This window comes from Streptomyces sp. NPDC002125 (assembly GCF_053593715.1).
In genome coordinates this window covers 55,761-113,431 of sequence record NZ_JBSFDD010000009.1, presented here as the reverse complement: position 1 = coordinate 113,431, position 57,671 = coordinate 55,761, and the positions used below count along the sequence as shown (strand labels likewise).

Below are 57,671 nucleotides of genomic sequence, written 5' to 3'. Positions count from 1 at the left end.
GCAGCACCCTCAAAGGGCTCTATCAGCAGTCGGGTTGACGGCCATTCAGGTCCCTCTCGCACCGGTGGCCTCCTACTGCTCTCCGCCTGTCCAAGAGGAGCCTCATGACCGTCATCGTCGGCTTGAACATGAGCCACGACAGCGCCGCGGCGCTCATCGTGGACGGACAACTTCGCGGGGCCTTAGCCCTGGAACGCACCACCGGTGTGAAGCGCGGCGTCGTCGCCCACCACGCCTACCCCGCCGCTATGGCCCGCCTCATCGACGCCATCCTCGCTGACCAGGACCTCGGCCGACGGGACGTCGATCACTGGATCGCGACCTCCACCGAGACCCGCAGCCAGGGCGAGGAGAACGGGCTGCTGGAGAGCCTCGGACTGCTCACGGACCCGGGATCGGCGCTCGCACTGCCCCACCCCGGGCACCACCTCGCCCATGCCAGCGCCGCGTTTTACTGCAGCACCGCAGACCGTCCGGCTGCCGCGCTTGTCATCGACGCCTACGGTTCACGTATCGGCCAGAACGCCCGCGAGCAGGAGAGCGCGTTCCTCTTCCAGCCGGCGGGTGAGCCGAGGCTGCTGTGGCGAATGGTGCGCCCCTCCAGCCGGATCGCCGGTCGCCGCCGGGACGGTGCACTGTGGATCCCGACCGACCTGTCCGGCATCGGAGAGGTCTACCGGGCTGTCACGCTCGCTCTCGGCTTCGCCGAGCCTGGGTCCACCTACGACGACGCCGGCAAGACGATGGGCCTGGCCAGCTACGGCAAGCCCCTGTCGAAAGAGCCTCTCTTCATCCACATCGACGGGGACCAGATCCGGTTTGACGGAGCCGCCGACCACCTCGCCGACCTCGGCTTCGCCACCCGGACCACCGACGGCTACCTGCTGCGCCCCTCACACAGCGGGAGTGGATTCGGCCACCAGCACTTCGACCTGGCCGCTCAGCTCCAGGGGGAGTTCGAGGCCGCCTGTCTGGCGCTGGCCGCCCGGACCATGCAGGAGGCAGGCACCCGCCGCCTCGTGCTGGCCGGCGGCTGCTTCCTCAACAGTGCCCTGAACACACGCATCGCCTCCGAGCTGCAGCCCGAGGATCTGTTCGTCTTCCCCGCTGCGACTGACGATGGCAACGCCGTCGGCGCCGCCCTGTATGCCGACCGAGTCCTGCTCGGCCGCGCCGCCCCCGCACTCACCTCGCGGATGCCCCACGTCTACCTCGGACCGTCTCAGGTCACCGGCCAGCAGGACACCATCCAGGCCCTCGCGCAGAAGACCGGGCTGGATCCCGTGACCCACGCTGACGAGCGCAGCGCCGCCGAAGCGGCGGCCGCCGCCGTCGCGCGCGGAGAAATCGTCGGCTGGTTCCAGGACCGCGCCGAGCTTGGCCCGCGAGCTCTGGGAGCCCGCTCAATCCTGTGTCACCCGGGGATCGCCGGGATGAAGGATCGGCTGAACGCCCGGGTCAAGTTCCGCGAGGGCTTCCGGCCGTTCGCTGCCTCGGTCCTCCATGAACAGGCAACGCAGTGGTTCGACCTGCCCTCCCACGACAGCCCGTTCATGCTCCTGGTCTGCCCCGTTCGGCCCGACAAGGCGCCGCAGGTGCGGGAGATCACCCACGTTGACGGCACCTGCCGCCTGCAGACCGTGGCCGCGGACCTGCCCGGCGGCTTCCGGGCGCTCATCACGGAGTTCGAGCGGCTCACCGGCATCCCGATGGTGCTGAACACCAGCTTCAACGTCCGGGGCAAGCCGATCGTCGAGGACCCCGCGGAGGCGATCGACTGCCTGTTCGGCAGCCAGCTCGACCGGCTGTTCATCGGCACGACCGAGATCCCCGCCCCCGATCGCCTCGATCTGCGCCCAGTCCGTACACCGGGGGCCAGCACCACAGGTCTCGATCCGGACGAGGAGCTCCTGCTCGACCTGGCCACTGGCGAGCGCCCGCTTCGGGAGGCCGCCGAGCATCTCGGCTGGCAGCCGGACCGGGCAGTCACGATGGCGCTCGACCTGCGCCGACGGGCGCTGCTGGACTGGGACGCCATCCCTGCCTACACGGCCCCGGAACTGCCGATGGCACAGTACGACCCCCACCACGGAGGCTGACGTGCCCGGTATCGACCTCGCCGACCCGGACATGTTCGCCACCACCGGAGGTCTGGAAGAGCTACGCGAATTGCAACGCAGCTGCCCGGTCTACTGGAACTCCGGTGCTGGTACCGGGTTCTGGGCGCTGACGCGGTATGCCGACGTCGTCGAGCTGTACCGGAGTCGGCGCCAGCTCTCCAGTCAGTACGGAATCCACGTCGGACAGCTGCACGAAGCTGACCAGCCGGCCCGCGGCCGGATGCTCGTGCAGTCCGACCGCCGCACACACAGCCGGATGAAGGCCGCGCTCAGCCGGGCCATGACACCCCATGCCCTCTCTTTCGTCGAGGAACCGCTGGCCGAGACGGCACGCGGGGTGGTCGACGAGGTACTCCAGGCCGGGAAGGTCGATTTCGCTACGGCCGTGGCCACACGGATGACCCTGACCCTGACCGGTCTGATCCTCGGAATCCCCGCCGCCGACCGCGAGCAGATCTCCCAGTGGACCGCCGCGGCCTTCGGCTCCAGCTTCGGCCCGCTTCTCACGCCCGAACCCAGCCACCAGGACGTGGCCGAAGCCAACACTGAGCTGTTCCTCTACTTCCAGCGGCTCCTGCACCGTCCCGACGCAGGCGAGGGAGTACTTGCCCGGCTGCGCGCCGACAAGCAGGAGGATCTTGGCCTGGAACAGATCCTCTACAACGCGCACCTGCTGCTCGCCGGCGGGCACGAGACGACACGGCAGGCCTTGGTGGGCGCGGCCAACACCTTCATCGCGGCGCCCGAGCAGTGGCAGCGACTGCGCACCGACCGGCAACTGATACCGGGCGCGGTGGAGGAGGTCCTTCGCCTCAGCGCGCCCAGCCTGAACGTGATGCGGACAGCAACCGAGGACCTCACCATCGGCGGCACCAAGATCCGAGCGGGGGAACGCATAACGGCCTGGCACCCGATCGCCAACCGCGACCCCAGCGTCTTTCCCGCCCCTGACCGGGTCGACATCGGACGCCATCCCAACCACCACCTGTCGTTCGGGATGGGCTCACACCACTGCCTCGGGGCCTGGCTTGCGCGGCTGACCCTCACCTGCCTGCTCGACGCGATGGCGCAGCGCGTGATCCAACTCGACCCGGCGGGACCCGGCCGACGGTCCCGTTCTCTGCGCACCTGGGGCTACGACTACCTGCCCGTCACCCTGCTCAGCTGACCGGCCTCCACACACTGCCGAAAGAGAGCACCATGACCACCTCCGCAACGTCATCGGCCCTGGCAGGGACCCTGGATGCGGACGAGCTGACGCTGCTGCGCGTAGGTGTCCGCGCCGGGGCCGCCGTCGTCCACCTCCAGCTTTCCTTCGTCCCCGACCGCGGACGCCTGGAAGCCGCTTACCGTGCCGCTGCCACGGATCTGCCCGGGCTGCGCAAGGCGCTGGCCCTGTGCGAGACCACGCCTGTGTGGCGCTTCCTGGACGAGCCGCCGCCCCTGACCGTCCACGACCTCGGCGATGCACCCGCGGAATCCCTGACGAAGGCCATCGGCGCGCTGGCCACGTCCTGGGGGAACGAGGTCACCCAGGTGGATCCCGACCCCGAGACACTGTCGCCGGCCGTACGCCTCGGGCTGATCACTGGCCCCGCTGCCGCCGCTCTCCTGCTGGTCCACAACCCGGCCGCACTGACTCTGGAGCAGCAAACTCAGGCGCTGGCCATGGTCCTGCACCGCTACCACCAGCAGGACGCCGTGTCCCACCGGAACGCAGCCGAGCTGACGCTGCCGTCAGCCGTGCCGCCTGCGGCGGTAGCGGAGGTGCAGGACGGGGCGCAGCAGCCCCGGTTCTGGATCACCGAGCCCACGGACTCAGCCTGCGACACAGCCGCCTCCTCACCGGGTGCCCCGGCCCAGGCCCGGGTGCCGGTCGGCACCGGCCACTCGCTGGCGTCCTTGATCAATGCGCATCTCGCGGCGGTGCGTATCGCCACCGGCCGCCCGGCCCCGAACATCGCCGTCCAACTGAGCAGCCGCCACCGCCTGATCGTGACCAGCTTCCCCGTGCCGTCGACCGAGAGCACCGGCCGCCTCGACGACGATCAGGCCGGTGCTGGCCACGCCCTACTGACTGCGGCGTCCTCGGCCACCCTCTACGAGATCGCTCGGAAGCTCGGCGTGGTGGACGTCCTGGACACCCAGGTCCTCGTCGACGAACACGGGCCCGCCGCCGACCTGGCCGACCCCGACACCAGCGAGCTCATCCCGCTGGGAGGCACCGCGCTCGGACCGGCAACCACCCACCCGGCGGACGCAACGGTGCTGCTGCACCTGATCCACTGCCCCAGCACCGGAACCACCGAGCTGCAGCTCGTCTCCACGCGCCTGAGCCCGGCACAGATGCGGGCACTGGGCGAGGTCCACCAAACCGCCCTGGCCCTGCCGCCCTGCTCCGCTGAGCCGCGGATCCTGATACAGCCGCACGAGAACCTGACCTTGGCCGCCTGGCAGGGGTCGCACCGCGGCTGGGACCTGCAGACTCCGCTGCACCAGCTCTTGCAAGACCAGTCACGCCGCACGCCCGGCCACGTCGCCGTCCAGGACCCGGACCAGCAGCTGACGTTCCGCGACCTGGACGAGCGCGCGGCCCGAGTCGCGGCCCGGCTCGCCCGGCTCGGCATCGGCCCCGGGGCGATCGTCGCTGTCCGGGCGAGCCGGAACGCGGACCTGCTGGTGGCCTTCGTCGCGGTCATGAAGGCCGGCGCGGCCTACCTCCCGCTGGATCCGCTCGCGCCGGAGAGCCGGACCGTGCACATGCTGCATGACGCGAAGGTCACCCTGGTGCTCAGCGACGCCACCTACGCCGCCAGCACCCCGGGCGGCCCGTGGACGGCCTCGGAAATCCGGGACCTGGCCAGTGGCCACACTGATTCCGACGCCCCGACGGAACTTCCGGAAGTCACCGGTGACGACCTGGCCTACGTCATCTACACCTCCGGGTCCACCGGTCTGCCCAAGGGCGTCGAGGTGCCCCACCGCGGCCTGGTGAACTACCTGCACTGGTGCGTCGAGCAGTACATCGGCGAGCGCACTGGCGGCGGCGCGGTGTTCTCCAGCGTCGCCTACGACATGGTCGTGCCGAACCTGTACGCGCCACTGCTCGCCGGGCAGCGCGTTCTGATGATCCCGGAGAGAGCCGACCTCTTTCAGATCACCGAGGCGCTGGCGGAGAACGCTCCGTTCGCATTCTTGAAACTGACCCCCGGACAGCTCGACGCACTGGCCGAGCTCCTCACCACGGAGCAGGCCAAGGAACTGGCCGACATGCTGGCGGTGGGTGCCGACGCGTTCACGACCCGCACCCTCGCGCACTGGCGTGACCGGGAACCGACCCGGCACGCACGGATCCTGAACGAATACGGGCCCACCGAAGCATCCGTCGGCAACAGCGTCCACACGATCGACGACACCGTCGATCTCGGCGCGGAGCTCGTCCCCATCGGCCGCCCGATCGCCAACACCACCATGTACGTCCTCGACGAAGACCAGCAGCCCGTGCCCGTCGGTGTCCCCGGCGAGCTGTACATCGGCGGCGCCTGCGTGGTCCGCGGCTACCGCGGCCGGCCAGAGCTGACCGCGGAGAGATTCCTGCCCGACCCCTTCGCCACCGACCCGGCTGCCCGGATGTACCGCACCGGCGACATCGGCCGCTGGCAGCCCGGCGGGAGCATCGAGTTCCTGGGGCGACGGGACCAGCAGGTCAAGATCCGCGGATACCGCGTCGAACCCGCCGAGGTCGAGGCCGCGCTGACCAGCCACCCGCAGGTCACCGAGGCCGTCGTCACGGCGGTCGGCAGCCGCCGCGAACTCCTGGCTCTGGCCGGTTACTACGTCGCCACTACGCCGGTCGACAGCGTCCTGCTCCGTCAGCACCTGGCCACGCGACTGCCCGAGCACCTGGTCCCCACCCACCTGATCGCCATCCCCGCCGTCCCACTCAACGCCAACGGCAAGGTCGACCGCTCCGCGCTACCGGCGCCCGGAAACGCCAGGCCCCACGCCACCGGACAGGCCGCCGTGGACAACGTCGTCGGCCAGCAGGTGACCGATGCCCTGGGCCTGAAGCCAGCCGCTGACGCCGCGAGCGAGTTGCCCAACACGCTGTCCTGGACGACCGGTGCCGCCCTCGTGCTCGCCCGCACCCTCTCCCTGCCGGCCCGGGTCGCTCTGAATGCCGTCGACCGGTCTCCGAGTCTGGGGGAGCTGTGCGTTCACACGGCCGAGGCCCGCCGGCTCCACCACGCGGACGCGCCGACGACACCGGAAGGAGAGGTGAACTGATGCCCGCCCAGCCCGTAAACCGAAACCGGCTCCTGCGCCGCCTCACGGAGCTCGCCCAGATCGGCCGGTCCGAGAGCGGCGGTGTGACCCGCCCTGGCTTCAGCCCTGCGGACCTCGAAGCCCGCCGCTACATGGTCCGAGAAGCCGAGAACTCGGGTCTGCCCACCGCCGTGGATGCCGCTGGGAATCTGTGGCTCGGGCCGCGCCCGCATCCCGGTACGACCACGCTGGTTCTGGGATCGCATCTGGACACCGTCGTCGACGCCGGTCCGCTGGACGGGGTCTACGGCGTGGTCTCCGCTCTGGAGGCCGTCGAGAACCTCACTTCCCTCAGCCTTGCGCACCCGGTCACCGCGGTCGCCTTCGCCAACGAGGAAGGGGCGCTGCACCCGCAGCCGTTCTGGGGATCGCTGGCCGCCAGCGGACAGTTGTCCACGCCCGCGGCAGCGACCACCGCCTACGACGGCACCCTCCTGCGGGACGCGATTGCCCAGGCCGGCGGCAATCTCGACGCCATCGACCAGGCCCGCCTGGACCCGCATCAGCTCCTGGCCTACCTCGAACTGCACATCGAGCAGGGCCCGGTCCTGGAACGCGAGCGCATACCCATCGGCATCGTCGACGCCATCGTGGGACGCGTCCAACTGGAAGTCGAGCTCATGGGCGCAGCCGCGCACGCCGGCACCACCCCGATGCACGGCCGCTCCGATGCGCTCACCGCCGCCGCGGAGATCGTCCTCGCTGTCGAAGACCTGCCCGCCGCCGACTGGTGCCAGGTGGCCACAGTCGGCCGGCTCGAGGCCGCCCCCAACTCGCCGAACACCATCACGGGCCTCGTGCACCTGACCGTCGATGTGCGCGATGCCGATGAAGGGCAGCTGCACCAGGCGGCCAGCGAGGCCGTGCGCCGAATCGAGAGCATCGCGCAGCGCCGCACGGTGAAGGCCTCGTGCACCCGAGCCGCATCCTCCAAGCCAGTGCTCACCGACGCTGCCCTGCGCCGGTCGATCGCCGCGGCGGCCGCCCGGCGCGCGGTGCCGACGCTGACCCTCACCAGCGGAGCCGGGCACGACGCTCAGATGATGGCGGCCATCACCCCTGCCTCGATGATCTTCGTGCCCAGCGTCGGTGGCGTCAGCCATGTCCCGCACGAGGACACCAGCCCCGATGACCTGGTCTTGGGCGCACAGATGCTCCAGGACACAGCGCTCGCGCTCACCTCACACCCGGGGAGCCTTGCATGACCATCCCGCACACCCTCACCGCACCGACCTCCGTCCCGCTCGCCACCTGGACCGGCCAGCACGCGGACCAGGTAGAGCGGGCGCTCGCCGCCACCGGCGCGGTCCTCCTGCGCGGGTTCACCGTGAGCGGCCCGCAGGAGTTCAGGCACGCCGTCCGCCCCTTCCTGGGCGACCTCCTGCCCTACGTCCACGGCGCTTCCCCGCGCACCCCTGTCACCGACGGCGTCTACACCAGCACCGAATGGGACAGCACGCAGGACATTCCGCCGCACCATGAGCTCGCCTACAGCCCGTTGTGGCCGGCCCGGATCGCGTTCTACTGCGCACAGCCGCCGGCCCTCGGGCAGGGCGGACAGACCCCGCTCGTCGACGGCCGCACCGTCTTCGCCCGCGTCACCGCCGCCGCGGGCGAGATCCCCGACCAGGTCACCTACATCCGCCACCAGACAAGCGCAGACGGGCCAGGTGTCAGCTGGCGGCAGTCGTTCGGCACCGACGACAAGAACGAGGTCAGCCGCTACTGCACCGAGCACGGCATCGACCACGACTGGCTGCCCGACGACACCCTGCGCACCGCCCAGAGCCTGCCGACCGCGATCCGCCACCCGGTCACCGGCGAGCCGGTGTGGTTCAACCAGATGCACCTGTGGCACGCCTCCCACGGCGGTCCCGAGCGCGAGGAGCTGTGGCGGGACCTGTTCGGCGAGCAGATGCCGATGCACGCGCGCGCCGGCGTCGGCGCGGAGATCCCCGCCGAGTTGCTCACTGTGACCCGTACCGTCCTGCGTCAGGAGACCCACCAGTTCGACTGGCAGCTCGGGGACGTCCTGCTGCTGGACAACATGCTGACCGCCCACGGCCGCCGCGCCTTCCAGGGCGAGCGGACCATCCTGGTCGCGATGGGCGGGCCGGTCGCCGCCGCCGATGTCAAGGCGGTGACGTTCCATGTCTGACCGGGCCCCCGCCGACCTGATCGCCGCACTGCAGACCGTCGCCCGCGCCAAGCCCGAGGTCTCCGCATTGCGGCTACCCGGCGACCGACTGACCTACAGCCAGATGACCGATCACATCCGCGAGCACGCCGATACCCTTCGCCAACAGGGCTTGACGCCAGGTGCCCTGGTCGGCGTGGACGTCTCACAGTCCGTGCCCGCGCTCCTGGATCTGCTGGCCGTCATGGCCTGCGGATGTGCCTACCTTCCGCTCGACCCCGCGCACGACCCGGAGCAGATCACCGGCCGGGCCAAGCCGCACTTCCTCCTCCGCGACGCCACCCTCGTCCCGTTCGCGCCCGACGAGGCCCCTGTCACCGACGGCATCGCCTACGTCATGCCGACATCCGGCACAGCCGCGGCCTCGAAACTGGTGGAGGTTCCGCACCAAGCGGTCCTGCACAACCTCGCGGCCCTGAACCAGCTCACCGAGATCACCCCCGAGGACCGCTGCCTGCTCCTGGCCCCCCTCAGCTTCTCCTCCTCGGTCCGGCAACTGTTCCTTCCCCTGCTCCACGGCGCGAGCGTCGTCGTCGCCGACGAGACGCAGCGCCAGGACCCCGACGCCCTGCTCGCGCTCATCGCCACCGAGCACATCACCAGCCTCGACACCGTCCCCTCCCTTCTGGCTCTGCTGGCCGACACCCAGGAGCCGGACGCGCTCGCAGCCACCGGCCTGAGCCGGATCATGGCCGCCAGCGAACCCATCCCCGCCGCTCTCGCCCGGCGCTGGACCACGCTGCTGCCCGAGTCACGGTTCTTCGCGATGTACGGGCTGACCGAGACCGCTGGCATCATCGCCGCCCATCTGGTGACCGCGTCGGCCCTGCCGGGAGACGGCTACCTCCCGATCGGCGACCCTCTGCCCGGCACCCACGTCGCGCTCCACCCGCGGCAGGAAAAACCCGGCGACGGACGAAGCGCGATGCTGGCCGTGTCCGGCCCCGGACTGGCCCGCGGCTACCGCTATCAGCAGGGCGAACAGGACACCCGGTTCGCAACCCGGGAGGGCCGCCGCTGGCATCTCACCGGCGACCTCGCCCGCGTCGACGAGGCCGGCCGGATCGTGCTGACCGGCCGCGCCGATCGCCAGGTCAAGGTGGCCGGGAAACTGGTCGACCTGAACGCGGTCGAGACAACTCTGCGTACCCACCCGGCCGTCCTGGAGGCCGTCGCCATCCCGCTCACCGCCCCTGACCAGGACCCGCGCATTCACGTCGCCGTCCAGCTGCGTCCCGGACACCTGATCGACGACAGCGCCCACCCCCTGCGCCAGCTCGATGCGCAACTGCGCGTCCTCGAGGCCAACCCGCCCGAAACCACGCACATGTACGAGGAGATCTACCGGCACCGCGTGTACGAGCGGCACGGCATCGTCGTACCGAGCGACGCCACGGTCATCGATGCCGGGGCGAACATCGGGTTGTTCTCCCTGTCCGTGGCCCAGCGTGCCGCCCGGGTCCTCGCCTTCGAACCGTGCCCGCCCACCTACCAGCTGTGCGCCGCGAACCTGCAGCTGAACGCAGCCGCCACCGTGCAACTCCTCGGAGCTGCCCTCGGCCGCCGCAGTGGAACCGCCGAGATCACCTGGTACCCGGGGGCGACCGGGCTGTCCACCCTCCACCCCGACCCCGTCGCTGAGGCCGCCACCTTGCATGCCATCGCCCGCCGCGAAATACAGACGGGAGCAGTGGACGACGCCGAGGCATGGCGCGAGCAAGCCGCCGACATCATCGAGAGGAAGCTGCGCGGTCACCTGTTCCCCTGCCGAGTCCTGCGTCTGTCCGAGGTACTCGATACCGCCGGGGTGAACGAGGTTGACCTGCTGAAGATCGACGTGCAGAAGGCCGAGGCCGACGTCCTCGCCGGCGTCGACGAGCGCCACTGGCCGCGTATCCACCAGATCGTCGCCGAGGTGCACGACATCGACGGCCGGCTCGCCGACCTCGTACACCAGCTCCACACCCGAGGGTTCCACACGGTCACCGAAGCCGACCCCATGTCACAGGGCGCCAGCCTGCACTACCTGTACGCTCGCCGCCCCAGCTACGCCAGAAGCCCCGCCTCACCGGCTGCCACCTCGGGCACGGTCTGTGAGGCCGTCCTCCTCGACGAGCGCAACCTGCTCGCCTGGGTGAATAGCCGCCTGCCGCACTCCCATCGCCCGGCCGCCGTCACCGGGCTGGCTCGGATGCCGCGCACCCCCAGCGGTAAGCCCGACCGCCGGGCGGTGGCACGTCTGCTCGCCGCCGCTCCCGCTTCCGGACAGAGCGCAGCCGGTCACCACAACGCCGACGACCCGCAGGTCCAGGCGGTCGCAGCCCTCTGGTCCGAGATCCTCGGCCGCCCAGTCGCCCCGGGGCAGCACTTCTTCCTCAGCGGCGGCACCTCTCTGTCCGCGGCCCGTGTCGTCAGCCGGCTGCGCCGCAGCGGGCACCCGCAGCTGAGCGTGCGCGCCCTGTTCGACCACCCCGTCCTCGACGCGTTCTGCGCCGCGCTCACTCGTTCTCAGGAGGACACCGCCCCATGACGGCCTCAGCCACCCCGCCCCATGCCAGGCGCCGCCCGCTCACCGCTGGCCAGCAAGGCATGCTGTTGCAGACCGCCGCGAGCGGACCGGTCGCCCTCAATGTGCCGACCGCTGTCCGCCTGACCGGGGCCCTCGACGTCCACGCGCTCCGGCTGGCCCTGGACTGCATCGCCGAGCGGCACGACGTGCTGCGTACCACCTTTCCCGCCATCGAGCCGTCATCGCTCGCACAGGACCGGCTCCCCGCACAGCTGGTCCACCCGGCGAGCCCGGTGCCGCTGCCCGTGGTCGACCTTCAGCCTGTCCCGGCCGCGGAGAGGCCGGGGGCGGCCCGCAGCATCGTCGAAGCCGAGGCCGCGCGCCCCTTCGACGTCGCCGGCGAGCCCGGGTTCAAGGTCATGCTGCTGCGCCTGAGCGCTGACGAGCACGTGCTGTTCTGGCTGATGAGCCACCTGGTGTGCGACGGCTGGTCGAAGTCCGTCTTCGCCCGGGAACTGTCCGCCCTCTACACCGCCCACACCACCGGTACCACCGCGGACATCCCGAAGCTGTCCGTGGACTTCGGCGATTACGTCACCGAGACCCGGGACCGGCCGCGCATCGCCACGGATCTGGCGTACTGGCGCGAGCAGTTGCGCGGTGTCGCAGACCAGCCCCCGTTACTGGAGGCAGAGGAGACCGACGATCCGCCGGGCAGCGCCCGGGAGATCCGGATCCCGTCGGTCGGTGTGTCCCATAGTCAGCTGCTCGAGCTCGCCCAACGCACCGGTTCCACCGAGTTCATCGTGCTGCACGCGGCCTTCGTCGCTGCCATGGGCACCGCGCTGGGCCGTCAGGACCTGATCGTCAACACGCCGCGAGGTGACCGTCCCACAGCCGACTTCGAGAACCTCATCGGATTCTTCGTCAACGTCCTGCCGATCCGCAGCCGCATCGCGCCCACCACCACCTTCACTGCCCTGGTCAGGCAGGTCCGTGAAGAGGTCATCGACGCGCTCGACCACGCAGACGCACCCATCGCCGAGATCGCCGCGCAACTCGCTGCCGACCATGCCGGCCGCATCGGCCCGCTGACGCACCTTTCCTTCGCCTACGACAATCTCCCCGCCGCCGACATCGACCTCCACGCCCTCAGCGCGGCACCCTGGCCCATCGACCGCGCCGACACCAGGTACCCGTTCGAGCTGCACCTGTGGCCCAGCAACCAGATGATCGCGTGCCGGGCAACCTACCGAGCCGATCAGCTCACCGCCGCCACCGCACACCACCTCCTCGACCATTTCCAGGCCGTCCTCACCGCGGTGCTCAGCGAACCGGACGCCCCCCTCAACCAGCTCCCGAGCTCCGCCCTCCACCACAGCCGACAGCCCGCCAGCCAGGTGACATCGGACGAGCTCACCCCAACCGAGCAGCGTCTGGCGGGGGTGTGGACCGAACTGCTGGGCACCGACGACATCAGCGCCGACAGCCACTTCTTCAACATCGGCGGAAGCTCCCTTCTCGCGGCGCTCCTGGTCGCAGCCATCAGGGAGACCTTCGCCGCGCAGATCCACCCCCGCGACCTCTACCAGGCACCCACCCTGCGAACCCTCGCGGCCCTCATCGACGACCACACCGCGCCGGCGACGCCGGTCCAGCGCTGACGAAAGGGAACACCGTGACCACCACCGGACAGACCACCACCGCCCACCCCCGCCTGGCCCGTTACCTGGACGGCTACCAGCGGGTCATCGGCGCCGACATCCCCGCCGGGGCCGCCGAGCTCCTCCCCGCCCTGGACCGCACGGTCTTGCACGACGACCCGTTCCCGTTCGCCACCGTCGACGACTTCCTGCCCGAGGACCTCTACCGCAGCGTCCTGGCGAACTGGCCCTCGCAGTCCGGCTTCGACCCGGTCGCCCGGTTCGTGGAAGGCCAGCCCAAGGCCTACCTCGGCAACCGCAAAGAGCGCATCATCGAGAACTTCGCGGGCAGCGACGCGCCGATGGCTACCGAGACGTGGAACCGAACGCGCCTGGCGCTGCGTCATCCCGAGTTCGTCCGGGCGCTGTTCGAGCGATTCGCGGGCCCCCTGGAGGAGCACCTGGGTCTGGACCGGCTCCAGGGCCGGGACCAGCCCAACTTCAAGCTCTACGCCAACCAGGACACCGGCGCCACCGAGGCGCTCGGCGCACACCTGGACGCCGCACCGAAGCTCCTGACGATCGTGGTCTACCTCCAGCTCGAGGGCAACACCGACGAGACCAGCGTCAACCGCTACGGGACCGCACTGTACGAGTGCCGCGCCGGGGAACACGACTTCCTGAACTTCAGCTCCAACGCCGCGCACCGCACGGCCCACCAGGTGCAGTTCGCCCCGAATCGGGCGTTCATTATGCCCAACTCGCCCGTCTCGCTCCACGGCGTCGCCGGCAGCCAGGACGGCGTCCTGCGCAAGACCCTGATGACCGGCTACTGGGCCAACAAGCAGTGATCCCGTCTGCGGCCCTTGGGGGTGCTGCTCGCAGCCCCCGGCATCCGCCGGCGCCATACACCGGCCTACCAGCGCGGGATTGAGGACCCAGGTGACACAGCCACGCACACTGTCAGCTCCGCAGGAGGCCATCCTCGAAGCCGGCATCAGCCATCCGGACCCCGCCGCCTACACCATGGTCAACGCGATCATCGTCGACGGTGTCCCAGCGAAGGCGCTGCGGCAAGCCGCGACTGGTACCGCCGCCCGGCACGACGCCCTGCACTGGATTCTCAACCTCGACGATCGCTACCGCATCAGCGCCAGCGCCGGGCTGGGACCGACTCTGATCCCCGCCGAAGAGACCGACCTGCGCTCCCTCGATCCTGCTGACGCCATCGCGACGGTCGAAGCCTGGATGGCCACCCAGCGGGCCGCCGCCTACGACATCTGGGGCAGCGGCCCTCGCATCCGCTTCGCCCTCTTCCACCTCCCTGAGACCCCCGCCGGCCCCAGCACGGTCTGTGCCCTGATGACGCACCACCTGTACACCGACGAGCATGCACTCCAACTGCTGTGGACTGAGATCGTGCGCCGCGCCGGTACCCCACCGATCTCGGCACCCACCAGCCCCGACCTGCGCTACGGCAGATGGGCCGAGGCCAGCATCAGCGCCGCGGCGGCTACCAGCGCGCGCACGGCCGCCGAAGCCGTCGCGCAGCGCTGCCAAACGCACGAAACCCGCCCCTACCCCGAGTACCTTGAACGGCTACCGGCCCCAAACGGCTATGGCCAACAAGCTCGCGCCCTCGGCCCAGTAGACACCGCCGATGTGTCCGCGCGTCTGAGCGTCGGCCCGGCCGCGGTCTACGTCGCAGCCGTCGCCCAGGCCGTGGCCGAGCAAACTGGGCACGGACGCATCGTCCTGCACATGCCGATGAGCCTGCGACGAACAGCCGCAGAGGCCGGCATCGTCGGCTGCTTCGTCGCCTCCGCCCCCCTGCCCATTCGTCTCGAACCCACCGGCGACCGCCTCGTTCAGCACTGCCAACAGGCGCTCAACTTCGCCTCCCGGCACGCCCACGCCCGACCGGGACTGCTCAGCCGCTCCGTCGGACGGCCACAGATATCCCTGGCCATCGAGCAACCAGTCACCACCCGCCGGCTGGGCCCGGTCACCTGGAGCAGCTTCGCCGCACCGAACGCCGGGCCGAAACACCCACTAAGCCTGCAACTGTCCGCCTCGGCCACCGGCCCAGGGCGCCTTCGTGCGTCCTGGACATCCGCCAGCCTCACCCAAGAGCAGGCCGTTGACCTGCTGGAGCGCACCACCGACCACCTGAACCGCCTGACCGCGAAGGGATGAGAGTACCGCTCATGGACCGGACGACCGACCCGCGGCAGGGCCCGCCCGCCGACGACCGCGCGTGGCTGCTGGAGGCCTGCGCGGCCATCACCGACCAGCCCGTCGACGCAGACGCCAACCTGTTCGAACAGGGCCTGACCAGCCTCGGGGTGGTCAGGCTCTCCGGCGCGATCCAGCGCCGTCACGGCTTGCGCCTGGGCGCCGTCGACCTCCACGACCACCCCACCGTCACGCAGCTGTCCGCACTGATCGCGGAACGGAAGGAATCCGGTGTCTGAGCTCGCGGCGCACCCGGCGCAGATGTCTCTGCTTGCGGCCCGGCGGCTCGGCCATCCGACGGCGAACTCGGGTCGGATCTTCCGCCTAGACGGGCCCCTCGACCAAGACCGGCTCGCCGAGGCCTACCGCGCCGCCGCCCAAGAACACGACGCGTTGCGACTGCACCTGTCCGACCGAGACACCTGGCAGACCGGCGCCCAGGCCCGCATCGACGTACGGCTCGTCGACCAGCGGCGGAGCGGACAGCCCGTCGAGCCGACGATGAAGGCCATTCTTGACGACTTCCACCAAGAACTCGGCCGCCGCTACGACCTTGCTCACGGCCTGATCGGCCACATCACCGTGCACCGTGTCGCCGAACACACCTGGGTGGTCACCGAGATCATCGACCATGCCTTCGCGGACGGCCGCTCCATGAAGCTGCTGTTCAACACCGTGGCCGCGATCTACCGGGGCGACCTGCGCAAGCGACCCGGTTCCTTCGCCCGGGCCCTCGCCGCCCAGACTCCCGACGAAGCGGCTGGCGCCTACTGGCGCCGCCGGTACGCAGACTTCACTGCTGCACCGCAGGCCCGGCTCTTGCCCGATCCGGAGCCGGTGCGGACTGTGACCCGGCTCCGTGTGCACCTGTCACCCGCTCAGACAGCCGCCCTCGCCCGCGCCGCACGAGCGTCGCGCGCCACGGTGCCCGCTGTCCTGCTGGCGGCCCACGCCCACACCACGGCCCGCCTCCAGGGAACCGGCGACCTGAGTATCCACGTGGCCGTCGACACCCGCACTGACGAGCACCTCGACACCGTCGGTCAGTTCGCTCACGTGCTCCCGCTCCGGCTGACCATGCCCTGGGCCACCCGGCTGCCGGAATACGTCCGGGCGACGCACCGCGCCATCCTGGAGGCGCGCGACCACGTCATGGTGAACCCCGACCAGTTGCACGCTGCCGGAGCCCCCACTCTGGCAGCCCCCGGCGTCACCGCGTTCGTGATGCAGGCGGTCGCCCCACCCGGGGACCCGTCCCTGCCCGGCATCACTCTCTCTGCGATCACGGCCGACAGCACGCCCCAAGGCGCCGCGCTCAGCACCGTCGTGCGCACACTGGACGACGGATTTACAACCGTCGAGCTGACCGGCCGCGCCACCGACCCGCTTGCCGCTGGCCTCGACCGGTGGGCCAGCACCTTCCGCCAGTTCCTCCACACGCTCGTCGAAGAGCCGGACACCCCGCTCTGCTCCGACCAACTGCTCAGCCCGACAGACCGCGCCAGCGTCCAGGCCCTGGCCACCCCGGCACCCGGCTACACCGGTCCGCCGCTACACGAAGCCGCTGTCCAGCAACTGAGCCAGACCGACCGGACCGTCATCCTGGACACGGACACCGCCTGCACCGGCCCGCAACTGCTCAGGCTGGCAACCGCCACCGCCAAAGCGCTGCAGCACGCGGGCGCGCGAAAGGGCAGCGAGGTCCTCGTCGGCGGACTCCGCCTCGCCGACCGAGCCGCGGCCTGGCTGGCCTGCCTCCAACTGGGCTGCACCTACATCCCCTACAACGGCGACACGCCACCCGACCGGCCCGCCGCGCTGCGCTTGGACCCCGTCGGCGTCCACCCCGTATTCCTTTCTCCCACCGCGGACCAGGACGGACTGCCGGACCCGCCCGCCTACGTGATCCACACCTCCGGGTCCACCGGCCGCCCGAAGGGCGTCGCCGTGGGACTGACCGCGCTCACCAACCTCATTCACGGAGAACAGGACCGGTTCGGCCTCGACGCCACCAGCCGCGTACTGCTGGTCGCCCCGCCGACCGTCGACCCCTGGATCTGCCACGTGACCACGGCACTGGTCCAGGGAGCGACCCTGATCCAGGGCAACCCCGCCGGAACCACGACGCTGACCCAGCAGTTGCGGCACCACCGCATCACCCACGCCTTCCTCCCGGCTGGCCTACTCCGAAGCCTCGATGCCGACGTGCACCTGCCCGATCTGAGGATGATCGCCTCCGCCGGGGACAGTTGCCGCAGCACCGACCTCGACCGATTCGCTCCTGCCCGCACGTTCAACATCTACGGGCCCACCGAAGCGACCGTCACCGCGACCATCCATGAGTCAACCCCCGGAGCCGGCGACCCAGTGCCCATCGGCCGGCCCATCCGTGGTCTGGCCGCCCGAATCGTCATCGACCGGGCAGCCGCTGCCCCACCCGGAACCCCCGGCGAACTGGCGCTGACCGGCATCGGCCTTGCCGAGGGCTACCTGGAACAGCCCGATCTGACCGCCGATGCCTTTCACCCATTGCCGGACGCCGCTGACCGCTGGTACTTCACCGGCGACCGAGCCGTGCACACCGCCGCCGGACTGGTCCATCTCGGCCGCACTGACCGTCAGGTCAAGATCCGCGGACACCGAGTGGAGTTGGATGCCCTTGAGAATCACGCCGCCCGCACCGGCCTCTGCACAGCCGCACGTGCCCTGACACACCGCCACGACGAAACCGTACGGCTGCTGCTCTTCGTGGAGGGCTGCCCGGACGCCCAGCAACTGACCGCCCGGCTCCGACAGATGCTGCCGCCGACTCACTGGCCCCACCAGGTCCACCAGGTCGACCGGATCCCCACCCGCCCCACCGGAAAGCCCGACGACGACGTGCTCGCTGCCCTCGCCACATCTGCGACACCCTCGTCCACCCGACTCAGTGCCGATGACACGGCGCTCGGCCAAATCTGGCGTGAACTACTGGGCATCGCACCGACCCCGGACAGCCACTTCTTCCACGACGGGGGAGATTCCCTCACCGTCCTGCACCTGCTGACCCGGCTGCGCCAGAGCGGACTCCAGCTCACCCCCGCCGACGTGTACGAGGCCCCCTACTACCGCGACCTCGAGCACCGGCTCGCCCACGACCGCGCCCAGAGCAGAGCCCGGCACGCGAGCACGCAGTTTCCGCTCACCCCTACCGGCCGGTGGATGCACCAGCTGAAGATCCCCGCCTGGCGCCGGTGGATCCTGCGCCACAGCATCGCCTTCGACCGCATGCCGCCGACAGCGGAGCTCGCCTCCGCGCTGGAGCACCTCGTCGAGAGCACTCCAGCGCTCCGCTGCCGCACCAACCGGTGCGAGCAATTCCTCACCGTGACGTCCCCCTACCAGCCGCTCGTCGCCACCGTGGCCGAGAGAGCCCCCGAGCTGGACCTGCGACAGACGCTGGCCCGGGCTCAGCGCGCTGTGGACCCGGTCACCGGACGCATGCTCGCCGCGGTCGCCGTCCAGCGGGACGACGGATCGGGACGCCTCGTTCTGTTCGGTCACCACCTTGCCGTCGACCCCTGGTCCTGGGCCGTGATCGGCCGACGACTGACCCTCGCCCTGGACGGTGCCAGCCTCTCCGAGGACCACGCCTACCAGGAACTCGCCGAGCTGACCGAGCAGCAGACCGCGGCCGGTCACTTCGACGCCGAGACCGGGCTATGGCGCGCCGTACTGGCCGGAGGGCGCACCGCACCCCAGACCCCGCTCGTCTCCCGGCTACGGGAGACCAGCATCACGTTGCCGCCCCTGAGCGAGCTCACCCGGCGCTGGCAACACAGCCCGGCCACGTATCTCCTCGCCGCGACCGGGCAGGCGCTGGGCCACCACAACGGCGGCCAGCCCACCGTCATCGACCTGGAACGCAACGGGCGCAGCCATACAGAACTGGATCTGAGCGACGCCGTCGGCTGGTTCGGACTCCATCATCCCGTCCTCGCGCCCTACCTGCCCACGACCGAGGCGATCGAGCACCTGGCGCTGGAGCTCGCCGATGTCCCGGATCAGGGTGCCGGCTACGGCGCCCTGCGCTGGAGCGGCCGGGCTCACCTCGGATCAGCAGTCGGTCACATCGCCGTCGACATTCAGGACACTGGCGCAGCGCCGGACGCACTGGAGCGCCGCATTCAGGCGCTGGCCTCCGCCAACCCGGCGCTGCTCACCCCGTACCCCCTCGCGCTGACCTTCCGTGCTGGCGCGGATGGCACGACCGCAACCCTGAGACACGGCGACTCCACCTCCCCTCAGCAAGCCGCCACAATCCTCGAGACCATCAACGCGGCGCTCAGCACGCCAGAGGCCCTGATTTCTACACGCCCGACCGCGCGGCAGCAGCGATCGCTGCGAGCCCCCGCCGGCGCCATGCAGCAGATGATGCTCCACTTCGGCGCCTGCGACCCAGCGGCGGGGATCTACCTCCCACGACAGCTCCTCCACCTCGCTGTACCTGCCAGCGAGCGGGAACGATTCCTCCAGCGCCTCGAACACTGGCTGGATGGTCTGGACGCCCTCCACCGCCGGTTCCACACCGAGACCAGCACCGGCGTGCTCACCCAACGATGGCTATCGAACGCAGGGCCGCATCTGCAGATCGAACCTGGCGATGAAAAGGATGCCCGCGCGTGGATCGCCGCGCCCGCGCACCTCGACGTTCAGCAAGCCGGCCACGGCGCTCCGCTCGCCGCGCTGACCGCCTTCACCGGTGGCAATGGCCTACTCCTGGGCATGGAGACTCATCACGCGCTGATGGACGGGCACAGCAACCGACGCTTCCTCCACCAACTCGCACTGCTGGCCGACGGCAACACTGTCCCCTCCGGCCCGCCTTCCGCCCCCGTCCTCCGGCATCTGGGCCGCGGGACAGCCGCCGGCGCGCCCGCGCACCGTCTTTCACCACTTACCTGGACTCTGGGACCGCCTGACGAAGACCACCTCGTTGTGCCAGCGCAAACCGTACGTGCATGCCGCGCCCGTGCCGCAGCGCAGGGCACCAACCTGCGAGCATGCCTGGCCGCGCTGACCGGACAGGCTGTCGCTGCCGAGGAGAACACGACGCTCTACCTCGTCACCAACGGGCGAGACCCCCGCATCGCCCACGCCGACGACGCCTGGGGCATGCTCTGGTACTTCACTCCTGTGCCGGTCCTACCCGACGACGATCCTGCCCGCCTCCAGTCACGGATCTACGCCAGCGAAGCGGCCCCACTGGCCAATGCCCACGCAGCCGCCTCGACCTGGCGGCAGTGGGAGCACGACTCGGCGGTCTCCTTCAACCTCACCACCGCCTCGGGCACCAGAGGCAGCAGAAGCAGGCTGAAAGTCCTGGAATCCCGCGACCGGTTTCACTGGCCCCGGCAGATCACCGCGGTCCTCCGCGACGACGACCAGGTAAGCCTGATGCTGTGCACCCTCGACGGCGCGCCCGCTGCCCCCTTGCTTCAGCGCGCGGGGGAGAGCTTGCGGCAGTACGCGACCGGGGCGCCCGAGTCTGCCCGCAGCCGCTGCCTGTAGCCGCAAGGGTGCTGCGCACAGTCCCACGGCAATCAGCAATGGGGCGGTCTGGCCGCCGTCAGCCGATCAGCCCGGCCTTGCGGCTCTGTGCTCGGGCCAGCCGCCGCCAAGGCCGGGCCAGCCGTAGACCAATGGCAATGTCCCGATCTTCAGCGTCCAGGTCCAGATCCGTGACGGCCAGAGCCGGACGGTCCTCCGCCGGGCAGCGCGCGAGCCACCGGCCGCCCGGGCCAATGACCCCAGCGGGGGCCGTGGAGCCGAACTGGGCGGGAACCGAGTAGCCGATCCAGTAATTGAAAAGCGTTCCGTATGCCTGAGCGACGACAGCGCGGGCCGCGTCGTCCACCATCACCGACAGCAGGACCACGTCCACATCGAGCGCCTCGTACTGGGCGAATAGCTCGGGAAAGTTCGCCTCGATACACAGCGCGCAGCCGACCCTCAGCCCATCGATCTCGAATACCACCGGCTCGCTCCCAGGGGAGTACAGGCGGGTGGCCTCAGTGTGCGAGAGGATCCGCTTGTCGTACCTGGCCGTGATCTCTCCCTGATCCGATACGACCAGTAGGGAGTTTCGCGGGAGTACCGCTGGAGCCAGAGGACGGATGGTGCCGAAGACGACCCAGATCCCGAGCTCTCTGGCGAGCAGCCTGATCGCCTCCTCCTCTGCGCCGATGACATCCCAGGCCGTCTCCGTCCAGCTCACCGTCCCCCCATCTGCCGCCGGCATAGCGTCTGGGTCGGGGTAGACGATTGCCCCCTCGGGGAATTGGACCAGCCTGGCCCCGGCATCGGCGGCCTCCCGCATTTGCGCGCGGACCTGAGCCCCGCTCGCGCGAAGAAGAGCAGGGTCGGCTGGGTCATCCGGGACGTTGCTCTGCGCCACTGCCAGCCGCAGGTGACGAGCCGCGCCCGCATGGTGCGGCAGGTCCCATCGTGGCGTCGGTGGCGCGGACGAGCTGACGGTGGAGCGGGGCACTGTTGCCTTCCTAGACGTAGAGACTGCGACCAAACATGCAGATCACCACATTGTCTAGCAAATCGGAATTAAGGCGCAATATGAGAGGTCGCAACTGGGGATCCGATCGGCCCCCGGGCTGCCGATGAGGCGATGCCGCCAGCATCCTCCCAGGCCGGAGCGGCTCTACCCGAATTTTCGTGATCACCACATCAACCGATGTAGCAACTTCAGCGCCGGCGGATGTGTGCGTCGCGTCCTGACGAATCGCCAAGTCCCGCTAGGCTTGGGACCCTTGCTCGGGCCAGCCAATGCGCAAGGGAGCCACCGCACCGTGAGTAGCAGCTTCGTTCACCTGCACAATCACACCGAGTACTCGATGCTCGACGGAGCGCAGCGAATGAAGCCAATGTTCGAGGAAGTGGCGCGCCAAGGAATGCCAGCAATCGCCATGAGCGATCACGGCAACATGTTCGGGGCTTATGAATTCCAGTCAGTGGCTAAAGGATTCGGCAACGTAAAGCCCATCATCGGCATCGAGGCATACGTCGCACCTTCGTCGCGAAGGCATAAGAAGCAGGAATTCTGGGGACCTGGCGGCCGGCGCGCGATGAGCGATGACGGCGAGGGTTCAAAGGACGTATCCGGCGGTGGCCGATTCACTCACATGACCATGTGGGCAGAAAACGTCCAAGGCCTCCGCAATCTTTTCCTTCTCTCGACGGAAGCCTCATACACGGGCCAGTTCCCCGCTGGCAAGCCGCGTATGGACATGGAGCTGATCAGCGAGCACTCTCAAGGGATCATCGCCACCACCGGTTGCCCTTCAGGCGCCATCCAGACCCGTCTCCGCCTGGGGCAGTACGAGGAGGCACGAGAGACTGCCAGCGCCTACCAGGACATCTTCGGCAAGGACAGCTACTTCCTCGAGTTGATGGACCACGGCCTGTCCATCGAACGCGAGGTGCGAGAAGGACTGCTTCGCCTTGCAAAGGAACTGAACATTCCCTTGCTGGCAACAAATGACGCACACTACGTCCATCCGACCGACGCGGAGGCACACGACAACCTCCTGTGCATTGGGGTGGGTAAAGACAAGAACGACCCCAACCGTTTCAAATTCCAGGGCACCGGCTACTATCTCAAGACCGCGGCCGAGATGCGTGAACTATTCTCGGAACTGCCGGAAGCCTGCGATAACACATTGCTGATCGCTGAGCGTATCGGCTCGTACGACGACGTATTCGACAACGTCGATGAGATGCCGCAGTTTCCTGACGTCCCGGAAGGGATGACCCAGGAGGAGTACCTGCGCAAGGACGTCCTCAAAGGTCTCGCCATGCGCTACGGAGACCCGATCCCCGATCACGTAATGGAACGCTTCGAGACCGAGATGAAGATCATCGGTCCGATGGGATTCTCCTCGTACTTCCTCGTCGTCGCTGACATCTGCAAGTACGCGCGCGACAACGGCATTCCGGTTGGGCCCGGCCGTGGTTCGGCAACCGGATCCATCGTCGCCTACGCCACTCGGATCACCGAACTCTGCCCACTTGAGCACGGGCTCCTGTTCGAGCGGTTCCTCAACCCGGAGCGCATCAACCCGCCGGACGTCGACCTCGACTTCGACGACCGCCAGCGCGAACGGATGGTCCGGTACGTCACCGAGAAGTACGGTGACGAGTACACAGCCATGGTCAACACCTTCGGCCGGATCAAGGCGAAGAACGCGATCAAGGATTCCTCGCGCATCCTCGGCTACCCGTTCTCCCATGGTGAGCGGATCGTGAAGGCGCTGCCCCCGGACCAGCAGGGCAAGACCATCACCCTGTCGGGCATCTGGGACCCCCAGCACCCTCGGTACGGCGAGGCTGGCGAAATCCGGGCGCTGTACGAGAACGAACCTGATGTGAAGAAGGTCATGGACACCGCCAAGGGTGTCGAAGGCCTGATGCGCGGCACTGGCGTGCACGCGGCCGCGGTGATCCTCTCCAAGACCCGCCTGACGGATCGCATCCCCCTGCACATGCGCGCCTCTGATGGCGTGAAGATCACAGGGTTCGACTACCCCAGTTGCGAAAATATGGGGCTGGTCAAGATGGACTTCCTGGGGCTGCGCAACCTCGGTGTCATCGACCAGGCGATCCAGAACATCCGGGAAAACCGCGGAATCAAGCTGGCGACAGTAGACCCGATGGACGGCGATACAGAGACAGTCGTCATCCCCTTGGACGACTCAAAGACCTACCGGCTCCTGGCCGACGGCAACACGTTCGGGGTTTTCCAGCTCGACGGCGGCGGCATGCGCACCCTGCTGAAGCTGATGCAGCCCACCCGATTCGAGGACATCGCCGTAGCGCTCGCGCTCTACCGGCCCGGTCCAATGGCCGCCAACGCCCACACTAACTACGCACTGCGGCAGAGTGGCAAGCAGGAACCCGCCCCTATCCACCCGGACCTGAAAGAAGCCCTCGACCCGATCCTGGGCTCCACCCACCACCTGCTGGTCTACCAAGAGCAGATCATGGCCATCGCCCGGCAACTCGCCGGCTACACCCTGGGCGGCGCCGACATGCTCCGCCGGGCCATGGGAAAGAAGAAGCCTGAAGTCCTGGCCGCCGAGTGGGACAAGTTCGCAGGTGGCATGAGAAGCAATGGCTACTCAGAAGAAGCGATCAAGGCCATCTGGGACGTCATGCTGCCGTTCTCCGGCTATGCATTCAACAAGTCCCACACCGCAGGCTACGGCCTGGTCTCCTACTGGACGGCATATCTCAAGGCCAACTACCCCGCCGAGTACATGGCCGCACTGCTGACCTCGGTCGGAGACGATAAGGACAAGGCAGCCGTCTACCTGGCCGATGCCCGCGCGAACGGCGTCCGAGTTCTGCAGCCAGACGTCAACGAGTCGACCGCAGAGTTCACAGCCATCGGCGACGATGTGCGCTTCGGCATGCGAGCCGTTCGCAACGTCGGCGACGCAGTGATCGAGGCCATCGTCGCTGCACGCCGCTCCAAGGGGAAGTTCTCCTCGTTCACGGACATGCTTGACAAGTGTGACCTACCGGCCCTGAACAAGCGGGCCATCGAATCACTGATCAAGGCCGGTGCCTTCGACTCCCTCGGCCACTCCCGGCGCGGCCTGTGCGCGATCCACGAAGACGCCGTCGACGCCGTCGTGCCCGTCAAGAAGGCAGCCTCTTACGGGCAGGACGATCTGTTCGCCGGCCTGGGAGGCAGTGAAGCCGAAGACGCTGGTGCCGGATTCGGGCTCGACTTCCCTGTCGACGAACAGGAATGGCCCCGCCGGCAACTCCTCGCTACCGAGCGGGAGATGCTGGGTCTGTACGTGTCAGCGCATCCCCTGGACGGTGCCGAGCACATCCTCTCCGGATCCAGAGACACCACGATCGCTGAGCTCTTGGCCTCCGGACGGACCCAAGGAGACGTTCAGCTCGCCGGCCTGATCACCGGCGTCCAGCGGAAGATGACCAAGCAGGGAAACAACTGGGCCATCGCCAACCTCGCAGACCCTACAGGGTCCATTGAGGTGCTCTTCTTCCCCGCCGTCTACCAGCTCTTTGCTCACGCCCTGACTGAAGACAATGTCATTTCGGTCAAGGGAAAGATCGAGGACCGAGACGGCACCCTGAATATCTTCGGTAGGGAGCTCTCGGTCTTGGACGTCTCTAGCGCCGAGCACGGCGGCAGGCCCCCCGTGCGCCTAGCACTTCCTCTTCATCGCGTCTCCGACCGGACTGTCGCAGATCTGAAACGCATCCTGCATGCACACCCTGGCGACAGCCCTGTCCACTTGGCTGTCCGCGGCCCGCAGAAGACAACTGTCTTCGCCTTGGCAGCACAAGTCGACGCGGCCTCGCTGGCGTCCGACATCAAGGGCACGTTCGGACCGGATGCTTGGCAAGGTGTGGCGTGAGTGACACACATGGGACCGGGGCGACTCCTGTCCTCGCCAGTCATGACGAGCTATTCGTCAAGATTGACGATGTGTCGGACTGCCGGGCCTGCGGAACTCCTGGGCTCCTTCTCGTCCGGTTTAGTCACTCGTGGAAAAATCAAACCGGAAATGATGTCCCAGGCATCCGCGAGACCCTGTTATGCCCCCAGTGCTCTCGCCGATACCCAGCAGCCGCCGAACTGATCGCACTATTTTCCGTTGACGAAAAGATGAGTCCCGAGAACGTCACCGTTTTCGGTGGGCTCGTAGCAGCGTGGGTCGAGTCGCTACGCCAGGAGCGCGTTGACGAGGAGCTTCTCGCAGCGGAACACGATCTGTGGCTGCGCGGCGCCCTCTGAAGGCTGCTTTGCTGGCAGGATGCGGCACGCTATCAGAATCGTCCCCGGCCAATCCAGCGTCCGCTGGTTTGTGCATTCCCGGTTCACAGGATCCTCGGGGCAGCGGAACCATGGTGTGACATGGACGCCTCTGATATCAGTCGTCCAACCGGAGAGATTCCGCGTGTGGATCGGCTATTACCCCATACACGGAATTATCCAGGTTGGTCATTAGAGCCGCAAACCTCGTCCCGATCTCAAAGTGCCAGCTCTCATACCAATGGGGCACCCAGCCGCCATGGGCCATAGCCGAAATCAGCAGCATTCTGTTGGCGCGAGCCTCCTCTGGAAGAGTGTGCGCATTCAGGAATGACGTTTCTCTGGATCTTTTGGGAGTGGCGTTGACCCGGTAGCCGATGTCCAACTCGGTGCCATCCAGGGAGGCGAGAGTGACATCGACCGCGCCGCCGCAACTGTGCGGGGCGACCCAGGGCGGCGAAACGTACCGGCCAGCCAGTGCAATGAGCTGATCCGAGGTCATGTCCGGATGTTCAGCGGACAGCCGCGACATCTCCTCCCGGAAGTATCGGCTCTGCTGGGTCGGCGGCCGGTAGCACTCAACGACGCGCAGTCTGCGGCCTCGCTTGCGCAGATACTCCTCGGCCGCCCATAGCTGATCCACTAGCCCTGAGCGAATCATCACAAAAGCCTCCGTGGTGGTGGCCTTGCGTTCGTCGATCAGAAACCGATCGTCGTCGCGTAGGGACACCAGAGGCTCTCCACAATCAGCGACCCGCACGGCGACAACCCGAGGATCGGACATCGCAATGCCCTCCTCCGCGATCTCGGGCATGCAGTGAGCGGCTGGCAGGAAGCGGCGGGAACTCTCGCTCATAGCGCAGATGCCTTCGGTCCATTCGGGTAGCAAGGGCCTGGGGTGGCGGACATCTGGCGGCTGATGGTCGGCGTCTCGTGGGCTCATAGATCTGTCTATGGCCGGTTGCACCGGCCCGCTCCTCTCCGGGAAACGTGGTGAAGGAGGAGGAAGGTGTCGATCGCGGAGGGCGCGTACCCGAAGTACCTGCCCCGTTCGGCGTCGTCCCTGGGCTGGAGCGGGCCCCAGCTGACGGTGTGGCAGGTGTTTCGGTGGAGGGAGAGACCGAGTCGGACGCGCGGGAATCCGGGCCGGCCCCGCAGGGCCGCCCAGACACGCACGGCCTCAGCCACGGCGCCCACCGACAGGTAACCGCCGCGGCGGCTGCCGCCGGCGGGCACCGCAAGGAGTACGGCGCCGTCCACCTTCACACCAACCGCGCCGTCAAGGAGGTCTGGGTCGGCGAGGCGTTCCCGGAACCAGGCGCATTCCTCAGCGCACTCTTCGGGTGAGGGGCGGCAGAGGGGAGCGGCGATGTGCGCCAGCGGGAAGCGGGGCATGGAAGGTGCGGGCCTCGCATCGTGGACATCGGTCACACCGTTCGGGTGAGCTAGTGGTTGGGGACCTTGGTGAGGGTGTCCCGGTCCAGGCGCACCACGACCGTGTGGTGGTCGGACAAGCCCTTCATATCGACACGCGGCGGTCCCAAGAGACCGCCGGACGCTGTCGGCATTGGGCGCTGACTCCGAGGCTTCCGCAGAAGAAGTCACGGCTTTGCAGGGAGTCTGGCAGCCGTTAGGGCACTGCCGGAGCCGAGGCGGCATGCCGGGCGAGCTCGGCGTACAGAGTCGAATACGCGCGCTCAGCGAGCGCGTAGTCGTCGTCACTCACTTCGGCCTTGAGTCCCTCGAAGTTCTTGTCTACTTGCTCCGCGCTGGAGACCCCGGCCAGCACGATGGAGTCAGGGCAACTCCTGAGGCAGCAGTGCAAGGCAAGCCGCGCGAGAGCCTGCGGATCTCTCCCGAAGCGGTTGCGGAGCACCTCCAGGCCGCGGTCGACGATCTCCAGGTCCGCCGGGGTGTACCGGGAGCGAATGTCACCAGGCGAGAAGGGCGATTCGGGACCGTACTTCCCGGTGAGTAGTCCGTGCAGGAGCGGTTCGTGAATCATGGTGGCGGCACCGCGCCGGCGTGCGAATGAGAAGACGCTCTCGGCTCCGCCCACAATGGTGTGACCGGCCTGCGGTGCGAGCGGGCTGGCCGTGGTGCTGAGAACTCGCGGGTTGAGCTGATCGAAGAGGAAGTCGTAGCGCGCCTGGGTTCCCCAGCAGTTGGCGCTCGGGTCGGAAGTGGCTGGACTTGCCGGCAGGACGCCAGGCACGCGCATCCCGATCGCTGTGACGTCGCCGGAGTCGCACAGAGCCCTGAGGGTGTCCCGTGCTTCTTCGAGGTAGCGGTCGCGCGGCCCGAAATCGTCGTGGGCGAGGACCAGCACGTCGAGGTGCTTCACGCCGAGGTTCTCCTGGGTCTGCTCCACCTGACGGAAGAGGTTGAGGGAGCTGTAGGCGTGCTGGCCGGTGCCCTTGTATGTGCCGACCGTGCAGGTGATGCGCACGCTCGTACGCGGCACCTGGGTGAGCATCCTGCCCAGCAGCCTCTGGGAGTGGCCGAGCCCGTACACGTCCGAGGTGTCGTACACGGTCGCTCCCCGGGCGTGCGCGTGAAGCAGGGCGTCGACCGCGCTGCTGTCGGCCACATGGGCCCATCCGACCGGACGGCCCTCGTTGGTCGCCGGTCCACCGATGGGCCGGCAGCCGACCCCCAGGGGGTGTTCGTCCGGCCCGGCCACCAGGCGCCGGCGGGACAGATACGAAGCGGTCACGAAGGCTCGCTCTCTTCGCGGGGATCAGGGGCGCCGCGTCGGCCCGCTGCGGCGGGCGCGTCGGCGCGAAAGAAGTCGGCGGGCGGCGGCGGTGCTGCCAGCCTGTCCCCACTCACCGTGGCATTCCCCCGGCAGCCGCGTCCAGGTGACCGGTGTGTCGTCCCGGTGGTCACCTCTCCAGCAGATAGCTCGCAACGACCGCAAGATTTGTAAGAGTTGTGCCGATTTCGCCGCCCGGGTTCGCGGGGTGGGACGGGAAGAACGACCACCGGGACGACACACCCGCACCCTGGCGGGACCGTCCAGGAGCGCGGCAGGGTGTTGATCAGTTCCAAACCGGTCTGATGAGGCCGGACTTGGAGCTGACGACGGCTGCACCACCCCTCACGTCCCTCAGGCGAGAGCTCGGGAGCACTTGACCACTCGCCTGTCACCATCCGCCGCTTCCCCGGATGCCGAACATCCCCCAGGGTGACCCTGACATCACCCCACGGTGTCCGGGGAGGCGGCCTCGATACCCGAGGACCTGACCGTGACTGCGATACACGAAGTGGCCATCGCGGCCTTGAGCGGCACAACCGTCGGCGGCGTCACTGCCGCCGTGGCCCTCATGACGCGATCACGCCGGGCCCTCTCTCGCAGTCGCGCCGAGGCCCGGGCGGCCGCTGAGGCTGATGAGCAGCGGAGGAACAAGGCGCTGCAACACCTTGTGAACGTGCGGCTGCCCAGCCTGGCTCTGCATCTGCGCAGCACCCACTACCCCGTTCCCGGCCTGATCGACACCGGCCTCGTCGGCACAGAGTTCGCGGCCTTCCTCGACTCCGTCCAGGAACTGTTCGCGAGGGCGGTTCTCGAGGAGCGGCACCGCGTGGATGCGGCTGCCCGCGCCGCGCTGCGCGGTGCCTGCATGGAGATCCAGGCGAAGTCGTACCAGATGCAGACCGATCTCGACTTTCTGCAGCAGGCGTGCGAGGACGAAGAGACCCTCAAGAACTACTTCCGCCTCGACCACCTCAACGAGCAGCTGGCGCGCCTGGTCCAGAAGGCGGCGATCGTCACGGGCTCCTGGCCCGGCCTGGTGCGCCCGGACACCCATCTGCCCGATCTCGTCACCGGGGCGACCTCCCGCCTGCACGGCTTCGAGCGCATCCACGTCCACTCCAAGCTGCGCACCGACACCGTCGGTGTCGTCGGGCGCGCCGCGGAGCCGATCGCGGTGGCCTGCACGGAGCTGCTCGCGAATGCTCTGGAGTCCTCACGCGCGGACCTCTCGGTGGAGGTCACCCTCCTGCAGACCGACAACGGCGCGGTGTGCATCCAGATCGACGACGCCGGCAAGGGCATGACCGCGGAGGAAGCCAACAGAGCGGCCCAACTGCTCGCCGGCAGGCAGCAGGTCCTGCTGACCGAACTCGGTGACCCTCCCGCCCTCGGCTTCGCGGCCATCGGCCAGCTGGTCGCCGACCACGGATTCCAGGTCACCGTCGATCAGGTGTCCACCTACTCGGGCGTCCGCGCGGTCATCACCATCCCTCCGGCCCTGGTCACCTCGATCAACCCTCACACCGATCCCCTCTCCGCCATGTCCCCTCGGCCTGCCCCCGCACCCCGCGCACCCCGCCGGGCGATCACCACCAGCGACGACTCCCCGGCCGCCAGTCCGGACAGCGGGGCCTTGCCCCAGCGGTACCGCCGCCGCAGGGAGCCCACCTTGGAGGAGCGAACCGCCCCCGGCGGCCATCCCCCCGAGCCGGAGCAGGCCCGCTCGACCTGGGACGCCTTCGAACAGGGGATAGCCGCCGGACGAGCCGGAACCCCTTCTGACATCCGAAACGAGGACCGAACATGAGCAGCTCCACCCTGGTTGCGCAGATCGCCGATCCGTCCTGGGTCCTGGACCCGATCACCACGATCAATGGTGTGCACGTCGCACTGATCATCTCCTCCGACGGAATCGTCGTGGGCGCGTCCGAAGGCACCACCACGGGCCCGGCCGACCGGACCAAGAGGGACATGGACGACCGCGCCAAGAGGGACACCGTCGACCGGATCTCCGCGGCGATCTCGTCCCTCCACGGAGCGGGCCGCGCCGCGGCGGTGGAGGCCCTCGGCGCCCACGAGAAGACACCCATCTCGACCATCACCGTGCAGTTGGACGCCGACCCCACGTCGCAGAGCGCCGTGAGCGCCGGCACCCTCATGGTCATGCCTGTCGGCGGGGAGACCAACGCCTACCTCGCCGCCGCGTTCGGCCCGGCGACGCCGATGGGCATCATCGCGCAGACCATGGCCAAGCAGGCGAAGAACCTCGGTGACCAGCTCATGACCGTGTCCTCGCGAAACGACGGCCCCGCCTCATGAGCCGAGGCCAGGGACGCAGGCTCGTCCCGAGCTACCTGGCCCCCGGAGGCAGCAGCGCTCCCACCCGCAATTCGCTTCAGTCGCTCACCGCGCTCATCGCCACCAGCCTGCCGGCCAAGCCCCACCACACCCCGGCCCAGCAACGGCTGCTGGACCTGACCGCCAAGGGCCCGCTGACCGTCGCGGAATCCGCCGGCTACCTGCGGCTGCCGATGGGGGTCTGCATGATGCTCGCCTCCCAGCTCATCGACGACGGCAACCTGATGGCCCGAGCGCCCCTGTCCGGAGTTCCCGACGGCATCCGGACACCCGGGGCCGGGCGGCCCGACAAGTCTCTCCTGGAAAGGGTCCGCGATGGTCTCCTCACCGCCCTCTAGCAGCGTGCCGTCACCGGTGTACTTGCCCGACGGGGACTTCGACCTGGTGAAGATCCTCATCGTCGGGCCGTTCGGGATCGGCAAGACCACGGCCATCGAGACGGTGTCCGAGATCCGCAGCCTGCACACGGAAGAGCCGATGACGCAGGCCGCGGCGTCGGTCGACGACCTCGTCGTCGACGGCAAGAGCACCACCACGGTAGCCATCGACTTCGGCCGCATCACACTCGGCGACACCCGCATCGTCCTGTACCTGTTCGGGACGCCGGGACAGGAGCGGTTCCGGGTGATCTGGGAGGACATCGCCCAGGGAGCGCTCGGCGCCCTGGTCCTCGTCGACACCCGCAGACTCGACGCCTCCTTCGAGGTGATGGACCTAGTCGAGGACGCCGGACTGGACTACGTCGTCGCGCTGAACCGGTTCCCTGACACCCCCGCGCACGAGCTCGACCTCGTGCGCAAGAAGCTCGACCTGGAAGACCACACCCCTCTGGTCACCTGCGACGCGCGGGACCGCACGTCGGTACTGGACGCGCTCAGAACACTGGCCGACCACCTCGTATCCCGCGCCGGAGCCGATCTGTCATGACGTCCGCCCCCCAGCTGTCCGCCGTGCCGCTCTACACCGCCGAGCACGCCGCCGACCCCCAGCTCAGCTTCACCCGCCTGCGACAGCAGGGCCCCGTGGGACTCGCCGAGATCGACGCCGACGTCCTCGTCTGGGTGATCACCGACTACCGGGCCGCCCTGGACCTGCTCCACGACCAGAGCGGCCTGTGGACCAAGGACACCCGCGGGTGGATGGAGCACGTCCCGGCCGACAGCCCGGTCATGCCGATGCTCCAGTGGCGCCCCAGCCTGTTCTTCGCGGACGGACAGGAACACGCCCACCTGCGCCGGGTCATCACCGACAGCTTCGCGCTCCTCGACCCCCGGCACGTGCGGGACACGACGATGCGCCACGCCGACACGCTCCTGGCCGAGTTCTCCCACGCCGGGCGGACCGACCTCGTGAGCCAGTACGCCCGGCGGCTCCCCCTGATGGTGCTCAACACCCTCTTCGGGAAGCCCGACAACGCCGCAACCCAGCTCATCGACGCGATCGAGGCGATGACGAGCACTGACCTCGCCCGCAAGGCCCAGGGCGAGCAGACCCTAGGCGCCTACCTCAGCACGCTCTACCAGACGAAGGCCGCCCGGCGAGGCCACGACCTCACCTCGTGGTTCATCGACCACCCCAACGGACTGTCCCCCGACGAGGTGATCAACCAGATCCTGATCACTCAGGGCGCAGCGTGGGAGACACTGGCCGGGCTCATCGCCAACACCGCCGCCCGCATGCTCTCCGACCCGCGATACCGCGGCACCCTGACCACCGGCAGCCTGCCCATAGGGCACGCCGTCGACGACGTCCTGTGGAACGACCCCCCACTGGCCATGTACAGCCTCCACCGTCCGAATCGTTCCGTGCACTTCCACGGCCGTGACATCGAGCAGGGCCAGCCGGTCTTCGTCTCCTACGCCGCGATCAACACCTGCCCCTACACCGGGCAGACCCGTGAGGGGTTCCGCTCCGACCGCAAGGCGCACCTGGCGTTCGCCGCCGGCGCCCACGAGTGCCCCGCGCAGTCCATCGCCCTCGTCGTCGCGACCGCCGCGATCGAGCGGCTCACCGCAACCCTGCCGGACATCGAACTCGCCGTCCCTGTCGAACAGTTGATGCACCGGCCCGACCCCATCTACCGCGTCCTCACGGCCCTCCCCTGCCGCTTCACCCCCCTCGCACCGGCACCGAGCACCCCGCCGCGCCCGATGAGCATCGAGCCGCGACGGCCTGAGGCCGGGCGGCTGCCGACGGCCGCCCGGCCGCGCTGAACCTCGCCTTCCCCGCACCACACAGCAAGGAGTACAGCGCCGCGCCACAGGCAAGCCCGGCCCGGCCACGTCGCCCCGCGCCTCATCGCGGCCATCTCGGTCCGCTCGGAAGAAGAAGGAGGCTCCCATGCCGGTCCTCGACCAGATCGGGAAACGCCAGCCGCTGCCACCCACCACCGTCCCGTCGGATCTGTCCGCCGTACGGGACGAAGTCGACTCGATCCTCACCGACTTCCTCGCAGGCAAGGCCCAGGCCGCCCCCGGGCCGGAGCTGGCTCCGCTGTACACCACGCTGAGCGGTCTCCTTGCCGGCGGCAAGCGCCTGCGGGCGCACCTGTGCGTCGCGGGGTGGTACGCCGGGGGAGAGGGCGGAGACCAGAAGATCATCCTGCGTGTGGCCGCGTCCCTGGAGCTCTTCCACGCCTTCGCCCTGATCCACGACGATGTGATGGACGGCAGCAACCTGCGCCGCGGCCGCCCCAGCGCGCACCGCACGCTCGCCGCGGCGTACCTCGCTGACGGGGGCACTCCCGGCCGCGCCACGGTCCACGGCCAGGCAGCCGGCCTTCTGCTCGGCGACCTCGTCCTGACCCTGTCGGACGACCTCATCCGCACCGGCCCCGGCGCGGAGACGATAAGGCGGATCCAGCCTCTGCTGGAGACCATGCGCAGCCAGCTGGTGTACGGCCAGTACCTCGACCTGGCGTCTACCGGCCGGCCCTGCGACAACATCGAGGCCGCGCTGCGGATCGTGCGCTACAAGACCGCCTCCTACACCGTGGAATGGCCGCTGCGCATCGGCGCAGCACTCGCCGGTGCCGGACCCGATGTGCACAGCGCCTGCAGCGAGTTCGCCATCCCGCTGGGAGAGGCCTTCCAGCTGCGCGATGACCTCCTCGGCGTCTTCGGCGACCCTGCCACGACCGGCAAGCCAGTCGGCGACGACATACGGGAGGGCAAGGCCACCGTGCTGATGGCGCTCGCCCTGCAATCGGCCTCCGCCACCGACAGGCAGCTGCTGCACATGGCGATCGGCAACCCGGACCTGACGGACGAGGACTTCGGGCGCGTCCGTCAGGTCATCGAGCACTCCGGCGCCCGCCGGCAGGTCGAGGCGATGATCACGGCCCGGCGCCATGCGGCCCTGACCGTACTGGGCCGTGCCCCGTTTCCCTTCCCCGCCGCCGAGGCCCTGAGGGAGATCGCCGGCATAGCCACGGAGCGGCAGTCATGACCGGCAGCCGGGCAGGAACCAGCACCGCTGTCATACCGGAGGTGCGTCGCCGGTTCGACTCCCAGGCCGTACGCCTGATGGCGGACATCGACGCCGACCCGTGGGGCAGCGTCCGCGCATCGGTGTACGAGACGGCCCGCGTCATCTCCCTGGTCCCGGACTTCGCCGAGCACGGAGCCCGGCTCGAATGGCTGCTGAACCAGCAACTGCCGGACGGCACCTGGGGCGAAGGCCCGGCACGGTACCGACTGCTGCCGACGCTCAGCGCCGTCGAAGCCCTGCTCGCCACCCTCGTACGGGAAGCGACTGCCACCGTCCCGACCCGGGTCCGCCTCGCATCGGCAGCCGCCGACGGACTCACCGCGCTGCGCAGGCCGCCTGCCGACGGCCGGTGGCCGGACACGGCAGCCATCGAGGTCCTCGTCCCCAGCCTCGTCGCCCGGATCAACAGCCTCCTGGACCACTCCGTGACCGGCACGCTGCCCCACCTCGGGCCGCTCTCACGCGGGGCGCGCCTGAGCGTGCCGCACGGTTTCCAGCCCGAGCGGCACGAGGAGATCGCGCAACAGTGCCGCACCGGCGTCCCCGGCAAGCTCCACCACACCTTCGAGGGCATCGCCCGGCACCTGCCTGGCAACACGGTGCCCGTGCCACATGGTCTGCTCGGCAGCTCACCCGCCGCCACCGGCGCTTGGCTCGCCTCTCAGCCGGAGGGTGAACAGGGCGAACAGGCGCGGGCGGCCCTGTCAGCCGCGGCCCGCCGTTACGGCGGGCTCTTCCCGGAGGCGGCACCGATCCGCGCCTTCGAGCGGCTGTGGGTCGCCGCCGCCCTCGCCCGCCCCGGCCTGCCGCCCGCCTGCCGGGCTACGGCCGGGGCCTGGGCACACGACATTTACGACCCGGCCGGAGTCCGCGGCGCCCCGGGGCTCCTGCCCGACGCCGATGACACCGCGATGGCCGTGCTGGTAGCCGCCCTCACCGGCACATCGGGCGCCCCCGCCCCGCTCGCCGCGTTCTGGGCCGACACCCACTACCGGTGCTACATCGGCGAAGACACCGGATCCGTCACGGCGAACGCCCACGCCCTCCAGGCCCTGACAGCGCACCTCCGTCTGCGGCCGGCCGTAAGCCCGGTCCACCACCCGCGCATGGACCTGGTGCGCGACTGGCTGGTGGAGCAGCAGACCGACGGCGCCTGGACGGACAAATGGCACGCCTCCCCGTACTACGCCACCGAGCGGTGCGTACGAGCACTCCTCAGCCACGACGGACCGGGCACCCGCCAAGCCATCCAAAGGGCTGTCGACCGGGTCCTGGCCAGCCAGCACGACGACGGAACCTGGGGTATCTGGGGCGGCACAGCGGAGGAGACCGCGTACGCGGTGCAGATCCTCCTCGCCGATCCCGCCGCCGCCATCCGTCCCGGGTGGCGCACAGCGCTCCAGCGCGCCGAGCACGCCCTCGACGCCTGGGACACCCGGCACGAGCCGCCGGCGCTGTGGCACGACAAGACGCTCTACGCCCCCACCTCGATGATCCAGGCCGAGATCCTTGCCGCCCGCCAGCTGCTGACCCGGCACGGCCCCGGACGGCACACGCAAGGAGTGGCCTCGTGACAGCCGACCACCGACTCGCGCCGATCGCCCCAGGCCGGCGCCCGCTCATCGGACACGCCCTGCCGCTCCTGCGTGACCGGCTGGCCTTCCTCCAGCAACTGCGCACCCACGGCCCCATCGTACGGATCACGCTCGGCCCGAAGGCCGTGACCGTGGTCAACTCGCCCGAGTTGATCCACCAGATGCTCACCGCCCAGTCCGGCCACTTCACCAAGGGCCTGCTCTTCGAGAAGCTCAAGCTCTTCGGCAAGGACGCCCTGCCGGTCGCCGACGGGCCCCGGCACCTCACGCGCCGCCGGCTGATGCAGCCCGCCTTCCACCGCGAGCGGGTCACCGGCTACGTCCGGACCATGCGCGACACCGCCGCCTCGGCCATCGGCACCTGGAGCGAGGGCGACGAGCTCGACCTGAAGACCGAGATGCAGCTGACGGCCCAGAACATCGTCATGACCGCCGCGTTCTCCGCCACCCCCGAGCCTCACGCCGCCCGCGCGATCCTCACGAGCGTGGACACCCTCTTCAAGGCGGCCCTCCGGCGCGCCCTCCTGCCGCTGCCGCTCCTCGACCGGCTCCCCACCCGGCACAACCGGCGTCTCGCCCGCGCCAGCAGCATCCTGCACCAGGCGGTGTCCGCCATCATCACCGACCACCGCACACGGCCCGACGACTACGACGACGTCGTCTCGATGCTTCTGGACGCCCGGGACGAGACCGGCATCCCGCTCCCGGACGACGAGATCCTGTCCGAAGTCACCGGCCTGCTCGCCGCCGGATCCGAGACGACGGCCGTCGTCATGGCCTGGCTCTTCCTCGAGGTCGGCCGTCACCCAGGCCTTGAAACCCGACTCCACACCGAGGTCGACACCGTCCTGGCCGGACAGGAACTCACCGCCGACCACCTGCCGCGGCTGACGTTCACCCGCGCTCTCGTCCAGGAGACCCTCCGCCTGTACAGCCCCGGCTGGCTGGTGACCCGGCAGGCCACCGACGCGGTCCGGCTCGGCGACTTCACCCTGCCCGCCGGCAGCGACGTCGTCTGGAGCCCCTACACCCTGCACCGCGACCCAGGCCTCTACCCGGACCCGTTGCGATTCGACCCCGACCGCTGGCTGCCGGACCGGCCCCCGCCGCCGAAGAACGGCTTCATCCCGTTCGGCGTCGGCAAGCGCCAGTGCATCGGCGACGCCTTCGCCTGGACCGAGATGACGATCATCACGGCCCTCATCGCCTCCCGCTGGCGACTGCGACCGGCACCCGGGATCCGGCCCGTGCCGGTCGGCGCGATCACGGTCCACCCCTCCGTCCTGCGGATGAGGGCCGAAGCCCGCCAGACCACCACCGCCCGGGAGGCAGCGTGAACAGCAGCCCCGGCACCGTGCCCGTCCCCCTCACCATGCCGGATCTCGGAGTCGCCTTCCCCGGCCCGTTCCCGACCAGCCCTCACGCCGTCACCGTAGAAAGAGAGCTCCGGCGCTGGGCCGCCGAACGAAACCTCCCCGTGCCGGAGGAAGAGCTGCGTGCCCTGTGCGGCATCACCAGCCAGGGCATCACCCGCGCGCTTCCCACCGCCGATCTCGACAGCCTGCTGCTCGCGGCTGAGCTCCTCCTGTGGCTCGTGGCCTTCGACGACACCTACGGCGAGGTCACCGCCGCGACCGACCCCGCAACCCTGGCCGGCCACATCGACGAGCTGACCGGAGTCCTGACCAGTAGCACCCCCACAGCACGGCCAGGCCCGTTCACAACAGCACTGCGCCACCTCCTCAACCGCCTCGGAGAGAGGGCCACCCCCAGCCAGTACCTCGACCTCACCGGACACCTTCGTGGCAACCTCGTCGGGCTTCTCTGGGAGGCCCAGCACCTCACCGACCCCAGCCGTGTCCGCCTGCACACCTACTGCACGATGCGGCCCCTCACCGTCTTCGCCCACACCATCATCGCCCTCACGCCGATCGTGCTCTCCTACGAACTACCCGACCGGCAAGGCATTCCGCCCCTGGTGGACCGAGGGGAGACCGCAGTCGCGTGCCTGGTCGGCTGGGTCAACGACCTCGCCTCCTACTCACGGGAGGCGAGCCGAAGCCCCGTCTCACCGTTGAGCCTTCCGACACTGCTCATGCACGAGCGCCACCTTCCGCTCCCCGAGGCCTTCACCGCCGCCGCCCGGATGTGCGAAGAGCAGGCCGTGATCGCCCGCGCTCTGATCGACGAGCTGTCCGCCGACGCTTCCTCGCCGCTCAAGCGCCACGCCCAGGCCCTGAAGCACATCGTCCACGCGTTCATCTGGCACATCAACCACGACCGATACACCACCCCCGTGACCTGAGCCGGGGCACTTACCTCACCACCGAAAGACCTCCCTCCCATGCCCGTGAAGATCCGCACCGCCCCAGCACTCGCGCAGCTCACCCCGGCCGAGAAGCGGGCTGCCGAGCACCTGGTCGCCGGTGCGTCGAACGCCGAGGGCGCCCAGGCCCTGGGCATCAGCACCACGACGTTCACCGGCCACATCGTCGCCATCGGCAAGAAGTACGGGATCACCAGCCGCAGCGGCCGGCCCGCCCGCGCACACGCCGTACTGGCCAGCAGGCAGATCCCTCCGCCGCCGGCACCCGAGCGCATCCCCGACTTCACCGAACGGGACCTGCGGCTGCTGCACGCGCTCGCCGAGAACGCGGAGACCCACGACATCGCCAAGGCCGCCGGGATCGCCCCCGCCGATGCCCGCCCCATGATCGCCGAACTCGTCGAAAAGGCCGGGGCCGCCAACGACACGCACCTGGTCGGCCTCGGTCACGCCTGGGGGTTCCTCGGTATGGGCACCAGAGCTGGTGCCCGTACGCGGCATTCGCTGACAGGTCAGCGAACGGAGACTGTAGTGCCAGATCACAGAGCGCCAGTCCTGTCGCCCGATCGCCAGCACACGCACACTCCCTCAGCGGAAGAACGTGCTACAGGCCTGCTACGTCAGCCTGCAAGGGCCACGACGATGGAGCTGCCGGAGACCGCTGCGCGCGCCGCCGATCCTGTTCAAGAGCCCGCACTGGTCCGTGTCCAGTGCTGTGGGTAGCCGCGGCCCGCGTCACGCGGCTCGGTCCCGGCCAAGGGGACGAACCACTGCTCGGGCAGAGTGTTCCACAAGGGTGCCAGACCATTGCCGCTGGGCTCACCGCCGTCAAAGAGGGCATCCTCGACCAGTTCCCAGTCGTCGTCACGGTGCCGGGGGAGCTGGCTAGCTGGCCGCCGTGCCCGTGACCACCGCGCCTTGAGCGCGGGCGTCATCGAGGGCGCAGTCAAGGGCCACGCGCTCGGCGGCGCAGTCGCCTCCGCGAGGCTGGAGACGACGCGCAGCTTCCGCCGCCTGTGACCCTGATGCCGAAACGATCAGCAGGACGGCGGCGGCTACGGGGCGAATGTGAGCGTAGGGACGCTATGCGGCCCGCACCGGGGTCGCAGCATCGATGGTGCGATGACCTCCTGCAAGGTCAGCTCCTGGATGAACTGGACCTCCGCCCAGAGCAGGTGGGACACGCTGCCGGCGGCCTTGAGGTCTTTGCGTCCGACCGCGACGTGCAGGTGAGGGGCCAGGGAGTCGGTATCCGGGCTCCAGGCGAGGGTTCCGGCGCCCACGGCCTCTACCGTCTCCAGGACGGTCTCGTCCCACACGGGCGCTTCCGGGTTCTGCAGTGGGCCGGCTGCCCCCACCAGGCCCACCCGACGGAAGCCGCCGAGGAACATCGGGATGATCGCTTGCCGGATGCCCTGCTCCGCGCAGAAGTCGGTGAGCTCCTTGACGAAGTCGTCGCCGTCGTCGAAGGCCAGCGCGAAGGAGCGCCCCATCGTCAGTTCGGTGGCTCGCATCAGCCTCGTCCTTCCGCGGTCGTTCCGGCGGGAGCGAACGTCGCGCGGATCGTGTCGTTGTCGGCGCCGCTGCGCAGCAGGAGTGTCAGGAGGTGGCGGGCCTTGTATGGGTCGAGGTGTCCGGCGCCGATGAGACCGCGGGAGAGCAGGTCCTTCTCCGAGCCGTCGAACCCGTACGCGCGCGTGAGGGTGGTGCCAGCTCCGGTACGGGAGGCGAGGACGACCGGGAGGCGCTGGGCCGCCTTCGCGAGGACGGGAACCCAGGTCTCGGGGACGTGGCCGACTCCGAACCCGGCGATGACCATGCCGTCGACCTGGTTCAGCAGCACCTCTAGGAGAGTGCCGTCGTCGCCGAGGGTGGCGGGGTACAGGGCGACACGAGCCTTCCTGTCGAGGGGCGTGGTGAGGGGGCGGGGCTTGTGCGCGGGGACGGCGAGCAGGCGGAGGGCGCCTTCCGCGACGACGCCGAGAGCGCCGGTGTCGGGGGCGGTGAACGCGCTGGTGCTGGTGCTGTGCGCCTTGCGGACACGCGCGGGGTCGAAGACCTGGTCGTTGAAGACCACGAGAACGCCCAGACCGCGTGCATCAGGGCTGGCCGCGACGGTGACGGCGGCGAGCAGGTTGGCCGGTCCGTCGGCGCCGGCCAGGTGCGGGGCGCGCATGGCTCCGGTGATGACGAGCGGGGCCTGCTCCGCGTACAGCAGGCTCAGCAGGTAGGCGGTCTCCTCCAGGGTGTCGGTTCCCTGGGTGACGACGATGCCGTCGACGGCGCCTTCGCCGGCCATCGCCCGGAGCCGGCTGGCGAGGCGGTCGATGTCGTCCAGTGTCAACGAGGCGCCGGGTTTGCTCGCGAAGGACAGCGTCTGGATATCGACGTCCGTGCCGTCCAGTTGGGGTACCGCGGCGAGCAGGTCCTTCGCGCTCAGGGTGGGGCGAGCGGCTCCGTCATGGTCGGAGGGCATCATGGCGATGGTGCCGCCGAGGCCTACTACGGCAACGGTGGGACGGGTGCGGTCCTTCGTCAACGCTGATTCCTCAGATCACCTTGGGAGTAGAGGGGGTTGAGCCTATCGATCCCCATTGCGGCTGCCTACAGTGTGCCGAGGAAGCGCAGCGTCTGGTCGAGCGCGGTGAGCGTGAGGTGGCGGCTGCGGGGCCTCAGCATGCCGGTGATACCGCTCTGGCCGAGTGCACGGCACCGGGCGGCCAGCCAGGTCCAGTCCAGCTCGAGGTACTCGGCCAGAGCCTGCAGCCGGGCGGCAGGGGTGGGGCCGTCGACGATGCTGTGGGTCTGGGCGTGGCTGATTGCCTCCTGGTAGGGGGCGACGTCCTGTGCGGCGCTCGTGGTGGCGACGCGCCATACGGAGTCCTCGCGTACCCAGTTGGCCAGGATGGCCCGGTCGCGGGCCAGGACGAACCCTTCGGTCTGGGCGTAGGCCGGGTCGCTGGTGATCCACACCTTGATCCGGTGCATCTCCATCATCGCGACGGTGAGGAGCAGCAGGATCCGCTCGTAGGGCTCGGTGCTGTGCACGGACTGTTCCGGTACGCAGAAGGCACGTCCCAGCGGGCTGCCGGCCCCTGCGAAACGGCTGGCCACGGCCTGGAGGTACTCGTGCTTGTGCCGGAACAGCAGCCAGGGGGTGCATTCTTCGCCGGTGGCTTCCCGGGTCCAGAACGCGGGGATGTCGGGCAGTTCGTCGAGGCGCCGGGTGATGTACTGCGCGCACAGGGTGGAGCCGAGCCACGCGGCACCGACCGGGGAGAGCTCGGGCATGTCCGATCTCGGCGGCGCGGAGTCGCCGGTCTTGACGTAGTAGCCCAGTTCCTCTGCCCGGTCGGACAGCGGCAGGTCGTCGGCGAGCATGCCGTCGTCCAGGACGTACAGCGCCCGCGCGAGCGCGAAGGTCAGATTGTCCAGTTGGTAGGCGGCAGGGATGCGAGGAACCTGGCGGGCGGTGAGCTCCTGGCGGGCGTGCGCGGCGTCCAGCAGGTACAGGCCTGTTCCGCCCGCGGCTCCGAGGGAGGCGAGGATCGCCCCTCGGCGCGAGGATCGGACGAAGGACTCAAGGTGTGGCAGGTCGGCTTCCTTGAGCTTGACCTGATCGCCGTCGGGCGCGGCCTCGTACAGCTGCAGGCCGATGGTCGTACCGTCGAAGTGTCGGCCACCGGCGAGGTCCCAGGTCCCGATGACGCCGGTGTTCGGTTCGCCCGGTACGTACCGGGAGGTGTCCCAGGTGTAGTCCAGGGCTCGTGTGGCGGCGGTGAGTGTGCTCGGGTCCAGCGGGCTGGGCCGCACGATCTCCCGGCGCGGTACGGGCTGGGCGAGTTCAGCGGCGCTCTTTCCGAAGTACCACTCCAAGACCACCGCCGTGTCGCCCTTGGCGACTTGGGCGCCGGAGAGCCACCGGATGTAGGTGGAACGTGAGACTCGGACATGGGCGAGCTTCGGGAGTCCTAAGCCCTGTGCAGCCTCGGCCGCCATCCGTCCCCAGAGGACCTGGAACCGGGGCCATGTCGTGCCGTTCAGCCTGGGCGTGGTCTCCAGGAGGTGCTGCAGGAGGGTGCGGGGATGCGGCTGCGTCATGCCGGACTCCTTGACGGCCGCGGCGTTCTCGAGGTGGGTCATCATGCCCCCGTTGCTGAGGTCGCCATCGGGCGGCTCTGGACAGCGGTGAGCTGTGTCCAGGCCAGGGCGACGAGGTGCGCGTTGTTTCTGGCTCCGGCCGCCTGCCGAAGCCGCGCGAGGTGGTCCTCCTCGGCATCGCGCAGGTGCATCGGCACGCTGGTGGGGTGGGAAAGCTCCGCGACGGCTCGGATGAGGGCGAGGTCGTCGGCGGTGAAGACCGGCGGGGTCATGGCGGTCTGTAGTGGGGGGAGATGACCGCCGGCCAGGAGGGCAGCGGCTCGGCCGGCCGGGGTGGTTCCGCCGGCCCGGTAGCCGATTCCCTTCAGGTGATCGCGCACGGTCGTCACGGACACCTCAAGCTCGGTGGCGATCTCCTGATTGTTCTTCCCGGCGAGCAGGAGCCGGCCGGTGCGCAGTTGCGTCGGTGTGAGGGGGCGGGGGGTGAAGGGGAGCGTTGCTGCGGCCAACGTCGGCGCGAGGCGCCTCGACGCCGGGACGGGGCGGGCTGCCGGGTGGAGCACGGGGAGGGAGGGGGCGGCATCGGCAGCGTTCAGCGCCGCGCGCAGCCGGTCCGCGGAGGTGGTCTGGGTTCCGGGTGTGACGACCCAGTGGACATCCTTACCCCCCGTGACCTCGCGCGGCGGTATGCCGATGACGGTGCCCCGGCGCAGGAGACGGACCCCAGGCGCCCACAGGCCGGGCGCGGCTTCCCCGAGCGGCAGGAGGAACCACCAAACTCGGGTGACGTCGTTGGCCAGGACCGGGCCCGTGCCGCTGCCGAGGCGCCGGAGTACGGGGGCGGCGATGTCGGCGGGCATGCGGACGGCGTCGAAGTACGTCCCACACGGGACCGGGACGGTCCGGGAGTGAGGAAGCCACGACCACTCCGGGTCGCCTTCGTCGGCCCACGGCCAGACGTCGTCGGCCGCGTGTGTCGGTGACTCCATGGTCATGTGACTGCCCTGCTTTCTTGGTGGACTGTCGATCAAGTACTGGGGCTGCGTGGGAGGGTGTCGCCGGATCGATCGTCTTGTCGTGCCGGACCTGAGCTGAGGCCCCGGGCATCTAGCTCGGGGCGGTGGGTGCCTTCACGGATGAGGCGATCCGGATGGCTGGAGGACGATTCCCACGCGCCGGTTGAGCCGGAAGACGTCCCGCACGTGCCAGCCGTCACTGCCGAGGGACGTGATGTCCTCCTCGCTCATTCCGCACTCGTACGCGGGGAGCTTCCCGTCGTGCTGATCGGTGATGTTCGTGAGGATGTAGAGACGGCCTCGCGGGGCCATCCACCGCCGCACGTTCGGCAGCAGCCGGGACCGGTCGAAGAGCGAGAAGGAGAGCCGGCAGGAGATGATGTCGATGCTGCCCGGAGGCAGCAGGTCCGAGGTTGCCTCGTCGTTGATGTCCCACAGCTCGTAGCGGGCCCGGCTCACCGCGGCGCGGGCCTGGGTCAGGGCGACCTGGGAGAAGTCCAGGCCGATCGTGTCCAGGCCCCAGGCGGCGAGCTGCCGCGTCCATTTCCCGGTGCCGCAGCCGAGATCCACCGCGCTCATGCCGCAGGCCACGGACAACGTGCGGTGGGCAGACCGGCGCTCACCGTCGCCGATCAGTCGGGGTGTCACCCGCCCGGAGGCGTAGAGGCCGTTCCAGTCCTCGGCCGTCAAGGACGGTGCGGCCGTCCTGATCATCCTGATCTCCTGAGTCTGCTGGGGAAGTGCGGCGTATCTCGTGGAACGCGCGGAGGAGACTGCGCGCGTTGAGGAGACGAGGGGCGTCACGTCGGGGCGGCCAGATACAGCGATCGCGCAGACGGCTCTGAGAAGGACGTCGTCTCACGAAACTTCCCGAGGACTTCCGGCCTTCCACCCTCGGATGTGGGGCCGGCACCGCTGGTGGCCGCCGTGGCATTGGTCACCGAGAAGGGCGACTGCACTTCGGCAGCGCGAGGATCCCCGGGGGCCCCGGTGGGCATTCCAGCGGGGGTGGCGGCGGCTTCGCCAGCGGTGATCACGACGATCAGCACCAGACCGCCGATGACAGCGCCGACCCATAACAGGGGCAAGACCAGCTCGCCGCCCGTGGAAGGGCGGCGCCCGCGGGGGCGGGGCCGGGGCCGGCTCTCGTATACCCACGCCACGATGCCGACGGGCAGACGGAGCGTGGCGAGGTAGACGCCGGTGTGGAGCATCTGCCGCAGCCACCGCACCAGGGCCTTGGTCTGCGGCCGGACGAGGGCAGCCGGTCCGGCCGGAACCCGGTACGGCACGAGGATCCCTGCCGCCGACGGAGTGGCGGGGACAGCGTCGTACGGCGAGCGTGCCTGGAAGAGGCGCAGGGCCTTCACCGGACGGCCACCTCCACCGTCTCCGGCTCCGCTCCAGTAGGCGCGGCCGCGAGCGCCATGAGTACGGCGATGTGCGAGAAGGCCTGAGGGAAATTCCCGAGCTGCTGCTCGGCGTGCGGATCCCACTCCTCGGAGAGCAGACCGACGTCGTTGCGGGCGCGGAGCAGGGCCTCGGTGAGAACCTCGGCCTCGCTGGTGCGCCCGATGCGCCCGAGCGCGACGATCAGCCAGCCCAGCCCGATCAGGAAGGTGGCCTCGTGGCCGGTCAGGCCGTCGACGCCCGGCATGTTGCCGCTGGTGCGGTAGCGCAGCAGGTAACCGCCCTTGATGGACAGGTCCTGCTGGACCGCCTCGATGGTGCCGATGACCCGCTTGTCGTCGGCGGGCAGGAACCCGGAGAGCAGGGCGTGCAGGAGGGCGGCGTCCAGCTCGGTGGAACCGTACGATTGGGTGAAGGTGTTGCGCTCCTTGTCGTAGCCCTTCTCGCAGACGTCCCGGTGGATCGTGTCGCGCAGCGCGCGCCAGTGCTCCAGCGGGCCGTCCATGTGGACGGCTTCGACGAGCCGGACGGCCCGGTCGACGGCCGTCCAGGCCATGATCTTGGAGTGGACGAAGTGGCGGCGCGGTCCGCGGACCTCCCAGATCCCCATGTCCGGCTTCCGCCACAGCTTCTCCACGCACCCGACGAGCCCGGTGATGAGCGGCGTGACCTTCGGCGCCAGGTGCGGGTAGTGCTGCTGCGCCTTGGCCAGGGCGTCGACGACTTCACCGAACACGTCGAGCTGGAGCTGTCCCGCTGCGCCGTTGCCGATCCGGACCGGGCGGGAGCCGGCGTGGCCGGGCAGCCAGTCGAGCTCTTCCTCGACCAGGTCCCGCTCACCGCCGACCCCGTACATGATCTGCAGGTTGTCGAAGTCGCCATCGATGACGGCCGTGACCCAGTCGATCCAGGCTTCGACCTCCTGCCCGTAGCCGAACTGGGCCAGGCTCTCGGCGGCGAATGCGGAGTCCCGCAGCCAGCAGTACACGTAGGACCAGTTGCGGATGCCGCCGATCTCCTCGGGCAGCGAGACGCTGGCGGCGGCCACCATGGCGCCGGTCGGCTCGTAGATGAGGGCCTTGAGCGGGATCAGCGAGCGGATGACGTCATCGCGGCGGGCGCCCGTGTAGGTGCAGTGCGAGGCCCAGGTGGTCCAGAAGGCCGTGGTCTGCCGCAGCAGGGCGGCGGGCGCGGGCAGGGGCGGCGGGGTGGTCTGGTCCGGCTGCCACGACAGGGTGAAGGCCACCTGCTCGCCCTCGGACACGGTGAACTGTGAGAACAGGTCGTCGCCGCGCGCGCCGAGGTGGACGTCCGCGTCGAGCCACAGCCTGCCCTCGTCCAGTCTCGCGCTCACCCGGCGCCCGCTGAAGACGAGTTGCGGTGTCGTGCGTCCGTAGTCGGTCCGCGCCCGCAGGACGGAGTGCATGGTGACGCTACCGGCGACGCCCTCGACGATGCGGACCAGTTGCGCCGCTTCGCCGGTGGTGGGCATGAAGTCGAGGACCTTGACGGTGCCTGCCTTGGTGGTCCAGACGGACTCGAGGATGAGGGTGTCGCCGAGGTAGCGCCGCCGGTCCGCCGCAGGCGCGGTGCCGTCCGGGCTGACGGGGCCGATGCGCCACAGCCCGTGCTCCTCGGTCCCCAGGATGCTGGTGAAGTGCGCCCGGGAGTCGAAGCGAGGCAGGGCCATCCAGGAGACTCGGCCATCCCGGCCGACCAAGGCGCCGGTGCGCATGTTGCCGACGTAGGCGTGGTCCTGGATCCCGTCCACACCGCTTATCGGCAGGGGCGTCTCGGCGGGCTTGCGGGGGGAGGGGAGGAGGCTCACGCGGCCACCGCCTTGACGGGCATGGCGCGGTGCGGGGCGACGACCTGCCCGTCGGGGAGGATCTCGCCGGTGTCCTCGAAGAGCAGGACTCCGTTGCACAGCAGGCTCCAGCCCTGCTCGGGGTGGTGCGCGGTCAGGCGTGCGGCCTCACGGTCGGCGGCTTCGGCGCCGGGGCAGCGCGGCTCGTGGTTACACATGCTGATTCCTTGGGTTACGGGGTGGTGATGAGGGCGGCGTAGGCGTGGGAGTAGTCACCCGGGGGCAAGCGGTGGCTCTTCTCCGCCGCGGGGCCGATGCCGGGCGGAAGTTTCTGGTCCCGGCGCCACAGAGCGGTCGGCAGGATGCCGGGGGAGAGGACGGTCCACGCTCCGAGCAGCGACTGGACCTGCCGCAGCGTCCTCGGCCGGTAGAGGATGCCCGCGTCCGCGTAGTGGCCGACGAGCGCCGCCATCATCCCGGGCGCCACATCGGTGGTCGCGTGGGTCACCGAGATGGCGCTGCCGGCCGGCAGCTGCTCGCGCAGCGCCTGCATCATCTCGGCAGCGTCGGCGTCGTCCATCCACGGCAGCAGGTCGTGCGCGAGGGCAGCGACAGGCCGGTCGAAGTCGAGGACCCGGCAGGCGTCCGACGTGAGCACGTCGGTCACGTCCCGGGCGTCGGCGTGCAGGTGCCGCGTGCCGGGCTCTTCGGCCAGGCTGACGTTGGCGTGACCCGCTACGCGGGGGTCGTTGTCCACGTAGACGACCCGGGGCTTGTCGTGGAACGCCCGCGCGACGTCGTAGGTGTGGGCTGGCCAGGGGAATCTGCTCTCCAGGGACTGTGGCGTGGACGGCAGGCCGTACGAGGGCAAACCGCATCCCAGCTCGATGAACTGCCCGATCCGCAGCTCGCGCGCGAGCACGGTTACGGCTCGGGGCCTGAACTCACCGCTGATCTGCACCATGGCCCGCAGTGGCGGGGCGACGGCCAGGAGCCGCAAAGCGAACTCCCGGTCGACCTCGTAGTTGTCGGTCCCGCCCATGAGGTGGTCGGTGACCCGGGCGATGGCGGGACGCCGACGCCAGTCGTCGTCACTGCCGTACGGGCCAGCGGAGCCCTCGGGCAGCGGACGGCACAGCCTCAGATGAGGGGGACCGGCCTCGTGGTCGGGATCATGCGGGGGCATCGGGCATCTCCTGTACGTACGGGAACCGGAAGAGGAAGTCATCGGTCGCGGCATCGCTGTAGCCGTGGAACCGGCCGCGCGCCCTGTGGCTCTCGTGCGGAGGTTCGAACGAAGGCGCACCAGCATGCAGCTCAGCCCTCTTCCTGGTTGCAGGGGGCGGCGTCGCGGTAGAGGCCCGGGTCGGACAGGTCGACCGCGGTCATGCCACGAAGGTGCCGCACCAGGTGACGGGCCAGCATGAAGCGCGGATCGATGATGCGCTCGAACCGCTCCTGCGCGTCGGGCGGGTCCAGCTCGCACACCGCTCCCTTGAAGACATCGATGCCACCGGCGGAAGAGGGGCGGTAGACGGTGCCCTCGACAGCGACGAGCTCCGCCTCGCGGACAAAGAAGGCGCCGTACCCGAAACGCCGCATCCGCTTGCAGTCGCGAGCGGCGTACGGCGCGTGGAAGACGCACACCGGGGGCTCGGTCGTTCTGATCTCCGGCCACCGCAGGTGGACCGGATCCTGGGGTGTGCCGGTGGCCTTGGGCACAAGCCACAGCACGCCGGCCGCGGTTCTGGTGGCCGGACCCATCCCGACCTGGCACAGCAGCCGGTCCGGACTCTGCATCGCAAGACGCTGCTTGACCGGGTTGACGTCCGCGTAGAGGTAGCGGCCGGTCTCCGGTCCGATGACCCGCGGCCACAGAAACCCTTCAGGGTCGCGGTCTGCAGGCCCGGCACCCTCGTAGGTGAGACCGTTCCGGCTCATACGGAGCTTGGGGACGTGGATCCGCTGGCCGGACCGCATCACGATCGCGGGCTCCGGCCGAGATCGGGGCACCGGGCAGCGGGAGGCTTCGGCGCTCAGCGGTATCGCGGTCATGGCGTGCGGCCTCCGAGCGAGGCAAGGAAGGCATAGACGCGGGGGGCCATGTCCGTACCTCCGCGCCGGGGCAGTGTGCGCCCGCAGCGCCGGATCTCAGTGGCCTCACTCTCGGTGTGACGCGAGGGAAGGACGCACCGTGCGAAGGCCTCCTCATCAAGGACGAGCAGCCGGGCCATGGGCGCCTCAGGCGGTGTGACGGCGAGTAGGCGGGCGAGGATCACGGGGCGGCCCTCCGCTGCATGGCGTCACCCGCACGCACGAGCCGGTCGTGGGTCTCCTCGCGGCTGCATGCGGCGTCCACGGCCTCCCGCAGACCGGCGCTGATGATCTGCGCCGCGCGCGAACCGGTCTCGTAGCTGGGGAAAAGACCGACACTCGCCACCATGCGATGCCCATGGAGGCTCACCTCGGCGACGGGGCCGACCGTGTGGATGAACCGGACCGGGCTCATCGCCAGGATGCGGACACTCAGGCCCCGGCCATCGGGCCGTTCCCGGCTCACGAGGTCGGCCAGGTGCCGTAGTTGGCCGGCCACCACCTCTGACTGACTGCTTCCCCTGGTGAGCACGGTTTCGTCCAGCAGCACGATCCGCCGCTGCTCACCGGCCCGCCGAACGCGGTGTACCCATGACGGAAGCCCGAGGACGGGCTCATCGGGGATGGCGCACACCTGGGGGTCCAGGACCGCCCGCTCGTACGCCTGGGTGCGCAGGCCGGCCGGAACCACCATGCAGAACTGGATCAGCTCGCTCGCCGTCCGCATCACGGCGATGTAGCGGGCCGTGGCCTCGTCGCCGGCCACGTCTGCCCAGTAGTCGTGCGGGGCACGCCGGGCTTGCCCCTGCTCTACAGCCCTGCTGCGGGCGTAGTCCTGCGGCGGCAACGTCCCCACCAGGAAGTTCGTGTGATCGCCCGCCACGCCGTAGCGCAGCAGCAGCGTGCGCAGCGCGTCCGCCCTGATGGGGGACTGGGCCAGCTCCCATCGGCTGACGGCCGACGCTGACATCCTGACGGTGTAGGCCGCGTCCTCCAGCTTGGTGCCCGTCGCCTCGCGCAGGCACCGCAGGTAGAGACCTGTCATGATCCGGGCGGGCGCCTGCGGCACCTCAATGGGTGACGACGGAACGACATGAAGCATGAAAGAGGTCCTTGAGTGTGTCACTTGGGCAAGTCAGGGCAGATCGTCTGACGCGGCCGGCTCGGAGGTGCTCCCCGTCTGCGTGCGCCGAGCCGTTCTTCTGGGGCCGAAGATCACCAGTCCGGCCATGGCCGACAGGAGCAGAGCGGTGATGACCCATCCGGCGGCGGTCACCACTGCCTCGGCACGGATCCGGCACAGATGATGGTGATCATCGCAAGGGCGAAGGTGAGGACCCGGAGGTGACCGCGGCTGGGACGCCAAGCCCACCAGCGTCTGCTCACTCGCGAAGGCCTATGCACGACACCTCTCCCGGTGACGCGGGTGGGGCGCACGCAGGCGGGCGCGTGTGAGGCTGAGTGCCTCGTGCAGCACGTCGGCCGAGGTGACCCGGTTCCAACTGGCGTCGAGGCCAGTCACCCACAGGCCCGTACAGCCGAGGTAGCCGCCCGTGTCGCACCGCCAAGCCCCGGCGGCGGGGACACAGTCGGAATGCGCAGCCTTCCACCGGTGGACCGCTCCAGCCTCCACGGGCACGAGGAGCCTGTGATGGGTGAGGCAGTACTTCACCGGGCCGACCTCCGCACCGTCCGCGACCATCGTGTCGATCGCGGGCAGGCCGAGCGCCATACCGACCTCTACCGAGCCTAGGTCCGACGGAAGAGGTGCGGGAGGTTGCGCACCGAGAGTGATACGCCACGGATGGTCACTACGTAAGGTCATGGAAGGTGTCTCCAGCGAGTGAGAGGTGTTCTGGTGCCGCGCCGTAGCGGGGGTGGCCGGCGCGGCACCAGAACGGGAGGGGCGCCGCGGCTGTCAGGGGGCGTGCGCGGCGCCGGCTCGGACAACACCCCGGGGAGGAGTGGGCTGCCGTCCGTGCGACGACTCGGGTACGGGGGGCCAGCTCCTCGTATCCAAGTCGCGCCCCCCTGGCCCGGGGGGCAGTGTGATGACCCGGTGTCTGGGCTCCTCGCGAAGGCCCTGGAACCGGCGGCGAGCGTCCGGGGCGAGGCAGTCCGGCATCGGATCGCCCCATCGCACGAGCTGGCCCGAGACGGTGAGCCGGTCGAATCCGTGACGTCCCCGCAAAGCGTCCGCGAGCGCCTGTGCGAAGACCGGGTCGAGCATGTCCATGGAGCCGCCACGGCGGTCCGCGCCGACAGGGACGGCCAGCAGCGGAAGGCGGTGCAGCGCCACCGCGACCGCGTCACGCAGGAGGTCAAGGGTGACGAGCCTTGCCGCCCAGGACTCGTAGTCGCACGCGGCTGTCGGGGGAAGGAGCCGTACTCCCAGCGGCGGCACAATGCCTGCGGGTGAGGTGGTCATGCCTCCACCGCCTCACTGGGCAGTGCCCTGCGCGGGCCGACGACGTCGCCCGACGGCAGGAGGTACCCGGTGTCCTCGAAAAGGATCACCCCGTTGCACAGCACGCTCCAGCCGGTCTCGGGGTACCCGATGTGGACTCTGGCTGACAAACGGTCGGTAGCACTGGCTGGCGGACACGGGGACGGGTGCTCGCACAGCGCTCCTTCGGCTCGAAGCGCCCAGAGCACCGCGCGCACTGCCGCCGCGAACTTCGCAAGAGGCATCAGGGCCCGGGCGCAGTCCTCCGGTACTTCGGCCTCGCGCTCCCGGGCCACGGCCATTGCCTCGGCCACGGCACGTGACCGGTCGGGTGCCAGCGCCCCCAACTGCATGAGGTGACCGCGAAGCCGGAGCATCAGGTCGTGGATGTCCTGGTCGGTCTCGGGAATCGGGGCGCCGTCCGCCAGCACCATCGCCACGGTTTCCCGCGCGGCCGAGACGACGGACCGGGAAGCCACGGAGGCGGACGCCGGACGCAAGACGGAACGAAGACGGACAAGACTCACGATGCGGCCTCCTCTCCAGGCAGATCCAGCTCGAACCACACGGTCTTGCCGGTCTTGCCCGCCACGGAGCCGTCGGTTCCCCAGCGCGTGACCAGAGCATCGACCAGATGCAGACCTCGGCCGCCTTCCTCGTCCGCGGCCGGTGGCCGCGGATGAGGCTGCTCGATCGACGGGTCCTCCACCTCCACCCGAAGACGCCCGTGCTCGTGCATGGCTCGCACCGAGAACTGCAGCCCCGCCCGGTTTCCGCACCCGTGCACCATGGCGTTCACCATCAGCTCCTGGGCCACGAGCGCCACCGTGTCAATGCAGTCGGAGAGCCCGGACCTCTGCAGCAGAAGGCTGAGCTGACGGCGCGCGTCGGCGACAGCCTCCGCCTGGGCAGGAACTTCTGCCGCCATCTGGAAATCACGCGCACGACAGACCGGAGCCCCGCCGTCTTCGGACAGAGCGGCGATCGCTCTTCGACCGCCGCGCACCAGCGAAACGGTGCGCGCCCCCCGGAGGCCGGCCATCGGGTACTGCAGGTTCATCAGCTGCCCTTCCCGGCCCCCGAGGGAGCCAATTCCGGTCACGATCCGAGTTCGCGGGCCTGACGCGGCCGATTCCGTTACACCGCCTGGAGGTTGGAGGAATATCGTCTTCATGAGACAACCGCGTGCGAGGGCTGACGGGAATCCCGGCCAGCGCGCCGATGTGGTGCACGTGGTGCAAGATCGTTTCGGGGACAGGGGCGCACACGTATGGGGCGCACACGCAACACTCGACTGGAAGCCGTCGTCCAGGAATGGGGCCTGTCGCAGCGGCAACTGGCCGCTCGCTTCCGGGCTGTCGCCGCAGAGAACGGCGCGACCGAGCTCCTGCGCTATGACCACTCCCGCATCGCCCGCTGGATCGGTGGCGCCACACCCGAAGGCCGTGCAGCACATATCTTGGCCGAGACGCTCTCCCGTGGCCTCGGCCGCACCATCACGCTGACCGACATCGGGCTGGCAACGGACGATGCCGCCGACCCACAGACGCCGACGTGGAGCGTCGACACCCTCGCGACGCTGGCGACCCTCGGGAGCACGGACATGGACATTGCACGGCGCCAGGTACTGGCACAGTCGGCCTACTCGGTCGCCGGCCTGGCCCTGCCCACCGAAGGCTGGTGGCAGGAATCTGCTGACCGAGCCCGCACCCGCAAGCCCCTGTCGAAGCACACGGTGACGGCCGAGGACGTCACCAGCGTGCGCGAGATGACGGCCTTCCTGTCCCGGCGGGACCAGCAGCGCGGCGGCCGGGGGGTGGGGCGCGCCGCCCTGGTGGCCTACCTGCGCACCGACGTCACCGAACTCCTTGGGGGACGCTTCTCCTCCGATGGTCTGCGCCGGGATATGACGTCGGCCGTTGCCGAGCTCGCCTACCTCGCGGGCTGGACGAGTTTCGACGCCGGGGAACACCCGATTGCGCTGCGGTGGCTGACTCTCGCGACCCAGTTGGCCGAGGAGGCCGGCGACGCTCCGCTCGCCGGGCACGTGTTGCGGGCGATGGCCCACCAGGCCGTGGACCTGCATCAGCCTCAGGAAGCCGTACGCCTGGCCGAGGGATCTCTCTCCAGCCGGCGCTACGCCGATGCCTGCTGGAGGGAGAAGGCCCTCCTCGGCGTCGTCCATGCCCGCGGACTGGCCGCCGCTGGCTACAAGAAGCAGGCCGCGGAGGCGCTCAACCGTGCAGAGTCCGATCTCTCGCGCGCCCCCCAGGACGGCGACGAGCCCGCTCGGGTGTGGTTCTTCGGCGAGGCGAGCCTCGCACATGAGACCGCCGCCGCGTTGCGGGACATGGGCGATCTGAAGGGTGCTGAGCAGCAGTTCAAGCGGAGTGTCCGCACCCGCCAAACGCCGTTCAAGCGGACCCACTCCGTCACCCTCGGGTACCTCGGTGAGGTACAGGTCCAGCAGGGGCAACTCGAGGCGGCCTGCGCCACGTGGCATCAGGCACTCGACACGATGACCGGCGTCCAGTCCGGGCGAGCCCGACAGACCGTGGTGCAGATGCGCCGCGCGCTGAGCCCCGTTCTCCGCCGAGGCGGAGGCCCGGCCGCCGACCTCGACACACGAGCCCGTGCCGTCCTCGCAGACCGGTAGCCCGTACGGTAAGGAAGCCCGGAGCGGAACGCGCGTGCGTCGGCGCCCAAGGAGAAGGTCCAGGAGGGGAGCGGAAGCGTGTTCGACCAGTTCATCCAGGTGCCGGTGATCGCCACGGTCGTAGGGGGCCAGACCGATCGCCTTGACGACTACAAAGGCGGAGTCGAGTCGATCATCCGTCTCGTCCCGAGCATCCCCGAAAGTGCCCTCCAGGGCATCGAGGAGTTCAGCCACCTGGAAGTGGTCTGGCACTTCAGTCTGGGATCGGACAGCGACATCGAGCTCGAGCCCCGGAGTCCCCGAGGCAATCCGGACTGGCCGGCCACCGGCGGCCTCGTTCACCGCAACCACAGGCGGCCGGCTCGGATCGGAATCTCCTACCCGCGCCTGCTGGGAGTGGAAGGACGGGACCTGCACGTCACGGACCTGGACGCGGACGCCGGAACTCCCATCGTCGACCTGGCACCGGTCTTCCAGGAGATGCTGCCCCGCGGAACGATGCACCAGCCGCCCTGGCCCGCCGACATGCTGCAGAACTACTGGAAGAAGGCCGGCGAACGCCCCTGATCCGTTGCGCACCCCAGGAACTCGACCCGCTGCCGTTGCGGGCAACGCGCGTGTCATGGCCATCACGATCTCCTGGGGGAAGGCAGAGCGGACCTGACCACTGCCACGGCACGGCGCAGTGGCGCTCGCTCCGCGGGTGCGTGGAGGCTCAGGGCCTCGGCGAGGCATCGGGCGAGTGGCGCAGGGCTCGTCAGCAGCGGCGCCCCGCCGATCGCCTGGTCGTCGTCGGGCGGGACGAGCCACTGTGCGACTCCGGTCGCCGATCGGGGGGTGGGCGCGGGTACGAGGATGGCGTGGCCTTTGCCGAGGCAGGTCGGTCGGGGGAGCCCGCTCGGCCACTGGGAGGCGGCCACCAGACTGCTCCAGCTCTCGACAGTGCCGCTCGGCACCAGCACGGCGGCGGAGCGGAGGCTGGTGAACCTCACAGCGGGCCCGAGGGGCTGCTCGTACTGAATAAGGAGCCGGTAGGCAGCTTCGATCAGCTGCCGATCTGCCAGAACGACGTCGAAGGTCACGCCGCACCTGAGCCGTCGCGGACGATGAGGATTCTCCCGCCACTGGCTGGCAGCCGTGTCCGGGCACCGCGTAGCTACGGAGAACCACATGGACAGAGCGTTGCTCTCGGCGATCTCACCGACCTCCATAGGCCCTCCCATCATCACGATGAAACACAGGGTGTCTGAGACGTGACCTAGTGCAGCGAAGGGCTGGAGCGGTGAACAGGTCTTTTCCCCGGAACTCTGGCCGCCTTCTACACGCCCTTTGGCCGCCCTTTCGCCTGCCCTTTCCCTCTGACCTGGGGCTTCAGGTGACGAACCCTCACGCGAGGCCACCAAAGTCGCTACCGTGAGGCCATCCAGACGGTGAGGAGGTGGCCATGCGTGAACTCAAGCGGTTACGCACCCGCGCGAACCGCACACAGGAGGAGGTCGTACGGGAACTCTCAGCCCTTGCCCGACGCCTTCGTGCGGAAGGACGCTTGAGTAAGACGCCCACCTTCACGGTCCGCCAATACTCCAAGTGGGAGAACTCCGACCCTCCTCCCTGGCCGCATCCTGACAGCCGGGCGGTACTGGCCGCCTACTGGAAGTGCCCTGTCGAAGAACTGGGATTCCGGCCCCCGCCGGATGAGGACGCGTGTCCTGTGGTTCTCACCCCGGTGCCCTTGGTGAGCCAGGCATCACCCGCTCCCTTCCTGGTCGCCTCCAGCTCCAGTCCTCTTACCGACGAGGCGCCGCCCCCATGGCTGGCCGAGACAACTACTGGTACTAACCGCAGCGGTGAGTGGCGAATCTCGCCAGAGGAAGTCGAGCTACTGTCGGGCGCCGCCGACGACAACTACGCGATCGACCAACAGTTCGGTGCGAATCGGCTGTGGCGACCGACCCGGGCCCATCTGCTCTGGACCCACCACATGATCGACCGAGGGATCTACGACGAGGCACTGGGACAGCGGCTGCACGCGCTCGCGGGGAAACTGACGACGTCGCTCGGATGGTTCTGCTACGACGCAGGACTGCAGACCCAGGCCCGCCAGTACTTCTCGGAGGCACTCAACGCGGCTAACTACACCAGCGACGACGTCCTGGCCAGCCGCACCCTCAGCAACATGGCCCGCCAAGCCGTCGACCTGAACAAGGGGCGCGAAGCCGTCCGCTTCGCCAAGCTCGGACAGCGGCACGCCGAACTCTGGAACGCACCCAGCCGCGTCACCGCACTGCTGGCCATCCGAGAGGCACAGGGGCACGCACGCATCGGGGACGCCTTCAACTCCGAGGCCGCCATCAAGCGTGCCTGGCAGGAATGGGAGCGCGGAGATCACAAGCTGGATCCGGACTGGGCACACTTCCTCAACCTCGCCGAACTGACGTGCTTGGAGGGCATGTGCCGGCTCGATCTCGGCCAAATGGGCCGGGCCCAAGAGCTTCTCGCACGGTCTGAGGCGCTTCAGGACGTCGCCCACTCCAGAAACCGCGGAATGTGCCTCGGCCGGCTCTCAGTCGCGGCCGTGCAGAACGGCGACATCGACCACGGCCTGGCCGCCGCGACGCAGGCACTCCAGCTCGTCGAAAGCGGGATGTCGTCGACACGGACAACCGCGCAGCTGGCGATCATCCATGACGGCCTGATCCCCCATCAACGCGCCCGCGGCGTGGGGGACCTACTCGAACAGATCCGAACTCACGTCGCGTGAGCAAGCAAAGGAGAGTGCAGACGGTGGACCCGGAGTTCCAGCGGCACGATGAGCAGTCAGCGAAGGCGATACTCACCGAGCTGGTCGACGTCTACGCCACGGTGTACGACACGCCGCCCTACATCGGCGACCCCTTCTTCTCCGTCGACTCGTTCCGGAATCGACTCGAGGCCGCATTCGACACCGAAGGCTTCGAGACGGTGACAGCCCGGCTGGACGGTCGGATCGTCGGATACGTCCACGGCGCCACCCTGCCCCCCGACAAGCCCTGGTGGACGTCCCTCGGAACCCGGCGACCGACCCCGTTGCAGCAACTCGCCGACTCGGGCGGCATCTTCTGGCTGCGGGAGCTCATGGTGCTGCCTGCTCAGCAAAACCGCGGTCTCGGACGCCAGATCCACGACACCGTCATCTCCGGCCGGGAGGAGACCGTCACAGCCCTGACCTGCATCGTGGATAACCAGCCAGCCCACGATGCCTATCTCCGGTGGGGGTACACGGTCCTCGGCCAGATCAAGCACGCCCCCGAATCACCCGTCTACGACGCGATGTACCTGACTTCCCACTGAGACCGGAAAGCACATGACGCAAGCCATAGCCACCTCGGTTCCTGAAAGCACTCAGCGCCGGAACCGACTCTCGCAACGCCCCGACGCGCTGTTCTGCTACGGAACGCTCCAGTTCGATGCCGTCCTCCGGGCCCTACTGGGTCGAGTTCCGCAGAAAACTCCGGCGTCCGTGCCGGGCTACCGCGCGGCCGCACTCGAAGGCCGCGTCTACCCGGGCCTTGTCGTCGGACCGCCCGCCAACCTCGCCTCCGGGGTGCTTTTGACCGACCTGAGCGACAAGGAGTGGCGCATCCTCGACGCGTTCGAGGACGCCCGATACGAGCTGCGAGAGCTGTCGCTGGCCAACGGTGGGCGGGGTTGGGCGTACGTATGGCCCACAGGCGGTGTACGGGGGGATGACTGGGATGCCGCG

General features: G+C 69.2%; 48 protein-coding genes (1 of these 48 only partly in view). 28 read left to right on the top strand and 20 right to left on the bottom strand.

The window, feature by feature from the left end; genetic code table 11:
- Positions 1-104 precede the first annotated feature (104 nt).
- The 11 genes from ACWCQM_RS17780 to ACWCQM_RS17730 all read left to right on the top strand — a co-directional run bounded on the left by ACWCQM_RS17780 (position 105) and on the right by ACWCQM_RS17730 (position 20,580).
- Positions 105-2,099: a carbamoyltransferase C-terminal domain-containing protein gene (locus tag ACWCQM_RS17780; RefSeq protein WP_450916178.1), complete on the top strand. Its 1,995-nt coding sequence runs from the start codon at positions 105-107 to the stop codon at positions 2,097-2,099.
- Between the two features lies 1 nt (position 2,100).
- Complete coding sequence (locus tag ACWCQM_RS17775; RefSeq protein ID WP_450916177.1) at positions 2,101-3,288, top strand: cytochrome P450; 1,188 nt, start codon at positions 2,101-2,103, stop codon at positions 3,286-3,288.
- A 32-nt stretch (positions 3,289-3,320) separates the two neighbouring features.
- A complete protein-coding gene (locus ACWCQM_RS17770) occupies positions 3,321-6,407 on the top strand; it encodes an amino acid adenylation domain-containing protein (RefSeq protein WP_450916176.1) in 3,087 nt (1,028 codons plus the stop codon).
- The gene (locus tag ACWCQM_RS17765) at positions 6,407-7,651 is read left to right on the top strand and encodes a hydantoinase/carbamoylase family amidase (protein WP_450916175.1); all 1,245 of its coding nucleotides are present in this window, start codon (positions 6,407-6,409) and stop codon (positions 7,649-7,651) included. The genes ACWCQM_RS17770 and ACWCQM_RS17765 overlap by 1 nt, the downstream gene beginning before the upstream one ends.
- Positions 7,648-8,604, top strand: a complete 957-nt coding sequence (locus tag ACWCQM_RS17760; RefSeq protein WP_450916174.1) for a TauD/TfdA family dioxygenase — start codon at positions 7,648-7,650, stop codon at positions 8,602-8,604. Before ACWCQM_RS17765 ends, ACWCQM_RS17760 begins: the two co-directional genes overlap by 4 nt.
- Positions 8,597-11,173 (top strand): FkbM family methyltransferase, encoded by a 2,577-nt coding sequence (locus ACWCQM_RS17755; RefSeq protein WP_450916173.1) that lies wholly within the window; start codon positions 8,597-8,599, stop codon positions 11,171-11,173. The genes ACWCQM_RS17760 and ACWCQM_RS17755 overlap by 8 nt, the downstream gene beginning before the upstream one ends.
- Positions 11,170-12,816, top strand: coding sequence for a condensation domain-containing protein (locus ACWCQM_RS17750; protein WP_450916172.1), 1,647 nt, complete (start codon positions 11,170-11,172; stop codon positions 12,814-12,816). The genes ACWCQM_RS17755 and ACWCQM_RS17750 overlap by 4 nt, the downstream gene beginning before the upstream one ends.
- A gap of 14 nt (positions 12,817-12,830) precedes the next feature.
- Entirely contained in the window at positions 12,831-13,646 is an 816-nt protein-coding gene (locus ACWCQM_RS17745) for a hypothetical protein (RefSeq protein ID WP_450916171.1), read from the top strand.
- 91 nt (positions 13,647-13,737) lie between these two features.
- The gene (locus tag ACWCQM_RS17740) at positions 13,738-14,991 is read left to right on the top strand and encodes a condensation domain-containing protein (RefSeq protein ID WP_450916170.1); all 1,254 of its coding nucleotides are present in this window, start codon (positions 13,738-13,740) and stop codon (positions 14,989-14,991) included.
- A gap of 11 nt (positions 14,992-15,002) precedes the next feature.
- Positions 15,003-15,269, top strand: coding sequence for an acyl carrier protein (locus ACWCQM_RS17735; RefSeq protein ID WP_450916169.1), 267 nt, complete (start codon positions 15,003-15,005; stop codon positions 15,267-15,269).
- Positions 15,262-20,580, top strand: a complete 5,319-nt coding sequence (locus ACWCQM_RS17730; protein WP_450916168.1) for a condensation domain-containing protein — start codon at positions 15,262-15,264, stop codon at positions 20,578-20,580. Before ACWCQM_RS17735 ends, ACWCQM_RS17730 begins: the two co-directional genes overlap by 8 nt.
- 58 nt (positions 20,581-20,638) lie before the next feature.
- Here ACWCQM_RS17730 and ACWCQM_RS17725 read toward each other — a convergent pair whose 3' ends face one another.
- Positions 20,639-21,388, bottom strand: coding sequence for a carbon-nitrogen hydrolase family protein (locus tag ACWCQM_RS17725; protein ID WP_450916167.1), 750 nt, complete (start codon positions 21,386-21,388; stop codon positions 20,639-20,641).
- 484 nt (positions 21,389-21,872) lie between these two features.
- Here ACWCQM_RS17725 and dnaE point away from each other — a divergent pair, with 484 nt between their 5' ends.
- Both dnaE and ACWCQM_RS17715 read left to right on the top strand, forming a co-directional pair.
- Positions 21,873-25,475, top strand: a complete 3,603-nt coding sequence (dnaE, locus tag ACWCQM_RS17720) for a DNA polymerase III subunit alpha (RefSeq protein WP_450916166.1) — start codon at positions 21,873-21,875, stop codon at positions 25,473-25,475.
- Entirely contained in the window at positions 25,472-25,855 is a 384-nt protein-coding gene (locus tag ACWCQM_RS17715; protein ID WP_450916165.1) for a DUF6300 family protein, read from the top strand. The genes dnaE and ACWCQM_RS17715 overlap by 4 nt, the downstream gene beginning before the upstream one ends.
- A gap of 136 nt (positions 25,856-25,991) precedes the next feature.
- Here the strand turns inward: ACWCQM_RS17715 and ACWCQM_RS17710 are convergent, their stop codons facing one another.
- The 4 genes from ACWCQM_RS17710 to ACWCQM_RS17695 form a co-directional block, all read right to left on the bottom strand.
- On the bottom strand, positions 25,992-26,729 hold the full coding sequence (locus ACWCQM_RS17710; RefSeq protein WP_450916164.1) for a M15 family metallopeptidase: 738 nt from the start codon (positions 26,727-26,729) through the stop codon (positions 25,992-25,994).
- A gap of 95 nt (positions 26,730-26,824) precedes the next feature.
- On the bottom strand, positions 26,825-27,268 hold the full coding sequence (locus tag ACWCQM_RS17705; protein WP_450916163.1) for a DUF6302 family protein: 444 nt from the start codon (positions 27,266-27,268) through the stop codon (positions 26,825-26,827).
- Between the two features lie 50 nt (positions 27,269-27,318).
- Entirely contained in the window at positions 27,319-27,441 is a 123-nt protein-coding gene (locus tag ACWCQM_RS17700; protein ID WP_450916162.1) for a hypothetical protein, read from the bottom strand.
- 62 nt (positions 27,442-27,503) lie between these two features.
- Positions 27,504-28,589 (bottom strand): aldo/keto reductase, encoded by a 1,086-nt coding sequence (locus ACWCQM_RS17695; RefSeq protein WP_450916161.1) that lies wholly within the window; start codon positions 28,587-28,589, stop codon positions 27,504-27,506.
- 715 nt (positions 28,590-29,304) lie between these two features.
- Here ACWCQM_RS17695 and ACWCQM_RS17690 point away from each other — a divergent pair.
- The 10 genes from ACWCQM_RS17690 to ACWCQM_RS17645 all read left to right on the top strand — a co-directional run bounded on the left by ACWCQM_RS17690 (position 29,305) and on the right by ACWCQM_RS17645 (position 39,122).
- Positions 29,305-30,438, top strand: a complete 1,134-nt coding sequence (locus tag ACWCQM_RS17690; RefSeq protein WP_450916160.1) for an ATP-binding protein — start codon at positions 29,305-29,307, stop codon at positions 30,436-30,438.
- Positions 30,435-30,950 carry a roadblock/LC7 domain-containing protein gene (locus ACWCQM_RS17685; protein WP_450916159.1) on the top strand — a complete coding sequence of 172 codons (516 nt, stop codon included), beginning with the start codon at positions 30,435-30,437 and terminating at the stop codon, positions 30,948-30,950. Before ACWCQM_RS17690 ends, ACWCQM_RS17685 begins: the two co-directional genes overlap by 4 nt.
- Entirely contained in the window at positions 30,947-31,327 is a 381-nt protein-coding gene (locus ACWCQM_RS17680) for a DUF742 domain-containing protein (protein ID WP_450916158.1), read from the top strand. The genes ACWCQM_RS17685 and ACWCQM_RS17680 overlap by 4 nt, the downstream gene beginning before the upstream one ends.
- Positions 31,305-31,916 (top strand): GTP-binding protein, encoded by a 612-nt coding sequence (locus ACWCQM_RS17675; RefSeq protein WP_450916157.1) that lies wholly within the window; start codon positions 31,305-31,307, stop codon positions 31,914-31,916. The genes ACWCQM_RS17680 and ACWCQM_RS17675 overlap by 23 nt, the downstream gene beginning before the upstream one ends.
- On the top strand, positions 31,913-33,202 hold the full coding sequence (locus ACWCQM_RS17670; RefSeq protein ID WP_450916156.1) for a cytochrome P450: 1,290 nt from the start codon (positions 31,913-31,915) through the stop codon (positions 33,200-33,202). Before ACWCQM_RS17675 ends, ACWCQM_RS17670 begins: the two co-directional genes overlap by 4 nt.
- Before the next feature lie 127 nt (positions 33,203-33,329).
- Positions 33,330-34,436, top strand: coding sequence for a polyprenyl synthetase family protein (locus ACWCQM_RS17665; protein WP_450916155.1), 1,107 nt, complete (start codon positions 33,330-33,332; stop codon positions 34,434-34,436).
- The gene (locus ACWCQM_RS17660; RefSeq protein ID WP_450916154.1) at positions 34,433-36,052 is read left to right on the top strand and encodes a labda-7,13-dienyl diphosphate synthase; all 1,620 of its coding nucleotides are present in this window, start codon (positions 34,433-34,435) and stop codon (positions 36,050-36,052) included. The genes ACWCQM_RS17665 and ACWCQM_RS17660 overlap by 4 nt, the downstream gene beginning before the upstream one ends.
- Positions 36,049-37,410 carry a cytochrome P450 gene (locus ACWCQM_RS17655; protein ID WP_450916153.1) on the top strand — a complete coding sequence of 454 codons (1,362 nt, stop codon included), beginning with the start codon at positions 36,049-36,051 and terminating at the stop codon, positions 37,408-37,410. Before ACWCQM_RS17660 ends, ACWCQM_RS17655 begins: the two co-directional genes overlap by 4 nt.
- Positions 37,407-38,378, top strand: a complete 972-nt coding sequence (locus ACWCQM_RS17650) for a terpene synthase family protein (RefSeq protein WP_450916152.1) — start codon at positions 37,407-37,409, stop codon at positions 38,376-38,378. Before ACWCQM_RS17655 ends, ACWCQM_RS17650 begins: the two co-directional genes overlap by 4 nt.
- 39 nt (positions 38,379-38,417) lie before the next feature.
- Complete coding sequence (locus ACWCQM_RS17645; protein WP_450916151.1) at positions 38,418-39,122, top strand: LuxR C-terminal-related transcriptional regulator; 705 nt, start codon at positions 38,418-38,420, stop codon at positions 39,120-39,122.
- Between the two features lie 332 nt (positions 39,123-39,454).
- Here the strand turns inward: ACWCQM_RS17645 and ACWCQM_RS17640 are convergent, their stop codons facing one another.
- From ACWCQM_RS17640 to ACWCQM_RS17575, 14 genes are all read right to left on the bottom strand, one after another.
- Complete coding sequence (locus ACWCQM_RS17640) at positions 39,455-39,913, bottom strand: PPC domain-containing DNA-binding protein (protein WP_450916150.1); 459 nt, start codon at positions 39,911-39,913, stop codon at positions 39,455-39,457.
- A complete protein-coding gene (locus ACWCQM_RS17635) occupies positions 39,913-40,938 on the bottom strand; it encodes an asparaginase (protein ID WP_450916149.1) in 1,026 nt (341 codons plus the stop codon). Before ACWCQM_RS17635 ends, ACWCQM_RS17640 begins: the two co-directional genes overlap by 1 nt.
- Before the next feature lie 65 nt (positions 40,939-41,003).
- Complete coding sequence (locus ACWCQM_RS17630) at positions 41,004-42,545, bottom strand: transcriptional regulator, XRE family protein (RefSeq protein WP_450916148.1); 1,542 nt, start codon at positions 42,543-42,545, stop codon at positions 41,004-41,006.
- Positions 42,542-43,489, bottom strand: a complete 948-nt coding sequence (locus ACWCQM_RS17625) for a helix-turn-helix transcriptional regulator (RefSeq protein ID WP_450916147.1) — start codon at positions 43,487-43,489, stop codon at positions 42,542-42,544. Before ACWCQM_RS17625 ends, ACWCQM_RS17630 begins: the two co-directional genes overlap by 4 nt.
- 141 nt (positions 43,490-43,630) lie before the next feature.
- Positions 43,631-44,230 carry a class I SAM-dependent methyltransferase gene (locus tag ACWCQM_RS17620; RefSeq protein ID WP_450916146.1) on the bottom strand — a complete coding sequence of 200 codons (600 nt, stop codon included), beginning with the start codon at positions 44,228-44,230 and terminating at the stop codon, positions 43,631-43,633.
- A gap of 86 nt (positions 44,231-44,316) precedes the next feature.
- On the bottom strand, positions 44,317-44,886 hold the full coding sequence (locus tag ACWCQM_RS17615) for a hypothetical protein (protein ID WP_450916145.1): 570 nt from the start codon (positions 44,884-44,886) through the stop codon (positions 44,317-44,319).
- Positions 44,883-46,697 (bottom strand): glycoside hydrolase family 15 protein, encoded by a 1,815-nt coding sequence (locus tag ACWCQM_RS17610; protein WP_450916302.1) that lies wholly within the window; start codon positions 46,695-46,697, stop codon positions 44,883-44,885. The genes ACWCQM_RS17615 and ACWCQM_RS17610 overlap by 4 nt, the downstream gene beginning before the upstream one ends.
- Positions 46,698-46,750: 53 nt before the next feature.
- Entirely contained in the window at positions 46,751-46,951 is a 201-nt protein-coding gene (locus ACWCQM_RS17605; RefSeq protein WP_450916144.1) for a DUF5999 family protein, read from the bottom strand.
- 14 nt (positions 46,952-46,965) lie between these two features.
- A complete protein-coding gene (locus tag ACWCQM_RS17600) occupies positions 46,966-47,919 on the bottom strand; it encodes an SAM-dependent methyltransferase (RefSeq protein WP_450916143.1) in 954 nt (317 codons plus the stop codon).
- Positions 47,920-48,050: 131 nt separating this feature from the next.
- On the bottom strand, positions 48,051-48,788 hold the full coding sequence (locus tag ACWCQM_RS17595; RefSeq protein WP_450916142.1) for a hypothetical protein: 738 nt from the start codon (positions 48,786-48,788) through the stop codon (positions 48,051-48,053).
- Positions 48,789-49,008: 220 nt separating this feature from the next.
- Positions 49,009-49,929 carry a Scr1 family TA system antitoxin-like transcriptional regulator gene (locus tag ACWCQM_RS17590; protein ID WP_450916141.1) on the bottom strand — a complete coding sequence of 307 codons (921 nt, stop codon included), beginning with the start codon at positions 49,927-49,929 and terminating at the stop codon, positions 49,009-49,011.
- A gap of 816 nt (positions 49,930-50,745) precedes the next feature.
- Positions 50,746-51,255, bottom strand: a complete 510-nt coding sequence (locus ACWCQM_RS17585; protein ID WP_450916140.1) for a DUF6302 family protein — start codon at positions 51,253-51,255, stop codon at positions 50,746-50,748.
- A complete protein-coding gene (locus tag ACWCQM_RS17580; RefSeq protein ID WP_450916139.1) occupies positions 51,252-51,800 on the bottom strand; it encodes a DUF5999 family protein in 549 nt (182 codons plus the stop codon). Before ACWCQM_RS17580 ends, ACWCQM_RS17585 begins: the two co-directional genes overlap by 4 nt.
- Complete coding sequence (locus ACWCQM_RS17575; RefSeq protein WP_450916138.1) at positions 51,797-52,333, bottom strand: ATP-binding protein; 537 nt, start codon at positions 52,331-52,333, stop codon at positions 51,797-51,799. Before ACWCQM_RS17575 ends, ACWCQM_RS17580 begins: the two co-directional genes overlap by 4 nt.
- A 210-nt stretch (positions 52,334-52,543) precedes the next feature.
- Between ACWCQM_RS17575 and ACWCQM_RS17570 the strand changes: the two genes are divergently transcribed.
- Complete coding sequence (locus ACWCQM_RS17570; RefSeq protein ID WP_450916137.1) at positions 52,544-53,929, top strand: Tat pathway signal protein; 1,386 nt, start codon at positions 52,544-52,546, stop codon at positions 53,927-53,929.
- 78 nt (positions 53,930-54,007) lie between these two features.
- Positions 54,008-54,496 (top strand): TrmO family methyltransferase domain-containing protein, encoded by a 489-nt coding sequence (locus tag ACWCQM_RS17565; protein ID WP_450916136.1) that lies wholly within the window; start codon positions 54,008-54,010, stop codon positions 54,494-54,496.
- Between the two features lie 62 nt (positions 54,497-54,558).
- Here the strand turns inward: ACWCQM_RS17565 and ACWCQM_RS17560 are convergent, their stop codons facing one another.
- Positions 54,559-55,011 carry a hypothetical protein gene (locus tag ACWCQM_RS17560; RefSeq protein ID WP_450916135.1) on the bottom strand — a complete coding sequence of 151 codons (453 nt, stop codon included), beginning with the start codon at positions 55,009-55,011 and terminating at the stop codon, positions 54,559-54,561.
- Positions 55,012-55,373: 362 nt separating this feature from the next.
- Between ACWCQM_RS17560 and ACWCQM_RS17555 the strand changes: the two genes are divergently transcribed.
- The 3 genes in view from ACWCQM_RS17555 to ACWCQM_RS17545 are tightly spaced (at most 23 nt apart) and all read left to right on the top strand, a layout consistent with a single transcriptional unit that may run on beyond the window.
- A complete protein-coding gene (locus tag ACWCQM_RS17555; RefSeq protein ID WP_450916134.1) occupies positions 55,374-56,690 on the top strand; it encodes a hypothetical protein in 1,317 nt (438 codons plus the stop codon).
- 23 nt (positions 56,691-56,713) lie between these two features.
- Positions 56,714-57,259: a GNAT family N-acetyltransferase gene (locus ACWCQM_RS17550; RefSeq protein WP_450916133.1), complete on the top strand. Its 546-nt coding sequence runs from the start codon at positions 56,714-56,716 to the stop codon at positions 57,257-57,259.
- A gap of 13 nt (positions 57,260-57,272) precedes the next feature.
- A protein-coding gene (locus ACWCQM_RS17545) for a gamma-glutamylcyclotransferase family protein (RefSeq protein WP_450916132.1) crosses the window boundary here: on the top strand, positions 57,273-57,671 show its 5' portion. Its footprint extends 90 nt past the window's final position; the window shows 399 of its 489 coding nt (coding positions 1-399); it begins with the start codon at positions 57,273-57,275; the stop codon falls past the right edge of the window.

Coding starts and splice junctions, on each gene's coding strand:
- ACWCQM_RS17625 (WP_450916147.1), bottom strand. CDS start 43,489: ATGGAGTCACCGACACACGCGGCCGACGACGTCTGGCCGTGGGCCGAC.
- ACWCQM_RS17600 (WP_450916143.1), bottom strand. CDS start 47,919: ATGCCCCCGCATGATCCCGACCACGAGGCCGGTCCCCCTCATCTGAGG.
- ACWCQM_RS17640 (WP_450916150.1), bottom strand. CDS start 39,913: ATGCGAGCCACCGAACTGACGATGGGGCGCTCCTTCGCGCTGGCCTTC.
- ACWCQM_RS17630 (WP_450916148.1), bottom strand. CDS start 42,545: ATGATGACCCACCTCGAGAACGCCGCGGCCGTCAAGGAGTCCGGCATG.
- ACWCQM_RS17660 (WP_450916154.1), top strand. CDS start 34,433: ATGACCGGCAGCCGGGCAGGAACCAGCACCGCTGTCATACCGGAGGTG.
- ACWCQM_RS17685 (WP_450916159.1), top strand. CDS start 30,435: ATGAGCAGCTCCACCCTGGTTGCGCAGATCGCCGATCCGTCCTGGGTC.
- ACWCQM_RS17760 (WP_450916174.1), top strand. CDS start 7,648: ATGACCATCCCGCACACCCTCACCGCACCGACCTCCGTCCCGCTCGCC.
- ACWCQM_RS17735 (WP_450916169.1), top strand. CDS start 15,003: ATGGACCGGACGACCGACCCGCGGCAGGGCCCGCCCGCCGACGACCGC.
- ACWCQM_RS17665 (WP_450916155.1), top strand. CDS start 33,330: ATGCCGGTCCTCGACCAGATCGGGAAACGCCAGCCGCTGCCACCCACC.
- ACWCQM_RS17585 (WP_450916140.1), bottom strand. CDS start 51,255: ATGACCACCTCACCCGCAGGCATTGTGCCGCCGCTGGGAGTACGGCTC.
- ACWCQM_RS17705 (WP_450916163.1), bottom strand. CDS start 27,268: ATGCCCCGCTTCCCGCTGGCGCACATCGCCGCTCCCCTCTGCCGCCCC.
- ACWCQM_RS17755 (WP_450916173.1), top strand. CDS start 8,597: ATGTCTGACCGGGCCCCCGCCGACCTGATCGCCGCACTGCAGACCGTC.
- ACWCQM_RS17680 (WP_450916158.1), top strand. CDS start 30,947: ATGAGCCGAGGCCAGGGACGCAGGCTCGTCCCGAGCTACCTGGCCCCC.
- ACWCQM_RS17605 (WP_450916144.1), bottom strand. CDS start 46,951: ATGTGTAACCACGAGCCGCGCTGCCCCGGCGCCGAAGCCGCCGACCGT.
- ACWCQM_RS17555 (WP_450916134.1), top strand. CDS start 55,374: ATGCGTGAACTCAAGCGGTTACGCACCCGCGCGAACCGCACACAGGAG.
- ACWCQM_RS17595 (WP_450916142.1), bottom strand. CDS start 48,788: ATGACCGCGATACCGCTGAGCGCCGAAGCCTCCCGCTGCCCGGTGCCC.
- ACWCQM_RS17770 (WP_450916176.1), top strand. CDS start 3,321: ATGACCACCTCCGCAACGTCATCGGCCCTGGCAGGGACCCTGGATGCG.
- ACWCQM_RS17645 (WP_450916151.1), top strand. CDS start 38,418: ATGCCCGTGAAGATCCGCACCGCCCCAGCACTCGCGCAGCTCACCCCG.
- ACWCQM_RS17780 (WP_450916178.1), top strand. CDS start 105: ATGACCGTCATCGTCGGCTTGAACATGAGCCACGACAGCGCCGCGGCG.
- ACWCQM_RS17675 (WP_450916157.1), top strand. CDS start 31,305: ATGGTCTCCTCACCGCCCTCTAGCAGCGTGCCGTCACCGGTGTACTTG.
- ACWCQM_RS17570 (WP_450916137.1), top strand. CDS start 52,544: ATGGGGCGCACACGCAACACTCGACTGGAAGCCGTCGTCCAGGAATGG.
- ACWCQM_RS17750 (WP_450916172.1), top strand. CDS start 11,170: ATGACGGCCTCAGCCACCCCGCCCCATGCCAGGCGCCGCCCGCTCACC.
- ACWCQM_RS17575 (WP_450916138.1), bottom strand. CDS start 52,333: ATGAACCTGCAGTACCCGATGGCCGGCCTCCGGGGGGCGCGCACCGTT.
- ACWCQM_RS17670 (WP_450916156.1), top strand. CDS start 31,913: ATGACGTCCGCCCCCCAGCTGTCCGCCGTGCCGCTCTACACCGCCGAG.
- ACWCQM_RS17620 (WP_450916146.1), bottom strand. CDS start 44,230: ATGATCAGGACGGCCGCACCGTCCTTGACGGCCGAGGACTGGAACGGC.
- ACWCQM_RS17765 (WP_450916175.1), top strand. CDS start 6,407: ATGCCCGCCCAGCCCGTAAACCGAAACCGGCTCCTGCGCCGCCTCACG.
- ACWCQM_RS17700 (WP_450916162.1), bottom strand. CDS start 27,441: ATGCCGACAGCGTCCGGCGGTCTCTTGGGACCGCCGCGTGTCGATATG.
- ACWCQM_RS17710 (WP_450916164.1), bottom strand. CDS start 26,729: ATGAGCGAGAGTTCCCGCCGCTTCCTGCCAGCCGCTCACTGCATGCCC.
- ACWCQM_RS17725 (WP_450916167.1), bottom strand. CDS start 21,388: ATGCGGGAGGCCGCCGATGCCGGGGCCAGGCTGGTCCAATTCCCCGAG.
- ACWCQM_RS17590 (WP_450916141.1), bottom strand. CDS start 49,929: ATGCTTCATGTCGTTCCGTCGTCACCCATTGAGGTGCCGCAGGCGCCC.